This window comes from Streptomyces sp. NPDC023723 (genome assembly GCF_040639815.1).
Lineage (GTDB): Bacteria > Actinomycetota > Actinomycetes > Streptomycetales > Streptomycetaceae > Streptomyces.
In genome coordinates this window covers 119,189-176,859 of the sequence record NZ_JBFAAP010000012.1, presented here as the reverse complement: position 1 = coordinate 176,859, position 57,671 = coordinate 119,189, and the positions used below count along the sequence as shown (strand labels likewise).

At 67.8% G+C, this 57,671-nt stretch carries 34 protein-coding genes, 3 pseudogenes and 1 other annotated feature (2 of these 38 running past the window's edge); of the genes and pseudogenes, 20 read left to right on the top strand and 17 right to left on the bottom strand.

Annotated features, from left to right (window positions below; genetic code table 11):
• The 5 genes in view from AB0G32_RS16625 to AB0G32_RS16605 are tightly spaced (at most 56 nt apart) and all read right to left on the bottom strand, a layout consistent with a single transcriptional unit that may run on beyond the window.
• On the bottom strand, nt 1-1,064 hold the 5' portion of the coding sequence (locus AB0G32_RS16625; RefSeq protein ID WP_361163153.1) for an NAD(P)/FAD-dependent oxidoreductase. The gene continues 175 nt to the left of window position 1, outside the view; the window shows 1,064 of its 1,239 coding nt (coding positions 1-1,064); it begins with the start codon at nt 1,062-1,064; its stop codon lies beyond the left edge, outside the window.
• A complete protein-coding gene (locus AB0G32_RS16620; protein WP_361163151.1) occupies nt 1,061-2,341 on the bottom strand; it encodes an acyltransferase in 1,281 nt (426 codons plus the stop codon). The genes AB0G32_RS16625 and AB0G32_RS16620 overlap by 4 nt, the downstream gene beginning before the upstream one ends.
• A 56-nt stretch (nt 2,342-2,397) precedes the next feature.
• Nucleotides 2,398-3,603: a beta-ketoacyl-[acyl-carrier-protein] synthase family protein gene (locus AB0G32_RS16615; RefSeq protein ID WP_361163150.1), complete on the bottom strand. Its 1,206-nt coding sequence runs from the start codon at nt 3,601-3,603 to the stop codon at nt 2,398-2,400.
• On the bottom strand, nt 3,600-3,938 hold the full coding sequence (locus AB0G32_RS16610) for an acyl carrier protein (RefSeq protein ID WP_361163148.1): 339 nt from the start codon (nt 3,936-3,938) through the stop codon (nt 3,600-3,602). The genes AB0G32_RS16615 and AB0G32_RS16610 overlap by 4 nt, the downstream gene beginning before the upstream one ends.
• Nucleotides 3,939-3,982: 44 nt before the next feature.
• On the bottom strand, nt 3,983-4,708 hold the full coding sequence (locus AB0G32_RS16605) for a lysophospholipid acyltransferase family protein (RefSeq protein ID WP_361163146.1): 726 nt from the start codon (nt 4,706-4,708) through the stop codon (nt 3,983-3,985).
• Nucleotides 4,709-4,926: 218 nt separating this feature from the next.
• On the opposite strand from AB0G32_RS16605, the gene AB0G32_RS16600 reads away from it, so the two are divergent.
• The 3 genes from AB0G32_RS16600 to AB0G32_RS16590 all read left to right on the top strand — a co-directional run bounded on the left by AB0G32_RS16600 (nt 4,927) and on the right by AB0G32_RS16590 (nt 8,104).
• Nucleotides 4,927-6,549, top strand: coding sequence for an MFS transporter (locus AB0G32_RS16600; RefSeq protein WP_361163144.1), 1,623 nt, complete (start codon nt 4,927-4,929; stop codon nt 6,547-6,549).
• A gap of 169 nt (nt 6,550-6,718) precedes the next feature.
• A complete protein-coding gene (locus tag AB0G32_RS16595; RefSeq protein ID WP_361163142.1) occupies nt 6,719-7,387 on the top strand; it encodes a lysophospholipid acyltransferase family protein in 669 nt (222 codons plus the stop codon).
• A 51-nt stretch (nt 7,388-7,438) separates the two neighbouring features.
• On the top strand, nt 7,439-8,104 hold the full coding sequence (locus tag AB0G32_RS16590; RefSeq protein WP_361163140.1) for a VTT domain-containing protein: 666 nt from the start codon (nt 7,439-7,441) through the stop codon (nt 8,102-8,104).
• Nucleotides 8,105-8,284: 180 nt separating this feature from the next.
• Here AB0G32_RS16590 and AB0G32_RS16585 read toward each other — a convergent pair whose 3' ends face one another.
• Both AB0G32_RS16585 and AB0G32_RS16580 read right to left on the bottom strand, forming a co-directional pair.
• A complete protein-coding gene (locus tag AB0G32_RS16585) occupies nt 8,285-8,476 on the bottom strand; it encodes a hypothetical protein (RefSeq protein WP_361163138.1) in 192 nt (63 codons plus the stop codon).
• A 20-nt stretch (nt 8,477-8,496) separates the two neighbouring features.
• Nucleotides 8,497-9,730, bottom strand: a pseudogene (locus tag AB0G32_RS16580) (IS3 family transposase).
• Nucleotides 9,324-9,452: a sequence feature (AL1L pseudoknot), on the bottom strand. Its footprint overlaps the pseudogene before it by 129 nt.
• Before the next feature lie 1,768 nt (nt 9,731-11,498).
• Between AB0G32_RS16580 and AB0G32_RS16575 the strand changes: the two are divergent.
• On the top strand, nt 11,499-12,950 hold the full coding sequence (locus tag AB0G32_RS16575) for a hypothetical protein (protein ID WP_361163136.1): 1,452 nt from the start codon (nt 11,499-11,501) through the stop codon (nt 12,948-12,950).
• A gap of 63 nt (nt 12,951-13,013) precedes the next feature.
• Here the strand turns inward: AB0G32_RS16575 and AB0G32_RS16570 are convergent, their stop codons facing one another.
• The 3 genes from AB0G32_RS16570 to AB0G32_RS16560 form a co-directional block, all read right to left on the bottom strand.
• A complete protein-coding gene (locus tag AB0G32_RS16570) occupies nt 13,014-13,973 on the bottom strand; it encodes a site-specific integrase (RefSeq protein ID WP_361163134.1) in 960 nt (319 codons plus the stop codon).
• Between the two features lie 195 nt (nt 13,974-14,168).
• Nucleotides 14,169-14,375 (bottom strand): helix-turn-helix domain-containing protein, encoded by a 207-nt coding sequence (locus AB0G32_RS16565; protein ID WP_361163132.1) that lies wholly within the window; start codon nt 14,373-14,375, stop codon nt 14,169-14,171.
• 228 nt (nt 14,376-14,603) lie between these two features.
• A complete protein-coding gene (locus AB0G32_RS16560; RefSeq protein ID WP_361163172.1) occupies nt 14,604-15,182 on the bottom strand; it encodes a tyrosine-type recombinase/integrase in 579 nt (192 codons plus the stop codon).
• An 877-nt stretch (nt 15,183-16,059) separates the two neighbouring features.
• Between AB0G32_RS16560 and AB0G32_RS16555 the strand changes: the two genes are divergently transcribed.
• The 11 genes and pseudogenes from AB0G32_RS16555 to AB0G32_RS16505 all read left to right on the top strand — a co-directional run.
• Complete coding sequence (locus AB0G32_RS16555) at nt 16,060-17,571, top strand: TIGR02677 family protein (RefSeq protein ID WP_361163130.1); 1,512 nt, start codon at nt 16,060-16,062, stop codon at nt 17,569-17,571.
• Entirely contained in the window at nt 17,571-18,992 is a 1,422-nt protein-coding gene (locus tag AB0G32_RS16550) for a DUF2398 family protein (protein ID WP_361163128.1), read from the top strand. Before AB0G32_RS16555 ends, AB0G32_RS16550 begins: the two co-directional genes overlap by 1 nt.
• On the top strand, nt 18,989-23,308 hold the full coding sequence (locus AB0G32_RS16545) for an SbcC/MukB-like Walker B domain-containing protein (protein ID WP_361163126.1): 4,320 nt from the start codon (nt 18,989-18,991) through the stop codon (nt 23,306-23,308). The genes AB0G32_RS16550 and AB0G32_RS16545 overlap by 4 nt, the downstream gene beginning before the upstream one ends.
• The gene (locus AB0G32_RS16540) at nt 23,305-24,627 is read left to right on the top strand and encodes a TIGR02679 family protein (RefSeq protein WP_361163124.1); all 1,323 of its coding nucleotides are present in this window, start codon (nt 23,305-23,307) and stop codon (nt 24,625-24,627) included. The genes AB0G32_RS16545 and AB0G32_RS16540 overlap by 4 nt, the downstream gene beginning before the upstream one ends.
• 54 nt (nt 24,628-24,681) lie before the next feature.
• Nucleotides 24,682-25,752: a serine/threonine-protein kinase gene (locus AB0G32_RS16535; protein ID WP_361163122.1), complete on the top strand. Its 1,071-nt coding sequence runs from the start codon at nt 24,682-24,684 to the stop codon at nt 25,750-25,752.
• Nucleotides 25,753-25,826: 74 nt separating this feature from the next.
• A complete protein-coding gene (locus tag AB0G32_RS16530) occupies nt 25,827-28,763 on the top strand; it encodes a DEAD/DEAH box helicase (protein ID WP_361163120.1) in 2,937 nt (978 codons plus the stop codon).
• Nucleotides 28,760-33,676, top strand: a complete 4,917-nt coding sequence (locus AB0G32_RS16525; protein WP_361163118.1) for a type II restriction endonuclease subunit M — start codon at nt 28,760-28,762, stop codon at nt 33,674-33,676. The genes AB0G32_RS16530 and AB0G32_RS16525 overlap by 4 nt, the downstream gene beginning before the upstream one ends.
• 9 nt (nt 33,677-33,685) lie before the next feature.
• The gene (locus AB0G32_RS16520; protein ID WP_361163116.1) at nt 33,686-40,291 is read left to right on the top strand and encodes a DEAD/DEAH box helicase; all 6,606 of its coding nucleotides are present in this window, start codon (nt 33,686-33,688) and stop codon (nt 40,289-40,291) included.
• On the top strand, nt 40,291-42,435 hold the full coding sequence (locus AB0G32_RS16515; protein WP_361163114.1) for a UvrD-helicase domain-containing protein: 2,145 nt from the start codon (nt 40,291-40,293) through the stop codon (nt 42,433-42,435). The genes AB0G32_RS16520 and AB0G32_RS16515 overlap by 1 nt, the downstream gene beginning before the upstream one ends.
• 54 nt (nt 42,436-42,489) lie before the next feature.
• A pseudogene (locus tag AB0G32_RS16510) lies at nt 42,490-43,159 on the top strand (hypothetical protein); the annotation flags it as partial.
• Between the two features lie 167 nt (nt 43,160-43,326).
• A pseudogene (locus tag AB0G32_RS16505) lies at nt 43,327-43,918 on the top strand (ISAzo13 family transposase); the annotation flags it as partial.
• Between the two features lie 14 nt (nt 43,919-43,932).
• Here AB0G32_RS16505 and AB0G32_RS16500 read toward each other — a convergent pair.
• Entirely contained in the window at nt 43,933-45,975 is a 2,043-nt protein-coding gene (locus tag AB0G32_RS16500; protein WP_361163112.1) for an ATP-binding protein, read from the bottom strand.
• 484 nt (nt 45,976-46,459) lie between these two features.
• Between AB0G32_RS16500 and AB0G32_RS16495 the strand changes: the two genes are divergently transcribed.
• From AB0G32_RS16495 to AB0G32_RS16485, 3 genes are read left to right on the top strand one after another with little or no spacing between them, the layout of a single operon-like run.
• Complete coding sequence (locus tag AB0G32_RS16495) at nt 46,460-46,981, top strand: hypothetical protein (protein WP_361163110.1); 522 nt, start codon at nt 46,460-46,462, stop codon at nt 46,979-46,981.
• A gap of 1 nt (nt 46,982) precedes the next feature.
• Nucleotides 46,983-47,411, top strand: coding sequence for a hypothetical protein (locus AB0G32_RS16490; protein ID WP_361163108.1), 429 nt, complete (start codon nt 46,983-46,985; stop codon nt 47,409-47,411).
• Between the two features lie 7 nt (nt 47,412-47,418).
• The gene (locus tag AB0G32_RS16485) at nt 47,419-48,597 is read left to right on the top strand and encodes a tyrosine-type recombinase/integrase (protein WP_361163106.1); all 1,179 of its coding nucleotides are present in this window, start codon (nt 47,419-47,421) and stop codon (nt 48,595-48,597) included.
• A gap of 761 nt (nt 48,598-49,358) precedes the next feature.
• Here AB0G32_RS16485 and AB0G32_RS16480 read toward each other — a convergent pair.
• Nucleotides 49,359-50,687, bottom strand: a complete 1,329-nt coding sequence (locus AB0G32_RS16480; RefSeq protein ID WP_361163104.1) for a class I SAM-dependent RNA methyltransferase — start codon at nt 50,685-50,687, stop codon at nt 49,359-49,361.
• Nucleotides 50,688-50,753: 66 nt separating this feature from the next.
• A complete protein-coding gene (locus AB0G32_RS16475) occupies nt 50,754-52,814 on the bottom strand; it encodes an APC family permease (protein ID WP_361163102.1) in 2,061 nt (686 codons plus the stop codon).
• 567 nt (nt 52,815-53,381) lie between these two features.
• Between AB0G32_RS16475 and AB0G32_RS16470 the strand changes: the two genes are divergently transcribed.
• Both AB0G32_RS16470 and AB0G32_RS16465 read left to right on the top strand, forming a co-directional pair.
• The gene (locus AB0G32_RS16470) at nt 53,382-54,053 is read left to right on the top strand and encodes a TrkA family potassium uptake protein (protein ID WP_361163100.1); all 672 of its coding nucleotides are present in this window, start codon (nt 53,382-53,384) and stop codon (nt 54,051-54,053) included.
• The gene (locus AB0G32_RS16465) at nt 54,053-54,730 is read left to right on the top strand and encodes a TrkA family potassium uptake protein (protein WP_361163098.1); all 678 of its coding nucleotides are present in this window, start codon (nt 54,053-54,055) and stop codon (nt 54,728-54,730) included. Before AB0G32_RS16470 ends, AB0G32_RS16465 begins: the two co-directional genes overlap by 1 nt.
• 147 nt (nt 54,731-54,877) lie before the next feature.
• Here the strand turns inward: AB0G32_RS16465 and AB0G32_RS16460 are convergent, their stop codons facing one another.
• From AB0G32_RS16460 to AB0G32_RS16445, 4 genes are all read right to left on the bottom strand, one after another.
• Entirely contained in the window at nt 54,878-55,762 is an 885-nt protein-coding gene (locus tag AB0G32_RS16460; protein WP_361163096.1) for a DUF3159 domain-containing protein, read from the bottom strand.
• A 3-nt stretch (nt 55,763-55,765) separates the two neighbouring features.
• Nucleotides 55,766-56,164, bottom strand: a complete 399-nt coding sequence (locus AB0G32_RS16455; protein ID WP_361163094.1) for an OB-fold nucleic acid binding domain-containing protein — start codon at nt 56,162-56,164, stop codon at nt 55,766-55,768.
• Between the two features lie 61 nt (nt 56,165-56,225).
• Nucleotides 56,226-56,909: a response regulator gene (locus AB0G32_RS16450; protein ID WP_361163092.1), complete on the bottom strand. Its 684-nt coding sequence runs from the start codon at nt 56,907-56,909 to the stop codon at nt 56,226-56,228.
• Nucleotides 56,906-57,671, bottom strand: partial view of an ATP-binding protein gene (locus AB0G32_RS16445; protein WP_361163090.1) — the end only. It continues 1,973 nt past the right edge of the window; 766 of the gene's 2,739 nt are visible here — the last part of the coding sequence; the start codon falls outside the window, past its right edge; its stop codon occupies nt 56,906-56,908. Before AB0G32_RS16445 ends, AB0G32_RS16450 begins: the two co-directional genes overlap by 4 nt.

The window sequence follows — 57,671 nt, the reverse complement described above, 5'->3', positions numbered from 1 at the left end:
TTCAGCAGGTACAGGGCGGGGAAGCCGGGGGCTTCCAGGCGGAGGCCGAGCCGGCCGTGCCGCAGCATGTCCCGCACCGGCGGCGGCAGGTGCTCGGAGGTGTCCCGGTAGCCGGTGGCGGTGATGACCGTGTCGAACTTGTCGCTGCTGCCGTCGGTAAACCGGACGGCGGTCTCCCCCAGTTCGGCCACGCCCGGGTAGGGGGTGAGCCGGCCGTGCGCCAGGTGGGCGAGGAAGTGGTCGCTGAGCACGGGCGTGGCGGCGGCCAGCGGTGTCCGCGGCTCCTCCAGCCCGTAGTCGCGGTAGGAACCCACAATCCGGCGGACCACCGCCTGGGTCCCGGCGGCCACCAGCGGGCCGAGCACCGGCGTGTGGCGCAGACCGCCGTCGGAGGACCGGTCGACGGGCCGGCCCAGGAGCATTTTGGGGAGGTACCACTTCGGCGTGCGGATGCTGATTCCCACGGCGGCCGCCGTACCGGTCAATTCGCAGGCGATGTCGACGGCGGACGCGCCGTTGCCCACGACCAGGACGCGCTGCCCGCGGTGGGCGTCGGCGTTGCGGTAGCGCGCGGAGTGCAGCCGGGCGTAGTCGGTGCGGGCCGCCGTGGGCACGTCCGGCGCGTGCGGCTCGCCGCTGTGCCCGGTGGCGTCGACAACCACGTCGAACGTCTCCTCCCGCGCACCGTCGGGGGTGTCGTACCGCACCAGCCAGCCGCCCCCCGGCTGCGCGGACACCGAGGTGACCGGGCAGCCCCAGCGGCGTTCGGTGGCCGGGCACCGCCCCGCGGTCTCGGCGAGGTAGGCCGCGTAGCGGGTGTGGTGCACGAAGTGCACGCCCGGGGCGGCGTCGATGCGGGTGCCGGTGAAAGCGCTCGACTCCCGGGAGGTGTTGAGGTACAGGGCATCGTAGACCCGGCTGCGGCGCGAGTGGGCGTTCCACAGGCCGCCGGCCTCCGTGTCCTCGGAGAACCAGTGCCGGGTGGAGTGTTCCGGCAGGACCCTGCCCAGCTCACGCATCACCGCGATGCCGAAGACCCCGGAACCGATGACGCAGATCCTCATGAGGGCTGCCCCTCCGCCGGGGCCGCGAACAGCTCCGAGCCCTTGCGGTTGCGGTACAGGCGCTTGGCGTAGTCGTAGGCGGGGACCTCGATGTAGCGATAGAGAGGGACGGCCAGCAGGATGATCAGGCCGAAGTACGCGGCCATGACACCGGCCTTCCACAGGGGTCCGCCGAGTGTCGTTTCCGGCACCTCCAGTACGGACGACAGCCAGCGCAGCAGGAAGGGCGCAGTCGGCAGGAACACCAGCAACTGGATGGCGTACATGCCGTACGACAGCTTCCCCAGTTCGACGAAGAGCTTGCGGCGCAGCAGCGAGGGGCGGCCGTCGAGGTCCGCCTGGGCCAGGGCGACCACCAGCACCGCAAGGGGAACCAGGCCGATCGCGGTGCGCTGGAGCGGGCCGGGCGTGTAGGTGCCGATGGCGTAGGCGACGGCGCACAGCGTCCACGCCCAGCCGGGCCGCACCCGGGGCAGCACCCCTCGAGTGAGCAGCACGCAGGCGATCATGCCGACCAGGAACTCCAGGAAGCGGTAGGGCGGGAAGGGCAGGGTGAACCAGTAGGCGAGGTCGCCCCCCTTGGAACCGGTGCTCATGAACGTCTCGTGGCCCGGCAGGTCGCCGACCGTGAAGTAGTGCATGACGTACAGGGGCAGCGAGAACTCCAACAGGACGGCCGTGCCCAGCAGCCACCACAGGGTGCGGGTGCCGAGACGGCGGACCAGGAACAGGGCCAGCGGGAAGAGGAGGTAGAAGAACGCCTCCGTGCTGAGCGACCAGGTCACGGGGTTCACGCCGTGGTAGATGTCCTGGAAGGGCACCCAGGACTGGAGCAAGGTGAGGTGCAGGACGATGTTGCCGGTGCTGATCGGCATGCCGATGAGCAGGATGGCGGCGATCGCCAGCACGGAGGTGACGAAGTAGACCGGGAACAGCTTGCCGACCCGTTTGGCGCAGAAGTTGGCCATGCTGGTGCCCGGCAGGGTGGTCAGGGCCAGCACGAAGCCACTGAGGATGAAGAAGCTGCCGACGGCGAAGTTGCCGCTCATGGTGAGCCATTGGGGCCGGTGCAGAGACGCGAATTCCAGCCCTCCGCCGTCGGCGAAGACCATCTGGAACGTCGAGTAGTGGAAGCAGAAGACCAGGATGGCGGCCAGCCCCCGCAGCCCCGTCAGGGAATCCAGCAGCGCGGGTGGCCCGGGCCGCTGTGGGCCCGGTTCGGCGGCGGTCCGCTCGGGAGGTGGCTGCGGGGGCCGGGCCTGTTGGGGGATCACCATCGTGGAACGTCCGTTTCTGCCGGTGTCAGGGCTGAGTGGAGGCGGGGCGGGCTGGGTCACCGGGTGAGGACCAGCGCGGTGTTGTGTCCGCCGAAGCCGATCGAGGTCGACAGGGCGGTGGGCCGGCCCACCTGACGTGGCCGGTGCCGGACGAGGTCGAGGTCGATGCCGTCGCCCGTCCGGGTCAGGTTGCGTACGGGGGGCACCAGCCCGTCGCGCAGCGCCAGCACCGTGGCCACCGCCTCGACCGCACCGGAGGCCCCGAGGAGGTGACCGGTGCACGACTTCGTCGCGGTGACGGCCGGCTGGTGGCCACCGAAGACCTGCCGCAGGGCGCGGCTCTCGGCGAGGTCCCCGACGGGAGTGGCGGTTCCGTGGCTGTTGACGTGTCCGATGTCCCCCGGGGTCAGCCCCGCGTCGCGCAGGGCGTCCGCGACGCAGCGGGCGGCGCCGGTGCCCTCGGGGTCGGGGGCCATGATGTGGTGGGCGTCGGAGGTGACGGCCGCGCCCAGCAGCGTGCCCAGCGCCCTCGCACCACGCGCCTCGGCGTGTTCGGGGCGCTCCAGGACCAGCATCCCGGCTCCTTCCCCCAGCACGAAACCGTCCCGGTCCGCGTCGAACGGCCGGCTCGCGGCTTCGGGATCGTCCATACGGCAGGACAGGGCGCGCAGTTGGGCGAAGCCGGCCAGCGTCATCGGGTGCAGGCAGGACTCGGCGCCGCCGGCCACCACCACATCGGCCCGGCCGAGCCGGATCAGGTCCAGGGCCACGGCGATGGCCTCCGTGCCCGAGGCGCACGCGCTGACGGGGGTGTGCGCCCCGCCCCGGGCGCCGAGGCGCAGGGCTACGGTGCCCGCGCAGGCGTTGGGCATCAGCAGGGTCATCAGGTACGGGTTGATGCGTCGGGGGCCCTCCTCACGCAACACGGTGGCCTGCCCGGGGATGGCGCGCGCCCCGCCGATGGCGGTGCCGATAACGACGGCCAGCCGCTCCGGTTCCACCGTGTCGGCCTTGGCCTGCTCCCAGGCCTCCTCGGCCGCCACCAGGGCCAGTTGCTGCACCCGCTCCAGGGTCCGGGCGGTGACCCGGTCCAGGCGGCCCGCGATGTCGGCCCGCCCGGCCAGCCGAGTCGGCAGCGGCGCGAAGTCCGGCTCGGCCAGGAGCCCGACACCCGACCGCCCGGCGAGCAGCGCCTGGTGCACGTCCTCGGCGCGGCTGCCGACGGGGGCGACCGCTCCGACGCCCGTGACGACGGCGCTCACGACGCGGCCTGTGGTGCCTGCGGCGCCTCCAGGTGGTCGAGTACCGCACTGACGGTACGCAGTCCGGCGGAGATCTCATCGGGAATGTGGACGCCGAAGCGGGTCTCGCAGGCGACCATCAGCTCGATCTTGGCCACCGAATCGATGTAGAGGTCCTCGACCAGGTCGGCTTCGGGGACGACCTCGCTCTCCGGCAGTCCGGTGATCTCCGCGATGAGCGCGCCCATCCGGCGCAGGTTGTCCTGGCGCGAACCGGGCGAAGCGGCTCGCTCCGCCGGGGACGCCTCGGTGGCCGCTGGGCCGGTCTGGTGGTGGGTGGTGTCGGACGCGGTCATGGGTGACTCCCGTCGAGAGGTGGGGTGTGCGCTGGGTGGGCCGGTCAGCGGGGGCCGCCCGCTGGGGCCGAGGTGCGTGCCGTCCCGGCCCGGCCGGCCTCGATCGCCTGTCCCTTGACCGCGAAGCGGGGCACGAGTTCCTGCCCGCTGAGTACCTGGATCTGCCGCATGATCTCGTCGGTGAACTGCCGCCGGGTCAGGCTCAGTTCCTCCCGGCCCGCGTAACGGTCGGGTCGCAGGGGCTGACCGAAGTGCACTCCGAATCGGACCCGCTTGAACAGCAGCCGCCCGGGGCTCTGCACCTGGTCCGTGCCAACCAGACCGCAGGGCACCACGGGCGCACCGGTGGCCAATGACAGCCACGCCGCGCCCGTATGGCCGCGGTACAGGCGGCCGTCGGGCGAGCGCGTGCCCTCGGGGTGGATGCCGACGCTGAGCCCGCGTTCGATCCGTTCGCGGCTCAGCTCGAGGGCCGCCACGCCCCCGCGTCCGCCGTCCCGCCGTACCGGGATCATGCCGATGCCGCGGAAGAACAGCCCGCTCAGCCTGCCGCGAACGCCCCGTCTGCCCAGCCGTTCCGCCTTCCCCACGAAATACAGGGGGCGCGGGACGAACAGGGTGAGGAATACATGGTCCGAGAAGGACAGGTGATTGGCTGCCAGAATGAATGGCCCGTACTTCGGCAGCTGGGACAGTCCGGTGATGCGGGGACGGAAAACAGTCACGGCCAGACCCGACAGTATTTTGCGCAGAAGCTCACGGCCCGACATAGGTCCTCCATTGTTTTCACCCGCTGCTGAACGTCCGTCCGGCGAGGACCACTATGACCAGCCACCCTGGGCCGCTCAAGTCGAATGCGACCGATTTAATTCGAGTGGTTGCGCACGCTTTAGCGAAAGGAAAGGACGTCGCACCGGCCGGGACCGGCGGAGACCGTCGGGTACAGTGACCTACTTCCCCAAGTCACCTGCATGTTCAGGCGGTTCACATGTCCCGTGCGCACGATCCGCGGTCCGACGACCCGGCGCGTCCGGCGCCCGCGGGCGGCCGGGCTGCCGACACCGGCCGTCCCTTCGAACCGCGCGCGGCCTGGCTGATGCTCGCCGTCATCACCATGGGCACGACGATGGTTTCCCTGGACGGCACGATCGTCCTGCTCGCCCAGCCGGCCCTCCAGGCGGACCTGAACGCCAGCCTGGTGCAGGTGCAGTGGGTGACCGCGGCGTACGTGCTGGCGGTCGGCGCCCTGCTCATCGTCTCCGGCGGGATCGGCGACCGGATCGGCAACCGCCTGACCTTCCTCATCGGCGTGACCGGGTTCGCGGTCTCCTCGGGCCTGATCGCCGCCGCGCACGACGCCGGCTGGCTGATCGGCCTGCGGGTGCTCCAGGGGGTCAGCGGCGCGGTCCTCCAGCCGTCCACCATGGGCCTGTTGCGCGAGTCGTTCCCCGAGGACCGACTGGACATGCCGATCGCCGTGCGCAGCGCCTCCATCGGCATCTCGACGGCCGCCGGACCGGTGATCGGCGGTCTTCTGGTGGAACATGTGTCCTGGCGGGCGGCCTTCCTGATCAACATCCCGCTGGGGCTGCTCACCGTCGCGCTGGGCGCCTGGGTCTGGCGCGGCCGGCCGGCCCGCCGCCCGGCGCCCGCCGCGCGCCGGAGCTTCGACGTGCCCGGCGCGCTGATCCTCGGCCTGCTGCTGTGTGCGCTCTTCCTCGACGTCTCCGCGATCGCCGCACGAGGCGTGACCGACGGGCGCAGCGTGGCTCTGACCGTGGCCACTACGGTCCTGGCCTGGCTGTTCGTCCGGCGGGAACGGCGTGCCGTGGATCCGCTCGTCCCTCCGACGCTGCTGGCCTCGCCGCCGCTGTGGGCCGGGTTCGTGCTGGTGATCAGTCTCGCGTTCACGATGATCGGCACCCTGTTCGTGGTCTCGTACTACGTGCAGAACCACTTGGGTCTGCACCCCGTCGAGGGCGGCGTCCACGTGCTGCCCCTGACCGGCACGCTGATCGTCGCCGCGCCGCTGTCCGGCATCGCCATGCGCAAGGTCGGGGCCCGCGCGGTGGTGTGCGCGGGTCTCGCGGTGACCGCCGGGGCGGTGTACGGGCTGTCCCGGATCGGCACCCAACCCGGCTCGACGCATCTGGGACTGCTGCTGTTCGCCCTCGGGCTCGGGCTCGCGCCCGCACTGGCGGGGTCCACGAAGATGATTGTCAGTCAGGTGCCGGTGCCGCTGGGCGGGTTGGCGGGCGGGCTGCATCAGACGGGCATGCAGATCGGCAGCGGGATCGGCATCGCGACCATGGGCACCATGCTCGGCAGCCGCGCCGAGGACCTGCTGCGGACGGCTCTGCGGCAGGCCGGTGCGGACGACGCGGACCCGCGTTTCGTGCGGCAGGCCCTGGACGAGGTCTCCGTGGGCCTGCACCAGCCCCTCGCGCACATGCCGGCCGGCCTGCGCGGGACGTGGGAGGGGTTGAGCCGTTCGATCTTCATGGACGCCATGTCGTACGCCCTGCTCGCGGGAGTGATCGCAACCTGCGTGGGCCTGGCTGTCACAGCGCCGAGCCTGCTGACGGAACTCCGCGACCGGAAAGCACGCTGACTCCGCATTGCATGCCCGGTTTTTAGGCCGGCTTTAGCCGTACGGCCGACGGCGCACAAGCCATTGTTCAGCCGGAGCCGCGAAAAACGGAAGAGCGAAAAAATCCGTGCGCTAGAGTCATTCACCTCGATGTGTCGACGTGGAACGGCCTGGAGTAGGGACGGGGAAATTGGCGAATTACCAGAAGATGCAGCGGATACTCGGCCCTTTTCTCCGCGCTTTGGTCCGCCTCGACACCTCCGGCGCGGATCTCGTCCCGGATTCCGGTCCGGTCGTCCTCGCCTCCAACCATCTCTCGATCGTCGACTCGACTTTCCTTCCGCTGGCCCTCGACCGGCAGGTCACCTTCATGGCCAAGGCGGAGTATTTCGAGGGCCGCGGCTGGCACCGCCGGCTGACGTCGTCCTTCATGCGCGGCACGGGCCAGGTCCCGGTCGACCGCACCGACCGGCGCGCGGCCGTGGCGGCGCTGGATCCGTGCCTCGACGTCCTGCGGCGCGGTGAGGTGTTCTGCATCTACCCGGAGGGCACCCGTTCGCCCGACGGGCGGCTCTACCGGGCCCGGACCGGAGTGGCCTGGCTGGCTCTGCGGTCAGGCGCCCCGGTGGTGCCGGTCGCCATGCACGGAACGGACCACGTGCTGCCGGTCGGCTCGGTGGCGCCACGGCCGGCCAAGGTCCGCGTCGCCTTCGGCAAACCTGTGGACCTTGCCCTGTTCGAAGGCCGCGCCGACGACGCGCGGGCCCGCCGGGGGGCCGCCGACGCCGTCATGGACGCCATCGCCGCCCTGTCGGGCCAGGAGCGCGCCACCGCCTTCGCCACGTCGGTGAGGAACTGAGCGGCCTCACCGCGTCCCCGTCACTGCCCCAGTCCGCCGGAGGAGAAGTTCATGAACACTGCCATGACTGCCGCCATGAACGTGCTGGACGCCCAATCGCTGATCGCGGCCTTCGGTTTGGCGGGCATCCTCATCATCCTGTTCGTCGAGACCGGGCTGCTGTTCGGCTTCTTCCTGCCAGGTGACTCGCTGCTGTTCCTGGCCGGGGTGGGGGCGTCGGGCGCGGCGGCGGAGGTCTTCGACCAGCCCGGTTTCCACCTGTCCCTGACCGCTCTGCTGATCGGCGCCCCGCTGTGCGCCACCGCCGGGGCACAACTGGGGCACCTGCTCGGGGCACGCATCGGACCGAAGCTGTTCGCCCGGCCGGAATCGAGGCTCTTCAAGCAGGAGTACGTGCACAAGGCCGAGGCGTATTTCGCCCGCTACGGGGCGGGCAAGGCCGTGGTCCTGGCCCGTTTCCTGCCCGTCGTACGGACCTTCCTCAACCCGGTCGCCGGGGTGCTCGGCATGCGCGCGGGCCAGTTCCTCCTCTGGAACCTGCTGGGCGGCTGCCTGTGGACGGTGGGGCTCATCCTCCTCGGCTACCAGCTCGGCGACTCCCTCAAGGGCAGCATCGACTCCTACCTGCTGCCCGCGGTCGTGCTGATCATCGTCCTGTCGCTGGTGCCCGTCCTGATCGAGGCGATACGTTCACGCAGAGCCGCCGAGTCGCAGTGAGCGTCGCAAGGGCGGCCACCGATCGGGTGAGGCGTGCGGGGTGGGGCGGGATGGGCGCCGCAACGGCGTGCGCTCGTCGCGCTCGTGCCGGCGCCACCACGACTTCCTTCGACCACCAGGACCGGGAACAACTGCATCGCTTCCCGCACGGAGAGGTCGTCTAGAGGCAATGCCGTTGCTTTATGGGTCTGCGGGCTTGGGTCGTTGGACGCGGATGGCTCTGATGTCGGTGTGGGTGGGCTGGGGCCAGGTGTGGTGTCCGGCCCGTTTGAGCCGGTAGTTGGGCATCTCGCGTTTGGCGACGCGGGGCTGGCTGCGCGGACGTCTGGCGGGCAGGAGTCGTTCCAGCAGGTCGTGCTGGATGTCAAGCACCGGGTTCTGTGGAGAGTGAGTTAGCTGGTTTTCTGGAGCGACGCAGGGGGTTCGGTCGCGCAGTGGACGGCCTCGTGCTCGGCGGGGGTGACGTGTCCGAGTTCGCCGTGCAGGCGTCGCTGGTTGAACCAGTCGATGTACTCGGCGACCGCGATCTCGACAACGCGGATGGACGTCCACGGCCCCTTGTTGCGTATCAGCTCGGCCTTGAACAGGCTGTTGAACGCCTCAGCGAGGGCGTTGTCATACGAATCGCCCTTGGACCCGACCGAGGCCACGGCCGCCTCGTCGGCGAGGCGTTCGGTGTAGCGAATGGCACGATACTGGACTCCGCGGTCGGAGTGATGGGTGAGGCCTGCCAGGTCGGCGCCGGTGTGCCGGCGACGCCAGATCGACATCTCCAGCGCGTCCAGGGCGAGATCGGTGTAGAGGCTGGTGGCGACCTGCCAGCCGACAACCATGCGGGAGAACACGTCGATGACGAAGGCCGCGTAGACCCAGCCGGAGAACGTTCTCACGTAGGTGATGTCTGCGACCCACAGCTGGTTGGGGCAGTGGCGGTGAACTGCCGCTCGACCAGGTCGGCCGGACGGCCGGTCTCGGGCGCGGGCCGGGTGGTGCGTGGGCTCTTGGCCCGGATCACCCCACGAAGTCCGGCCTGGCGCATGAGGCGTTCGACCGTGCAGCGGGCCACCCGGATGCCGCCGCGGACCAGGGCGGCATGAACCTTGCGAGCCCCATAGACACCGTAATTCTCGCTATGGACCTGGCGTATGAGTTCGGTGAGTTGCTCATCGCGCAGACTGCGGGCCGAGGGCGGGCGGGAGTGGGCGGCGTAGTAGGTGCTCGGCGCGATCGGCGCGTCCGTCTCGGCGAGGACGTCGCAGATCGGCTGGACGCCGAACTTCTCCTTGTACTGGTCGATGTAGGCGACCTTCAGCGCAGTGGACGGTCCAGCTCCGCGGCGAAGAAAGCCGAGGCGGACTTCAGTATCGCGTTCGCCCGCCGCAGTTCCTTCACCTCCCGCTCCAGCTCCGCGATCCGGGCGGCCTCCGCACTGGTGGTCCCGGCGACGGTGCCCTCGTCGATCTCGGCCCGCTTGACCCAGCCCCGCAAAGCCTCGGGATGTACATCGAGCTGGTCGGCGATGCGCTTGATCGCACCGGCCCGGCCAGCCGGGTCCTTGCGGGCCTCGACGGCCAGACGCGTCGCGCGTTCACGCAGTTCGTCGGGGTACTTACGGGGAGCAGCCATGATCGGCATCCTTCCGGGTCTTGATGATCTCCATCAAACCCGGGTCGATTCAGGGCTTCATCGAGCCAATGTCGGTGTACCGGCGACTGGGCAAAGTCGTCGCTGCCCGCATGCAAAGCGACGCCGAGGACCGGCACTACAGCGGTGGAGAGTCTGACGAACACAAGGCGTACAAAGACCGGGCGGTCCGGGCAGCAGAGGAAGGCGGTCAGAGTGCCGTCCAGGAACGATCCAGCAAGGACCGCGCAGTCCGCAGTGACGTCCTGATCCGTGGTACGGACGGTGTACTACTCGGATTCGAGTCGCAACTGTCCCCGCGCAACCCGCGTGAGATTCAAGCACGGGACGTGGCGGCCCGACGGGCTGGCGTGCTCGACGCATGGCAGACGGACAGCCAGAACATGGCGCGGGACACGACGGTACCGTGGCTGCGTACCGACCGCGTTCCCCTGGAACTGATCATGAAGCGCGACTCCCCCATCCCGTTCCGCGGTGGTATCCGGCGCATCGAACTCGCCAAGTGGGACGAGCGGTTCCCAGGGCCGTGTCCAAAGAAACGGACAGGGAAATGCGGAGGCTGGCATCCGACCACGCGACCTGCGGAACGCCCCTTCGACGATTTCATCCGAGATGCCGCCTCCGGACTTTACGTACGAGCAATCGTCAAAGTGAAGCGGACTGCGTTTGAGTTCTGGACCCTCACTACCGATCACACTGCGTACCTCGACGCGACATCGGGCGAACCACCCGCCGTCATGGCGAGGCCACGTCAGGTCCGGCATCCTATGGAGGACGGCGACCCAACGTGCCGCGTCCGGCCGCCGGCTGCGCCGAACCACGAGACTGCGCCGCTCCCCTACATCCCGGCACCCCGCCCACCAGAGTCCGCTCCGAGCACAAGGCCTGCGGTGCCGGGGACACCACCGATCGCCTACCGGGGCAAGTGCGGGGCTGGGGTACGGCCATGCGGGGCACCCGCTCGCTTTTATCCCGCCGGATGGCTCTGCAACGACCACCGGCCGTAGTCGATTGCACGGGCTGCCCACGGGAGCGTCCCCCTGCTCCCGATCGCTCCCACGACTTCCCACTATTGACCGCCCCCTGCCGCCCGTGCCGGTGGCTACCAAGATCCGGACCATTACCGGACCAGCCTCCGGGCGAAAGGCTTACAAAGCATCGTTTTCCCAGGTCAGCACGGGTTCAGCTGCTGTACCACCAGCAGACGAAGAACCTGCTGGGCGCTCTGCCGATGCGGCTGAGCATGACTGTTTGACACCAGAAATCTCCGGCACCCCTGCCTCGCGGACTTCCCCATCAGGCCAGCTGACCAGCGACGCGACACACCTGACAGTCCATCAGAAGGAGCGTCAAATGAGCGTCACGAGCGTCATTTCAGCGTCAAGATATCGCCCGTAACGCCCACACCGCACATAATGCGCACGCAAGAAACCGCAGGTCAGGAGCCCTTCGCAGCCGGTTCAAGGATCGCGACACACTCCACGTGGTGCGTCATCAAAAGGTGTCGGCCTGGACGACTGTGCATGAAAGAGCAGGTCAGACGTCTTTTCCCGACTCGGCCTGGGAGACATACGGGGCTCGGAGCGTCAAATGAGCGTCACAGAGGAACATCGCGGCGAGCTCCTACACAGCCGTCATCACAGCCGTGGTCGTTAACAGCCTGATGCACCCGTACGGAGTACCACTGCACGCCGGTCGCCGGCAGCGCCCCTAGGTTGGCCTTCTGTCAACGGACCGTCGAGGAGCCGACGTGGTGAAATACGCCTTGACGGAGCCCCAGGTCGACTTGCTCCGCGAAATCGCGGCAGCTTCCAATGCGATGTCCATCCCGCCTGCCCGGACCCAGACGTCCTGGGCCTTGGAACAACGGGGCCTGATCAAGCGGACCTGGCGCGGGAGCGGACACGTCGCCGTAGTCACTGCAGACGGCCGCTACTACCTCAAGCACGGCAAGCATCCCCGACAGGTCCAGGCCGAGAAGGAACGGCTGAAGGGCGATGCCGCTCAGGCCGCGCGGGCCCCGGCTGACGGAGCCGAGCTAATCTCCCGTCTGCAGTCGACCTCGGGGAAGATCACGGTTCCCGATCCTGCCGCGAAAACCCGGGGGCGATGGCGGACGGCGTACTACGACGCGCTTCACCATGAGCACGTACCCATAGGGCACAAGCTGCGGTGGAACGGCCGACAGCGCGGCGACTGTGTCTTTTCGCTGATTGACGAGGAGGCCGAGAAGGCAGCACAGCTTCCTCCTGTTCCGGCCGTCGACGTGCCGGAGACCCTCGATCACCCTCATCATCTCGTTCGTGCGACGCGCAAGGCTCTCGGCCGATCCCAGAGCGTGGTCGACACCCGGGGCAAGCCGGAAGTCATCCCGCTGTACCTGTCGCGTCCACTTGCCGACCGGGCCCTGCGGATCATGCACGCCCTGTTGACGGAAGCGGAGGGCCGCGGCTACGCGGTCGAGGCTCAGAGCGACCTGAAACGCGGTGAGGCCGTACACATGGTGGCGATCGTGATCCGGTGCCGGGCCTTTCCCCTCGCTCTCACGGAGCGGACGACGAAGGTCCCGCACGAGCCGATGTCGCAGGAGCGCCGTCAGCAGGAGCGGAACCCCTGGACGCGCCTGCCCAAGTACGACGAAGAGTTCAACGGCCGCCTCGCTCTCGGCGCGCCCGCCGGGAGCTGGTTCCAGCACTCGTACTCCTACAGCGACAGCGCCAGGTGGACCTTGGAGTCACGGCTGGGGCATCTGCTGCAGGATCTCGAACGCCTTGCGGCGGAAGCCGACCGCCGGGAGCAGGAGAAGGTACTGCGTGAGGCCGAACAGCGGCGCCGCTGGTACGCCGCCGTCGCACGGGCTCGCGAGCAGCAGATCGAGCAGCACCGGGCGACGGTGCTTACCGGGCAGATTCGGGGCTGGCGGCAGGCTGCTGAGATCCGCGCCTTCTGCCAGGCAGCCCGCGTTCGAGCCGGCGACGCGCCGGTTGCGGCGGACGAGGCTGACTGGCTGGAGTGGGCTGAGGCATACGCAGGGCAACTCGACCCCCTGCAGGAACCCTTGCGCACTCCTGTGGATCCACCGGCCGGGCGGGAGGTGCTGCGTGAGCTGGGGAAGATCGATGCCTACGCCTACCTGTGGCCGTTCGGCGCCGACGGCCGCTGGGCGCTTCCCGACGACCGGCCAACTGGCCCGCGAACGTGACCCGGCCCTGTGCAACCGGGAAACGGCTTCGCCCTGTCCATGGAGGACAGGGCGAAGGAACGTTCATGCGACGATAGTGAGCGGGGTTTCCATGCGTTCCCAGGCTCCCAGCACGGCCTTATGGGCGTCTGGCTGGAGGTGGGCGTAGCGCTGGGTGGTCTGGAAGCTCTCGTGGCCGAGAAGGTGCTGGACCTCGTAGAGCGAGACTCCCCTTTGGACCAGCCACGAGGCGCAGGTGTGGCGCATGGAGTGGGGCGGATAGTGCGGGACGAGCTGCTGCTCGCCGTCGTCATCGAAGTAGTGAGCGTTTTCGATGGCTGGCCACCAGGTCTGTCGGCGCCAGTTGCCGTCATCGAGGAGCCGTCCGGCCCTGCCTTTGGTGACGGTGGTGAACACCACGGCGTCCCGGTCGAGCCGGTATATGTGACGTTCAAGTGCTTCCAGGACATGGGCCGGGAGCGGGACCTCCCGGCGGCTCCTGGAGCTCTTGGGATACTCCTTGATGCCCCGCTTGGTGTTGACCTCGACCACGAAGAGGCGCGAGCGGCGCTGGTCGATGCGGTGACGGTGAAGGCCGGAGAGTTCGCCCCAGCGCAGTCCGGTGTAGACGCCCAGTAGGCACATCGTCTTCCAGGGGGCGGGAAGCTCGTCGAGGATGCTCTGCGCCTGGTCGGTTGTGAACCACTGCGGCGGCTTGACGGCGATCTGAGGCAGGTCGATGCGGCGGCACGGGCTCAACGCGATCACATCGTCATCCACGGCCGCGCGCATGATGGACGAAGTCAGGTTGTACGCCCGCTTGATCGCGGCGGCGCCCACGCCCTTCTCCACCAGGGAGCGGATCCAACTCTGGACGTCCATGCGAGTAACGGCCCGCATCTCCCAGTCCGCCCAGTGGGGCATGACGTGGTTTTTGATGGTGGAGGCGTCGCCGCGCAGGGTGCGGGGCTCAACGATACGGGCATCCCACCACCGATCGTGCCACTCACGGAAGGTGAGCTCGCCGGCGCGTGGGTCGCGCATGCCTCCGCGGGCGGACTGTGTCTCCATCTCGGTGCCCCAGGCGCGGGCCTGCGCCTTGAGGGGGAACGACTCGCTGTACCGGTCACCTGCCCGGTTGCGTACGGTCGCCTGCCACTTGCCCGACTTCAGTTTGCGCAGGTACGTGGTACTGCTCCTTCGTTCGGAAACGGTGAGGGCCGGACTGGGGCAGAGAGATCACCGACTGGGGCGTGGGGAAACAACCAGCCTCCTGGCGATGAACTCCTCCAGCCCGGCAGCAGGGACACGGACGCGGGAGCGTTCCGTCCCTGTGCGCAGATCGACGACGGGGAGGTCTCCAGCGGCGATGAAGCGGTAGACGGTGCGGCGGTCGACGTCCAGGACGGCGGCGACAGCGGGGATGGACAGCAAACGGGCAGGCATGGGCGAGTCCTCGGACACAGGAGTGGAAAGGCCAAGCCGGCGAATGGATTCAGCCGGGCTGTCGGCGGTCCACGGCGCAGATCAACCGGCCCTGTCAGGGCAGTGGGAGATCGCTAAGGGTCCGAGCCATGTGACAGGGCCACGTGAGGCATGGACCGCCGACGTTCGGGATGTGCTTGGGTATGGTCCTGCGCTCGGATCGTGAGTCGAAGCCCGGGACGGGAAGAGCTACCGCTCGGGGATATCCGGAAGCCGCAGGATCTCTTCCAGGTGGTCCCAGTCGGTCTTGACGTCTTCCAGCCGGAAGCGGTGCGGGTACCGCAGCGCAATCCAACTCGCGCTCACACCAGCCCACTCGGCAACGCCCCACACAGGAACGCCCGCCTTCAGCCAGGCGTCCAGAGAGGAATCGCGCAGGCTGGATACCTGTTTCCCCACGCCCGCTTGGAACTCGTCGTGACTCAACACCGCCTGGCGAGCCTGCCTCCACACCCTCTTGTATCCGCAGGACGACAACGGCCCGCCCTGCTCACCAGGGAACAACAGATCTCCAGCCTTCAGGTCCGCGCGGTCGATCCAGCTCCTCAGCACGCCCACGATCTCTGGCGTGAGAGGGACCCTTCGGCCCTCGCCGGAACGGACCAGCACCTCCCCGAACTCCCCGTCCGGGAGCGTCACGTCGTGCACCCGAACCGAGGCAGCTTCACCCGGCGACAGCGCAGTGCTCGCCATGGAGAAGAAGAAAGGGTAAATCGCTCCCGGAGATTCCTCCCGAACCCATTCCAGGAGGGCACGGACGCGATCCACAGAGAGCAAGGACGATTCATCTATTGCGAGCTGCGACAAATTACTTGATTCCTCACACGAGACATCGGGACGCGTCAGCGCCCCCTGGTCATTCAATGGTCCAGAGAAGCGCCGGTTTGGCCAACCGGCGATCGTCGGCTATGTTGCGCCCGCGACGCACCTCTCGCGGACCCGGTTGATGCGCAGAGAACAGGTTCTACTTTCCGAAGACAGCTCTAGGTTCGCTTCCTTCGCCGACTTAATCCAGTCCGTACAGCACTCAATGTGTCTGCTGTCGGCGAATCGACACGAAACCACACATACCTGCACCTCGACGGCCAGGAAACACGACAACAGAGCAGGCGCCTTCTAAGCGCCTGCTCTATCGAGAGGAGCCATGAGCCGAGGCGCCAGCGACTGGCCCGCACCCGAAAATTTCGCGCAGCTACCAGCACGAGACAATTCACCGACACCTTCCGGTATCGATAGCCTAAAAGGCCGCCGCCTGTGGCGATACCAGCTGAAATCTGCACGCCTGGAAATTCAAAGCGAGCCGCAATTGAGCTGAATTTTCCGTTCACTGCAAACGCGGCGGCTATCCATAAACCCCAAGCATTACTCATTTCATGCTTGGAATTTCGGGCGACGTCACGCGTCCTGTCCCCGCTTGTTGCGCCGACATCCGTCGGGACCACGCGAAGCACCGCTCGGCCCTCAGCCGCGGGCCCGGCGTCACCCCTGCCGCAACGCTGCAGGGCAGCGTCATCTCCCGTTCGCAAGCCGATTGTCAGTGGCACCTGCCAGGGTATGCCGCAGTGTGTAGCCAGCCGAGGGGGCACAGGTGTTGCAGCGTGATGACTCTGGAGTCTCCGAGTCATTCGATCTTGATTCATTGACGGTGGGCGACCGCCTGCGACTGTTCAACTTCACGCAGCGCGATGATCCTGTCGCATATTTGTGGGTGCTGCGTGCGATGAACGTACTGCGAGCGGTACACCAGTTACAGGTTCACCCTGACGACGTGGCGAACACGTTGAAGGAGCTCGCCACAGAGCACGACGAGGTACCGTCTGCTGCGGATCTGAATCTGCGGGGCATGCTCGACAACCTCTCCTCGGACGACGAGCAGGTCCTCTATCGAGTGGAAGATCCGTTGCGGTGCGGCAATCTTGCCGCATACCGGAACCGGCAATCGGTCTACCAGTTCACGGAGATCGGCTACCGCGTCTACCGCGCGGTGGAGGAGGTCATCGGCTCCCGCGTACAGGACGCGAACCTGTCGCGGCTGGTCTTCGCCGACATCCTGACGGACTTCAAGGCGCTGGCGACAGCGAACCGGGAAGGCGACCGGGACGAGGTGTACCGCAAGCTCGCACGCCTCGACAGCGTGCTGGAAGACATGACCCAGCGGGCGGCGCGCTTCTATCTGACCCTGAACGACGTGGCGCGCACGACAGATGTCTCTCCTGAGACGTTCCTGCGCTACAAGCACGCGCTGCTGGCACACATGAGTGAGTTCACAGCGGAACTGGAGCGCTACGCGCCCCGGCTGGCCGAGGCCGTGTACGAGGTGGAAGACACCGGGGTCGAGACCTTGCTGGAGCGGGCCGCCGCAGTGGATGAGCGGCCCATGATGCGGCCGTCCGCACGCCTGGAGGACTGGCGGCGGCGCTGGATCGGGCTGCGCCAATGGTTCTTGGCGGACGGCCCCGTGGAGACCAAAGCCGCTCATTTGCAAGGCGCTACGCGCACGGCCATTTCGGGGGTCATCGCCCTGCTGCGGCAGGTGACGGAGTCACGTCGAGGAGGGGTGAGCCGGACCACCCAACTCCGGCATCTTGCCGCCTGGGCAGCGGCTGCGCCGGATGAGCAGGCTGCGAACGCCCTCGTGTCCGCCGCCTTCGACCTCCGCTCGGTACGTCATCTGTCGGGTGCCCACGACGACGATGACCAGATCTCGCCGCGGACGACGTGGTGGGATGCGCCTGGTGTAGAGGTCAGCATCAGCCTGTTCCGGCACGGCAAGCGGCCGGCACCGGGTGGCCCGCAACCGGTCCGTACCCGCCGTGGTGCCCATGCCCGGCTACGTGACCAGCAGTTGGCGGATCGGGCCGCGGACCGGGAGGCCGCGAAGGATCTCCTGGACCATGGGCCGCACGACCGGGTGCTGAACGAGGCGGAGACCCGCGCCGTGCTCAAGCTGCTAACCCGTGCCCTGCAGGTGCGAACGGTCGTCGCGGGCCGACTGCGTTCCGGCACCGGCAGCAGCGACGTCCTGACGCTGCGCCTGATCCCGAACGAGCGCGGCAGCCAGCTGCGGACCGAGACCGGCACGCTGCACCTGCCCGGCTTCGCCCTGGAGATCAAGCCCCATGGTGCGATGCGCCGAAGCCGAACGGAGAAATCCTGATGCCCGTCCATCGCGTAGCCGCCTCCGTGGAGACCGCAGACCTTGGCTCGTACCAGCAAGCGGCCCGGCTCATGCTGCTGCACGGCGTCGTTACCGAAAGCTATCCCCGGGCCAAGGCGCTTGCGCTGGTGCTGCAATGGGCCGACGACCTGGCCAAGGACTTCCGTGACCTGTTCGGCTACTCCTTGCAGACCAGTGCCCGCCACGCACGGCTGCTGCGTCGGCTGGACGCCTTCGACGCCGGCCAGGCGTTCCTCACGGTGAAGAGCAAGAGACCGTTCGACCGGCGACGGCTGGCCTACCTCTGCCTGATCCTGGCCTGCCTGCACAGGTCGCGCATCGAGATCAACCTCGCCGATCTCGTCAAACTGCTCACGCCGTCCGCGAACGCGATCGAGCACTTGGGCTTCGATGCGACTGCACCGGGCCACAAGGACGCGGTCGTTGACGTGATGGACTGGCTCGTCGACCGGGGTGCGCTGCGGATCTCCGATGGCTCCATGGAGGACTGGGCCCGTGACCACGATCGCGGGGACGCATTGTTCGACATCGACCACGACACCTGCGCAGCGCTTTTCCGGCCGAACAAGCCGCTGCAGCACCTGGTCAGCGCTGCTGGGCTGTTGGACACTCCGACCGCCGGCACCGGGCGCGACCCCCGTCGACGCTTTGCAGCCCAGCGAGCCCGTCGGCTGCTGATCGAGTACCCGGTGGTCTACTTCAGCGACACCGACGCGGAGACCGCGATAGCACTGCGCCAGCCCACCCTGGCCGAGGACATCGCACGGCTGACCGGGTTGCCTGTCGAGCGCCGGGCCGAGGGAATCATGCTTATCGACACCACAGGGCACTTTACGGACAAGCGGTTCCCCGGCCGCGGCGGAGCCGTCAACCGGACTGCCGGGCTGATGCTCGCGAAGATCGCGGACCTGCGGGAAGACCCGGACCGGGCCAGCAGCCTTCACTACCTCCTGCCCACCGCTCCAGGAGAGGAACAAGCGGACCTGCTCAGCCGCATCGACTTGGCTCTGCCGCAGGCGGGCACGCTCGAAGCCTTGGCCCACGACCCGCACGCGGACGCTGACGAGCACGCGGCCGAGGCCGATCCGGACGCCCCGGAGCATGAGGGGCAGACGGGCTTGCCCTTCGTGGAACACGGCACGCTGGAGCAGATGATCATCGAGCTCTACGAAGAGTTCGGCCCCTCGTCCTTCACCAACAAGTGGCAGGCCGATCCCGGCGGGCTACTGGCGGAGGCAGTCGCGCTCCTGGCGGACCTGCGCTTGGTCCACATCGTCCCCGGCGGGATTCTGGTCCGGCCCGCGGCCGGTCGCTACCGCAATATCACCGCCGTCCTACCGCGCCCCGCGCACGACGGCCAGTTCGCTCTTGACTTCCCCACTGAGGAAACCTCTCGATGAAGCTCATCCCTCACTCCCGCACCGCTGACCAGTCGGAGGTCCGCTTCAAGCCCACCCGCGCCGGAGTGATCGGCCTATGGGACTACACCGATGAGGAGTTCGTCTTCGCCGACGGTCGCCTGGTCCTTCGCGGGCACAACGGTTCCGGCAAGACCAAGGCCCTGGAGGTTCTCTTCCCCCTGGTCTTGGACGGTGTCCTCGACGCGCGGCGTCTCGATCCGTTCAGCGGCGAGGAACGCACCATGAAGTCGAACCTGCTCTACAAAGGGCAGGAGTCCGCATACGGCTATGTATGGATGGAGTTCGCCCGCACCGCACCCGACGGAGAGGTCCTCGAAGCCGTCACCGTGGGGATCGGCATGCGGGTGACCAAGCCGATGTCCACGCCGGCCCGCTTCTTCTTCGTCACCAACGGCCGAGTCGGCATCGACTTCGGCCTGCTGGACGCCGCCTCGCGCCCGCTGCGGGAGAACGCTCTGAAGAAGCTCCTGGGTGAAGGAGCCACCTACGCTACGGCGGAGGCGTACCGGGAGGCGATCGATGACCGGCTGTTCGGGCTGGGCCGCGAGCGCTACAACCAGCTGGTCAACCTTCTGCTCCAGCTACGGCGTCCTCTGCTGGCCAAGGACCTCGACCCGGTCAAGGTGTCCGACACCCTCACCGCCGGCCTGCGCCCCGTCGACGAGGACCTCATCCTGCAGGCCGCCCGCGATTTCGAGAACCTCGCCGAGATCCAAGCGCTCCTCAACGCACTGACGGGGGCGGACACCGCGGTCCGGACCTTCCTGCGTGAATACTCCAGTTATCTGCGCGCCCATGCCCGTGACCGCGTGGACCAGGTCACCGGGCGCATTCAGGACACAGCCGCGCAGTGCGAGACGATCATGGAGGCGGCGGAGGACCACCGCACCGCCGAGCGGCAGCTGGCCTCCTCACAGCATGAGCGCGATACCGCCGAACGCCGGTGCAAAGAGCTCAGCGCGAGCCTGGCCGAGTACAAGAACCACGACGCTATCAAGCAGCAGAACGGTCTCGAGGAGCTGCGCGATCGCGTACGCAACGAGCGCCAGGGCATCGCGGAGAGTGGCCGCCACCTCAACCGGGCCCAGGAGGGCTTGGCTGCCCTCAAAGGGGAGGCTGAGCGGGCTCTCCTGAGACACGATGAGCTGCGCAAGGCCGCTTCTCGGCATACCCACAGTCTCATGGACGCGGCGCGCCGCTGCGGCGTCCTGCACGACGACGACACACTGGATCTCGGTGCCGATCTGGACACGGACGTGGCAGGCCGGGTTGCCGCGCGTCGCAGCGAAGTGGAGGACGTACGCGTCCACCTCAGCGCGTCCGAGAACGCCGCGAAGGACCAGGAGCGCGAGCAGGAGCACGCTGACGCGGCGAGCGGTGAGCTGACCGAGACCGAGCGGCAATCCGCCGCAGCAGCTGAGAAGCTCGAGATCGTCCGCGCCACGGCCGACCAGGAGCTGGAGGAGTTCATCAGCCGCTGGAGCGGCAGTGATGACACCGCGGTCTTGGTCGCCGCCGACGGTGACGTACTGCGTACTGCCATCGCCGCGGTGGGGGAACCCGAAGCGGCCTCGCTGCCGGAGGAGTTTCGTTCCCTCACCGACCAGCGCCGCACCAGTGCTCTGACCCGCGTCGAGACCTTGAAGCGGGAGTACAGCGACGTCGCGGAGGCCCTGCGATCCAGGCGAGCAGAGCGCGACACCGTGGCAGCGGAAGGCGACGACGCTCCCCCGCCCAGTGACCTGCGCCCCGCCAGCCGCGATGCGCGGCCCGGTGCGCCGTTGTGGCAACTTGTGCGGTTCGCCGAGGACGTTCCCAACGATCATGCGGCTGCGGTGGAGGGCGCCCTGTACGCGGCCGGCCTGCTCACCGCCTGGCTGCACCCCGACCGTGCGCTGACCGACCAGGCACTGCACGACAAGGTCGGCGACGCCTATCTGCGCCCCCTTCCTCCCGCGCAGCGGCCGACCGGACGCACCCTGGCCGACGTACTGGTTGTCGAAGATCAGCAGCTTGTCTCCGCCGCGGCCGTACAGGCTGTCCTGACGTCCATCGCCGTAACGGACGACGTCCCTGCGACGGACGGCGCGCTGCGCGCTCCTGCGGTCACGACCGGCTCGCACTTCTGCCTCGGCATCCAGGTCGGTGCGCATGCCAAGGATCAGCCGGAGTACATCGGGGCCACGGCACGAGCCGCCCGCCGGCGCGAGCGGCTGCGCCTGCTCGAAGAATCCATCGCGGTCCTGGAAGCTCAGCTCGCCGGCATCGAAGAGCAGCAGAGGTACGCGCAGGAAGCATGCGACGACTTCGACCGCGCCCGGCATGAGCTCCCGCGCACCCAACCGATCGTCCAGGCGGTGGGTCAGGTGGCGGTGGTGGCGGAGAAGGCCGCCGGCGCCCGCCGCCGCCTCACCGAAGCCCGCAAGCGGCTCGACGGGGCGATTGCGCGCGCCCATGAGAAGAATCGGCAGCTTCGGCATGCTGCCACGACCGCACGGCTGCCTACGCTTCGTGAGGAACTGGACAACGTCGCGCAGGCCATCGACGACTTCGCCGACGCCGGCAAGGCGCTCTCCACCTGCCGTGAGCAGGCCGACGCGGCCGAGCGCGACATCGCCGGCCGCAAGGAGATCATCGAAGCGCAGACCGAGTCCTGCTCAGAGCAGGCTGAGGCGCTACAGGCGCGTAGGGATGCGTTCGCCGTTCAGGAGGAACGTCTGCGTACCCAGGAAGCGACGCTCGAAGCTCCTCTGCAGGAGATTCTGCAGCAGATCACGGACGCGGAGGAGCAGCTCACCACGGCGCAGAAGACGTACGACCGTGCGAAGAAGGATGCGGAAGAGCATCGAGACCGGCTTCTGAAGGCTGACCATGCCCTGGAGTTCGGCCGTACAGCACTCGCCACGGCCGTGGCGGAGCAGGTGCGCACCACGCTCACGCTGGAGCCATATGCCCGGCCCGACCTTCTCGGCCTCCTCGAAGCGAACGCCGAGACCATCTGGTTGCCCCACGACATGTGGCCGAGCCCCGAGCAGGCAGTCCAGGCCCTCATGGACAGCCTGACCTCGCCCGGCATTCCCCTCACGGCCATCGAAGCCGCCCAGAGCGTCGTCCCCGCATCCGTCGCTTCCTTGGTCAACACGCTCGATGAGGCGACCCGGGGCCGGCCGATCACCTCGAGCCTCCTGAAGACCGTGACATCCAAGATCTCTAGCGCTATCACCGCGCTGGAGGCAGCCCTGCTGGAATCTGATCAGGGCTACCTCTTCGAGTGGGAGCCGGCCGGTGACATCATCCTGGCCCGGGTCACCGACAGCGAAGGCCCCGCCCCGGTAACGGACTTCGCCCGCCGCCTGGCCGAACAGCTCGCCGATCAGAGCGTACTGCTGGAAGACAGGGAACGGACCGTCCTGGAGGACGGACTCCTGACCGGGCTGGCCGAGCAGATCCACGATCGCACCGTCGCCGCCCGCGACCTGGTCAAAAGCATGGACGCCGATACCCGCTCCAAGCCGATGTCCTCCGGTACCACCGTGGGCATCAACTGGATCACCTCCGACGCGCTCACCGACTCCCAGCAGGCCGTCAACAAACTGCTCGACAAGGACGCCTCCGGTCTCGGACCGGCAGGACTGGCCGAGCTCCGCTCCCACCTGCGCAGCCAGATCCGCGCGAGGGCTGCTGCCGACAAGAAGAGGAGCTACCAGCAGGTGATCGCTGAGGTTCTGGACTATCGCGCCTGGCGCAAGTTCGAACTCCGGCTGTTCCGGCCGGGCATGAGCGAAGAGGAGCGGAAGAAAGGAGAACTGCTCACCAAGGCCAAGCACAGCGTGATGTCCGGCGGCGAGAAGTCCGCCTCCATCCACCTTCCGCTCTTCGCTGCCGCCCATGCGCAGTACAGCTCCGCCTACCCCACCTGCCCGCGGCTGATCGCCCTCGACGAAGCTTTCGCCGGCATCGACGAGAAGTACCGCCCCGACCTGCTCGCCCTCACGGCCAAGTTCGACCTCGACCTCTTCATGACGGGCTACGACCTGTGGATCACCTACCCTGACGTGCCGCAGATCTCCCACTACGACATGAAGCACGACGAGGCGTCCCACACCGTCTCCGCCATGCTGCTGGTCTGGGACGGCGAACAGATCCTCGATGACCTCGAGTACCCCGGATCCGACGATCTTGCCGCCGAACTCCTTGGCTTCGCGCCCCGCCGGCACGTTCCCGCAGGGGCAGGACTGCTCGCGGACATCCCCGAGGACGAGCCGACGAACGACAAGGTCGAGGAGACAGAATGACCGGGTCGACAGAGGCATACGAGCGCTACCGGGCCCCCGAGTTCCGCCGGCTCCTGGCTGCTGCCCGGCGCTCGCTCGAGCGCAACGGCGGCGAGGTCAAGGGCTCCATCGGCCTGGCCAACCCGACCTCGGCCGAACGCACCGCTGTCATCGGCATCACCGGTACGTACCGGTCGGCCGATGTCCGCCGCATCACCATCCCCCTCGAAACATTGGAGGAGAGCGTCCGCAACGTCACGGGCATGTCGCTCCGCGACGTCCTTGAACGGATCGGCCCCGAGCTGCGCTTTCGCGCCGATGAGCGGACCGTGCTCGATCAGGCCCGGCAGAGGATCCTTGCTGAGGGCGAGGCCAGCCCGCTTCATGCCGAGCATGCCTGGTACCGGCAGTGGCTGGCCAGCCTCGCATCCGACGGCACGATCACCGCACTGATCAATAAGAAGGACACCCACCTCTTCAGGCAGGCCGTCCGCGTCCTGGAACACCTCTACAACCGGCCAAGCGACGCTCCACCGATCATGCTGCCCGTCTTGGCCGACACCACCACAGGAGACACCAAGGCCCTCAACCCCGGCCGCGGCTCTCTGCCGACACTGGTCCTGCGGGCCTTGGCCATGGCACGCGGAGTCCCACTCGGATCAGGGGCCGAAAGTCGGCGCGATTTGTGGGACGCCTTCGACGTCATCGTCGACGACCTGGCCAGCCGTGTCCTCGTCCTGAACCTCCCTGCGACCGGCCAGGGGCTGGGCCAGTGGCTCACCGACGCCGCCCACTACGGCACTCCATTCCACATCACCCTCCACCAGCTCATCACCCTTCCGATCGCCGTGAACCTGCCAACGGTGTACGTCTGCGAGAATCCGGCCGTGCTCCGCCGCGCCGCTGGTGAGCTCGGTGCCAGCAGCCCGCCGCTAATCTGCACCGAGGGACGCCCCTCGACCGCCTTTCACCGGCTGGCGCGGTTGGTCGTCGAAGCCGGTGGCACCTTGCTCTACCACGGGGACTTCGACTGGCCCGGCATCGACATGACGAATCAGCTCCGTATCCGCTATCACGCCAAACCCTGGCGAATGAGTGCTGCGGACTACCTCAGCGGTGTTCGCGCCGACAGCGACCATGTCCGGCTGAGCGGAAGGCGGCAGGACACCTGCTGGGAGCCAGAGCTCGCAGAGGTCATGGAAAGGGAGAACCGTGCTGTCTACGAGGAGGCGGTCGCCGACACACTCCTGGCCGATTGGTCATATGAGTCGCGGATAAGATCCAGCGAGGCACAAGAGGTAGCCCGTGACGCTGATAACCTCAGCGTTGTTGACGTGTGACGCATCGCGTCCGGCGCATTCGCCTTCATCTGCCCGGTCGCGGAACGGGGGGCGATGGTGTTCGAGCCGCTGCGGGAGAACGACCCCCGAGAAATCGCGGGCTTCCGACTGTCCCAGCGTCTCGGCCAGGGCGCCATGGGCGTCGTTTACCTCGGATACCGCAGCCCCCGCCCCGTGGCGATCAAGGTCATCAAGCCGGCGCTGGCAGACCAGCCGTACTTCCGTCAGCGGTTCGCCCAGGAGCTGGAGGCGATCCGGCGTGTCGGTGGATTCCACACCGCGGCGCTCGTGGACGCCGACCCGGACGCGGAGCAGCCCTGGATCGCCACCGAGTACGTCCACGCACCCTCGCTCGATGTACTGCTGAACCAGCATGGCGCCGTGAGTGAGCTCGGGGCGTGGTGGCTGGCCGCAAGTCTGTCCGATGCTCTGATTCACATCCACTCTGTCCGGCTTCTCCACCGCGACCTGAAGCCCAGCAACGTGCTCGTCACCACACAGGGCACTCGTGTGATCGACTTCGGCGTCTGCCATGTCGGAGGTGCGACCGGCCTCACATCCGGCGACGTGCCGGTCGGCACCCTCGTGTACATGGCACCGGAGCAGGCCATGGACTCCCGCAAGGCGAGCGAAGCCGCGGACGTGTACAGCCTGGGCGCGACGCTCGTGCATGCGGCGACTGGGCACCCCCCATTTTACGCCGATATTCCGGTACAGCGGATACTGGACGTTCCTCCCGATCTCTCGGGCCTGCCCGAGAGCTTGCGAGGACTGGTTGTCAGTGCCTTGTCCTACTCTCCGGAGGACCGGCCGACCGCCCACAGTGTGCTGGAGGCAGCCATGGACCGGCTGCTCGAGCACGCCGTGCCGGTCAGTGGTCCGCTTTACCCGCCGCTGCCTGGCGCGTTCCTCACGGACGTCCTGCAGGCGGAAGGTGCGCCTCCGGTGCCGCCGGATCCTCCTAAGTCAATGTCGGCTCTGGAGGGTCTTGCGGGTCCGGAGCTCGGGGACGAGGTATCGCCCGCGGAACCTGCCGTCGCCGGCGCGTCCAGTGGCGGGGGCGCCCCCTGGGCTGACCGTTGGCGCGGAAAGATCCGCGACCGGCGATCTGACTTCGGCGGCTGATACCGCCGGGTGCACAGCGGGATAGGTAGTAGAGCACGACAAGGCAATAGACAGTGATCGAAAGAGGGAACCCGGTGACCAGCTCCGCAGGCACAGCCAAATTCGCCGCGGGCATGCAGGTCCGTGCACGGGACGAGGACTGGCTGGTCGTTGAGGTGTCCGAGACCTCTCACGACGGCACGCGCCTGGACGTCCGCGGCATCTCCCCACTCGTGCGCGACCAGCGAGCTGTCTTCTTCGCCCACGAATCCCTGGATCGGGTCACCCCTCTGCGGCCCGAGGACACAGACCTCGTCGTCGACGACTCCCCGGAGTGCCGCCGCTCCCGGCTCTTCATCGACGCATTGATCCGCAAGACCCCGCTTCCACTGTCCGAACAACGGCTCGCCACCGTCGGCACACACCTCCTCGACGACCTCGCCTACCAGCGCGAGCCCGCCAGAGCGGCCCTGCGCGGTCTGCGCCCGAGGTTGCTCATCGCCGACGCAGTCGGACTGGGCAAGACCCTGGAGATCGGGCTGCTACTGTCGGAGCTCATCCGCCGGGGCAGGGGCGAGCGCATCCTCGTCGTCACGCCCAAGCACATCCTGGAGCAGTTCCAGCACGAGCTGTGGACGCGTTTCGCGATTCCCCTCGTACGCCTGGACTCGACCGGCATCGAGCGCATCCGCCAGAACATCCCAGCCGGCCGCAACCCCTTCTCGTACTACAAGCGCGCGATCATCTCCATCGACACCCTGCGCTCTGACCGCTGGCGCAGCCACCTCATGCAGGTCGCCTGGGACGCCGTCGTCATCGACGAGTCACACAAGCTGATCAACACCGGGACCAAGAACAACCGGCTCGCGGGGCTGCTCGCCCCGAGGACCGACGCCCTGATCCTGGCCAGCGCCACACCCCACAACGGTCAGCGCGAGTCGTTCGGTGAGCTGCTGAGCCTGCTCGACCCGACCGCCATCCCCGACACCAGCGACTACGACGAGACGCAGCTCGACCACCTGTACGTCCGCAGGCACAAGATGTCCCCCGACGTCTCGGCGGAGATCGGCCACAAGTGGGCCACCCGCAAGCCGCCCGTGGCCTTCGACTGCGTTGCGAACCCCGCCGAACAAAAGATCTTCGAAGAGCTATACGACGTCTGGATCAGGCCGGAAGCGGGCCAGTCGGCTCCGGTGAGCGGCAAGGGCGCCAGGCTGTTCCCATATACGCTCCTGAAAGCCTTCCTCTCCTCGCACAAGGCGTTGGCCGAGACGGTGAAGAACCGGATTGAGCGCATCGACGAGGACGCACAGAAACACCCGGAAAAGGGTGCGCAGCGCGCCGCAGAGCGATCGGCGCTGACGCGGCTGGGCCAGCTCGCCGGCGAGGCCACAGTGGAGGACGCGGCGAAGTTCCGCCGCCTGGTCGACGAGCTGAAGGGCATGGGGATCGGGCCGGGGTCCGACAAGCGCGTCGTCGTCTTCTCCGAGCGCCGCGCCACCTTGCAGATGCTCCATGAGGCCCTGCCCGGTGAGCTCGGCTTCGAGGTGAGCGACGAAAAGGGGCGCGGGGCTATCCGCCAGCTGCACGGCGGCCGGCCCGATGACGAGCAGCAGCGGACCGTGAAGGACTTCGGCCTGGCGGACAGCGAGCTGCGAGTCCTGCTCACGGGTGACATCGCCTCTGAGGGCGTCAACCTGCACCGCCAGTGCCACCAGATGATCCACTACGACTTGCCCTGGTCGCTGATCACCATCGAGCAGCGGAACGGCCGTATCGACCGGTACGGCCAGCAGACGTCCCCAGAGGTCCGAGCCTTGCTCCTGGTCCGCCAGGACGAGGACCCCGACGTGCCCTCCGCCGACCGACTGGTCTCGCGGCGGCTGCTGGAGCGCGAGGACGAGGTCCACCGCACGCTCGGTGAGGCCGCCTCCATCCTCGGGCTGCGCGACGAGGAGGCGGAAGAGACCGCGATCAAGTCGGGACTCGCGGACGGGAGGATGTTCGACGAGATCGTCCCCGCACAACCGATCGACCCCTTCAACCTCTTCATGGCGCACCACACCGTCGACGGGTCGGGGGCCCATTACCGCGTACCGCAGCTGTTCGCCTCGACACGAGCCTTCGTCGAGGAGGCGCTCGACGAGGTCTATGGCAACCCCGAGGAGAAGATCGGGAAGGCGTGGGACAAGGACCATCCCGAGATGCTCTCCTTCGCCCCAGACCGCGAACTACAGCGACGCCTCCTCGTCCTTCCGCAGACCTACCTGGACGAGCGCGGAGTGCTCGACAAGCTCAGGGTCACCTTCGACCCTGGTTTCGCTCAGCAGCGCCTGGACCGCGCCCGCGAGCGCAGCGGCGAGAGGAGCAAGGGCGCGATCACGAAGCAGGAGCGGCGCGAGACGTCCGGCTGGCCCGACGTCAGCTACCTCACCGACCAGCACCCGGTGGTGGAGTGGCTCACCGACAAGGTCCTGGTCCGGCTCACCCGCAACGCCGCGCCAGTCATCACGGCCAACGTCCCCGGGCCGGTGTTCCTGATGCAGGGCATGTACTCCAACGCCAAGGGTCACCCGACAGTCCTCGCCTGGTCCTGCGTGACCGGACTGGAGTACGGCAGCCCCGTGTTCGATGACGATCTGGTTGGTGTCCTGGAGCGCGCCGGCGTGAAGCCGAAGATGCTGAACCGGCCCTTCGCCGGGGACATCGATGCCCTGCGCGCCCTGGTGCCACAGGCGGTCGAGGCCACACGGCAGCACCTGCTCACGCTACGTAGCAGCCAGGAAGAACCGCTGATCGAGCAACTGGCCGAGTACGAGAAGCGCCTGGCAGCCTGGCGCAAGGCGAGCCAGTCGACTTTTGAGCAGCTCACCCTCGGCATCCGACGCGAGCATGAGGAACAGCGGGTGGAGACCACCGCAATAGAGGTCGAGCAGCTGATCGAGCAGCTCGCCACCCAGGGCGATTCGATGATCCGCGTGATCGGGGTCCTCGTCCCTGCCGCCGCAGCCAGTGACCAGAAGGGTGCGTGACCACCGTGGCATTCGAAGCGATCATCAACCGCGGTGAGTACATCTCCGCCCATTACCTCGCCGAGCTCTTCGCCAAGGACCTCGCTGACCTGCGCAAACGCTGGACTGCAGCGGACCGGGCCGGAGCACCCACATCCCGGTCGGGCATGAGGAACCTAGGCCGCAACTACTTCAAGGCCAAGGTCCGCATCACCGAGAAGGACGACTTCGGCGGATCCGAGCTGCGCAAGCTCAACGACGGTCTGCTCGCCGCGCTCGCATACATTCCCCGTGGAGACGAGCCTCCAGAGCGCCAGGACGACACCCACACCAGGGTCCAGCGGGGTGTCTTCGAGGTCATGCACAGTGACAAGCCCCGGGAAGTCCCTGTCGCCTTCGCGGTGAAGGGCCCAGGGGGTGTCGAGCTCATCGCGCTGGACGTCACCTGGAGCACAGACGCCGAACTCGTCGCCTCGGACATCGAAGACGGCGGCGCGCAGCTGCTCGCCCCCATCGCCCTCGACGGCAGAAACGAGATCACCGGCGCGGCGGACGCCGTCACCTTCCTGTTCGGCAGCGAGGACGCCTACGCGCCCAGGTTCGTACTCCTGCTCGCCGGCGGTGCCGTGCTGCTCGCCGACCGCACCGCGTGGCACGAGGGCCGATTCCTGGGCGTCAGCATCGACGCCGCGCTTGACCGCAACCTGGCCGCCGACGGCGGCGAACTGGAAGCAGTCTCGGCTCTGTTCGGCGCGGAGTCCCTGCTGACAGAGGGCGGAGCTGCTGGATTCCTGGACAGCCTCGTCGACAAGGGTCGCAAACACGCCGTCGGCGTCTCCAAAGAGCTGCGGGAGGGACTGCGACAGTCCGTCGAACTGATCGCCCAGGAGATCCTGGACCGCATCCACGATCAGGATGGCGACCCCTCCGAACTCGGCGACAGCACCGAACTCGCCAACCGGCTCACCCGGGAATCACTGCGCTACCTGTACCGCATTCTGTTCCTGTTGTACGCGGAAGCCCGACCAGAACTGGGCATCCTGCCCAGCAGGGACGACGCCTACCAGGACGGCTACGGGCTCGGCCGGCTTGGTGAACTCGTCTTGTACGACCTTCCGGACGAGGCTCAAGACGGCTTTCACTTCCACGAGTCGCTGGATCTGCTGTTTCGTCTCGTCGACCAGGGGCACCGCGCCTTGGAAGAGCAGGTGCCGAGCGACACCGGATTGGACGCGGATGGCATCCGCTTCGAGTCCCTGCGCAGTGACCTGTTCCACGCGAATGCCACGCCGCTGATCGGATCGGTACGCATCGACGGCCAGCGCCTCGACACCCGGCTGCGCAACAAGGTGCTGTGGCGGGTGCTGAACCGCCTCATGCTCAGCCACGGCACCGGCAAAGGCTTCATCTCCTACGCCCAGCTCGGCATCAATCAGCTCGGCGCGGTGTACGAGGGCCTGATGTCGTACACCGGCTTCTTCGCTTCTGAGGACCTGTACGAGGTAGCCAAGCCGGACTCGGACGGGCTGGCCGGCACATGGGTCGTCCCCCAGCGCGAAGCCGACAACTACGACGACGAAGTCTTCGTCAAGCGCCCCGACGAGATCACAGGCGTACCCAGGCGGGTCGAGCACAAGAAGGGCTCCTTCGTCTACCGCCTCTCCGGCCGCGAGCGGCAGCGCTCCGCCTCGTACTACACCCCCGAGGTGCTCACCCGTAGCACGGTCAAGCACGCGCTGGCCGAGCTGCTCGACCAGGATGGCGAGAACACGAAGGCTCGCGACATCCTGGATCTGGTGGTGTGCGAGCCAGCCCTCGGTTCGGGAGCGTTCCTCAACGAGGCCATCAACCAGCTCGCCGCCGAGTATCTGCGCCGCCGTATGAATGAGCTCTCGGTAGAGCGCGGCCAGGACATGCAGCTGCCGCCGGACCAGTACGAGGCAGAGCTGCAGAAGGTCAAGGCGTACCTGGCCCTCCACAACTGCTATGGCGTGGACCTCAATCACACCGCAGTCGAGCTGGCCGAGGTGTCGCTGTGGCTCAATGCGATGCACGAGGGCCTCAAGGCCCCATGGTTCGGCCTCCACCTACGGCGCGGCAACTCCCTTATCGGTGCGCGCCGGGCGGTGTACGTGGCCGAGGCGCTGAAGAAGAAGGCGTGGCTGACCGCAGTACCAGTCGACCGCCCGTTGAGGGAAGGCTCAGAAGAAGGCGCGTTCAAGGACGGCGAGGAGATCCATCACTTCCTGCTCCCTGCCAAGGGCTGGGGTGCGGTCGCCAACTCAGACGAGGCGAAGGAGCTGGCCAAGGAAGACCGGGACCAGCTGGCCGAGTGGCGTAGTCGAGCCACCTCCACCCCGAGCGCTGCCCAGCGCAAGCGACTGCTGGCCCTGGCCACCAGAGTCGAGCGTCTCTGGGAGCTGGCCAGGCGGCGGCTCGTCATCTCTGAGAGGGAGATTCGCCGTGACATCGCCGTTTGGGAGGTGGAGCCGGACCGGCCACTGCCCCGATCCTCGGGAGCCGTCTCACGGGAGCGGATTGAGGCAGCCCTTAAGGAACCTGGTGCGCCCCTGGGGCGACTGAAGCTGGTCATGGACGCCTGGTGTGCCCTTTGGCTCTGGCCTGTGGGCCAGAACGACACTCCCGAGCCGCCAGACCTGGGCGAGTGGTTGGACTTCTGCGAAGCTCTCCTTGGCGTGCCGCCAGCCAAAGCCAAGGCAGCCAAAGCAAAAGGAGTCAAGAAGGCCAGCGCTGCAGGACATGATGACCTCTTCGGTCTCTTCGGCGACACCGGTGACTTCGACCAACTCGCCGTGGACGACTCCAACGATCGGCTGATGAGTCAGTGCGCCGAGATGCCAGTGATTGCCCTGCACTTCCCCTGGCTGAGCGAGGTCGATGCGATCAGCAGGCGGGAGGGTTTCTTCCACTGGGAACTGGAGTTCGCCCATGTCTTTTTCCAGGGCGGCTTCGACCTGCAGGTGGGTAACCCGCCTTGGCTGAAGTCCGAGTGGAAGGATCACCTAGCGGTAGCAGAGCACGACGCCTGGTTCGGCCTAGAGAAGCAGGCGTCCGAGGAGGTCAAGACCGAGCGGCGGGCGGCGGCGCTAGCCGAACCCGCAGCACTGCGGGCATATCTCGCCGACGTCTCCGCCTGGGTCGGTAGCGACACGCATCTGGGCTCGGCAGTCGACCATCCAGTGCTTGCGGGACTGCAGACCAACCTCTACTTGAACTTCATGGAACGGTCCTGGCGCAACCTGAGCCCGACCGGGGCGGCGGCCTTGATTCACGAGGAGAACCACTTCTCTGTACCCAGAGGTGGGCTCTTCCGTTCCGCTACCTATGCCAGGCTCAGGCGGCACTTCCAGTACGGCAACAACATCCTGCTCTTCGAGGACGTCGACAACAACAAGCCCTTTGGGGTGAGCATCTACGGCGCGCCGCGTGAGATCAGTTTCCTGCAGATCGCCCGCGCTGTGCACCCCTCCACAGTGGACGGATCCTTCACCCACAACGGTGAGGGGCAGCTCCCTGGGATTCAGTTCCCCGAGGGTGGCTGGGACCTGCGCCCCCACCGAGACCGGATCGTCCCAGTGGACCAGCAGGTCCTGGCCAGCTGGGCTGCTGTCATTGACGAGCCGGGCACTCCGCCCGAAAAGGCACGGGTGCTTCGCCCCGTAACCGATGAGGACAATCAGGCGCTGCGAATCCTCGCAGGGTTTACCGAACGGCTCCACGATCACCAGCATTGGTGGTCTCCAGAGCTTCACGAGAAGGGAGCCAAGGAGAAGGGGATTATCGAGTGGCGCAGCGCTGTCCCGACGTCCTGGGACGAGGCCGTGCTGCAGGGCCCGCATTTCTCAGTCGCCACCCCCTTCGCCAAGCAACCCAACCCCGGCTGCAAGTCCAACAAGGACTACACCGACTGGGACCTGGAGCAACTTCCCGAGACACTGGTGCCGCGTACCAATTACGCAAGAGCATGCTCGAAGAGCGACTTCGTTGCGGCACGGCGGTCGTGGGACGACGTGCCCTCGGGAGATTTCTACCGGGTTGCCTGGCGCAGAATGACCACGTCAAATAACGAGCGCGGTCTCAAGCCTGCTCTGCTGCCCCCCGGGCCAACTCACGTGGATAACGTTCACACGCTCGCAATGGACTCAAACCGAGGCACGGGCATCGTGGCTGGCCTCTGGGCCTCACTCGCCTTCGATTATCTGGTCAAGGTTTCGGGTGCCACCAAGGTCAACATCGAGCTGGCCCGCAGCTTCCCCACTCCTCTCTCCCACCCCCTCGCAGCCCCCCTTCTGCTGCGCACCCTCCGCCTCAACTGTCTGACTCGCGACTACGCTCCTCTGTGGGAGGAGCTGTACGACTCCGTCTGGCTCGAGGACCGCTGGACTGCTCCGGCCTCCCCGCGCCCCGCGCTCCAGCAGGTCGGCGAGACATGGTCCATGACGACTCCGCTGCGCACCGAGTACGACCGCCGGATGGCGCTGGTGGAGATCGACGCCCTAGTGGCCGTGATGCTTGGGCTGAGTGCTGAGCAGCTGTGCGCGATGTATCGCTCGCAGTTCGCTGTGCTGCGCAAGTACGAATGGGAAGCGTTTTACACCTCCGACGGTCACAAGATCGGGGCGGCCACCCACAACGTGGGTGTCCGGCAGACCCCCGAAGAGACGGCCTACGTCAAGGCGTGGGTCAAAGCCGCCCGCGCCGGCGACCCTACGCCTGCGATTCCCGAGGGCTGGGTGAAGCCCGACCGCGAGACCGAAATGACCCGGGCCCATGCGGACTTCACCGCGCGACTGCTCGCGGGCGAGTACGGAGACTACGCCGCGTACGCAGCCGAGCACGGGGATCACGGCAACCTCCTCGGCTCAGCCGAAGCCGAGCAGGTCCTCGCCGACGTTCCGGTAGAAAGCAGGTAAGACGCCGTCATGCTGCCCTCTCTGGTCGCTGAGGACCTTCGTCGTGCCCTCGCCACCTACCTGACGACGAGTTTCGCGCTCGCCGATGACGACGTACGCGATGAGCTCGACGCGTTCCTGGAGCGGCCGGAAAGCCGCCTGTTCCGGGGGCCCTACCTGCGTGTGCGTACTCCCTTCCGGGAGGCAGGCCCAGGCTGGGAGGCCGCGCTCGACTGGTGCCCAAAGGACTTCACGCCGTACACGCACCAGGCTGCGGCCTGGCAGCGGCTGTCCTCGAAGGCGGGGCGTCAGCCGGAACCGACCATCGTCACTACCGGTACCGGGTCCGGCAAGACCGAGTCGTTCCTTGTACCGATCCTGGACCACTGCGCTCGTGCTCGCGCCGCGGGACAGCGGGGTGTAAAGGCTCTGCTGCTGTACCCGATGAACGCCCTGGCTGACGACCAGGCCCGCCGTATTGATGACTTCCTCGGTACCGAGGCGGCCTTGAAGGACGTCACCGCCGGCATCTACATCGGCGGCTCCTCCGGACCGCGCTCGGCATCGGACGAAGACGAGAACGAGCCCGGCTCGTACGGCCGCGACACTGGTGCGACGTCCCTCGCCGGCGATCCCACCATCAAGCATCTGATCACCGATCGGGACGCGATCCGTGCCGACCCGCCGGACATCCTGCTCACCAACTACAAGATGCTGGACCTCCTGCTCCAGCGCGTTCCGGATGCCCCGCTCTGGAAGTCAAATTCCCTCGCCTTCGTCGTCCTCGACGAGTTCCACACCTACGACGGCGCCCAGGGCACCGACGTGGCGATGCTGTTGCGCCGCCTGGGCGCAGCCACCGGGGCAGCCCGCGAGGCACGCCCCCTCGGCGACATCACACCTGTGGCGACATCGGCGACGCTCGGCGGGGGAATGCCCAGCGGCTCCTCGTCCCTGGCCCTGGACGGGCCTGAGAGGTCCGATCGGGAGCTGTTGCGTGAGTTCGCGGAGAAGGTCTTCGGGACACCGTTTCCCGACGCCGCGCTCATCGGCGAGAACCGGCTGCTGCCCGGAGAGGTCGTCACCGACCCCGACTTCCTGCTCCCCTCACCAGCCCCTGCGGCTCTGGCAGGGCTGCCCGACCCCCTGGACGACGAGTCAGCGCTCGCAGACCTGGCCCGGCTCATGCTTGGCCAACCCCTCAGTGATCCGGTTCAGATCGGCGCCAAGCTCAAGCAGCACATCCTGGTCAAGGCGATCCTCGACGTCGCCGGGACCAGCCCAGTCACGATCCCAGATATCGCCCGCGAGTTCGCCCAGCGCGGTGGCGGACCGGCCTGGGATGAGGCAGCGCGCAGCAACCCTCGGCTTGTCGAGCTCGCCTTCGCGCGGATCCTCGCACTGATCTCGCACGCCCGCACCCCGCACCCCGTGACGGGAAAACCTGGTCCATTCCTGCGGGTTGAGGCCCAGCTTTGGGTGCGTGAGGTCCGCCGCGTCATCCGTGCGGCGACCGCTGAGCCCCACTTCCGCTGGTACGACGATGACGGGCCGACCGGGGACTCCCGGCCGAACCCCGCCAACCTCGCCATCTATCAGCCGGCGGAAGTCGACAGCGCCGGGGAGGGCGGAGAGCGGACCGATGCGTCGCGTCGCCCTGTGGGGCCGCCCTATCGGCGGCATCTTCCTGCCGTGTACTGCCGTCATTGCGGGCGGTCCGGCTGGGCTGCGTTGTCCACGGAACTGGAGTGGCAACAGCTCAAGACGAACACGCTGGAGATCTACAAGGCTTCGGCGCAGAAGAAGCGGGCCGTGCGCTGGATGCTGCGGGCTCGCCCGGACGAGTACCCCATACTGCACCTGCACGCCGAGAATGAGCGGCTGACGACCAACCCGACCGAGGACACCGTCGCGGTCATCACGCCCCACGGGCCGTTGCCCGCGGCCCCTAACGAGGAGTGCCCCTCGTGTGGTCTCGACGACGGCATGCGCTTCCTCGGTGCCGGCACCGCCACTCTCGCCTCGGTCACCACCACGCAGCTCTTCTCCGACCGGGGACTCGCCGGCGACGAGCGGAAGCTGCTTGTGTTCACCGACTCGGTACAGGACGCCACCCACCGCGCCGCGTTCATCGCCAACCGCAGTTTCGGCTTTACCTTCCGCGGTCTGCTGACCCAGCACCTCACCGCGGGCCGACCTGTCGCTGTACATGATCTTGCTGCTGACGCCGCCGAGGCTGTCGTTACGGCCGCGGGCGCGGGCAAGCGCAGCGAACTCGCCTCCATCGTCCCGCCCGATCTGCGAGAAAACCCGGACATCCTCACCCTCCTCGACGAAACAGAGGACTTCAGCGATGCCGGCGCGGACATGCTGCAGAGTCGTATGGTCTTCCAGACCCTCATGGAGTTCGGTCTGCGCTCCCGCCTGGGCCGCACGCTGGAGCTGACCCGAACCGCTGCCGCGGAGGTCGACCTCAAGGATCTGCCCGCGCTCTGCGCCGAACTGCGGGAGCGGCACCAACGCCTGCCCGGGCAAATTTCACTGCCTCCAGACGACGGGGCGTACGCGGTATTCCTGCGCGGGTTGGCCGAGCGACTCCGCCTGCGCGGGGCGCTGTATCACCCTTGGCTGCAGGAGTACATCCGGCAGGCCGGCGCGAGGCGCTGGCCGGTCTGGGGCGGCCGTCCCACCGGCATGCCTGCCTTCCCCAGGGGCCTCGCTGCCCCCGCTTTTCCCGTGTCGGGCGGCACCCACACCACCGGCTTCGACTCACTGAGCCGCGACAACACCTGGTTCGCGGACTGGGGTCACCGTTCGCTGGGCTGCGACCGGCGCGAGGCACGCGCGGTGGCCGAGCTCGCCATGAAGCTGCTCGCCCAGCGCGAAATCCTGGCCACCTACCACGCCGAGGGCGGCGCGCTCGTCTACGCGCTCAAGCCCCGCAATGTCCTCATACACCGCATCGACGACACTGCCACACCAAGCGGGGAAGACGGCGTGAACGCGTGCGGGGTGCGCTGTGACACCTGCACCTGGCGGCAGACCGTGCCACCGAGCCGCCGCGAGGACTGGTTGGGCACCGCGTGCCTGCGATTCCACTGCTCGGGCCACTTCGTGGAGGACGACCGCGACTACACCGCCGACTACTACCGGCACCTGTACACCATCGACCGTCCGGGCGACGTACTGACCGCCGAACACACTGGTGCGCTCAGCCGGGAGCGGCGTGAGCGTGTCGAAGCTGCCTTCAAGAACCGGGCCTCGGCCTTCGACCCGAACGTTCTCACCTGCACGCCCACCCTTGAACTCGGCATCGACATTGGCGACTTGTCTGCCGTACTTCTCGCCTCCATGCCGCCCGCACCTGCCAACTATGCGCAGCGGATCGGCCGGGCGGGCCGCAGCACCGGCAACTCGCTCACCGTCACCTTCGTACCGCGAGGCACCCGAAGCCACTACTACCTGCACGTTCCGGAGCAGATGCTGGCAGGCCGGATCATCCCGCCGGACTGTTACCTGGACGCCTCAGAGATCCTGCGCCGTCAGTACCTGGCCTTCCTCTTCGACCGCGCCGCGGACCGCAGCCTGTGGGAAGGCACTGCGATCCCCGAACGCCCCATGCCTCCACGCATCGGCGAGCTCTTCGGACATGGCCTGGCTGAGGACGGCTGGTTCAGGCGTTTCCTCGACGTGGCGGGCGCTCGCCATACCCAGCTATCCGCCATGTTCATCGCTCTGTTCCCCGCGATGACCCCGGCCGCGGCCCAGGGTGTCCAGCACTTCGCCGCCCAGGGCCTGGAGGAGGCCGTCGGGGCTGCGGCCAGCGCGTGGAACAAGCGAGTGGCTGCCCTGCGCTCGAGGATGCGGCAGATCGGCCGGGCCTTCGACGCGCTGTCGACCGCTTCGGGTGATCCGGAACGCGACAAGCAGCGGCGCCAGCTCTTCGCGGAGCAGCGGACCGTACGCAAGCGCCGGGACGCCCTCGTCTCGGAGAACTCGATCAATGCCCTGGTGCGGCTGGGCCTGCTGCCCAACTACACCCTCCACGACGACGCGACCGTCCTGGACGCCACCTTGTGGTGGAAGGACAGCGACGGGGAGTTCGACGAGAGTTCGACCGACTACGGCCGGGGCTCCCGGCTCGCGCTGACCGAACTTGCCCCTGGCAACATCTTCCACAGTGACGGCTACAAGTTCATCGTCAGCACCGTGGACCTCGGCACTGGTGTCGGCGGCGGCGAGAACGCGTACGCCCTATGGCGGTTCTGCCCCGAATGCGGATTCGTGGCGACCGAGGAGACCGGGCTCGACATCACCGCCTGCCCGCGCTGCAAGGCACCGCAGATCGCCGACCCAGGGGCCGTACACAGGGTGCTGGTGCCCGAGCGGGTCCTCGCCCGAGAGCGACGCGAAGACGCCCGGCTGACCGACGAGCGGGACGAACGCGAGCGGAAACAGTTCGACGTGGTCACGCTCGTCGACATCGACAAGGACCAGCCGCAAGGACTGAGGGCGTGGCGCCGCTCTGGCAGCGGCCTGCCCTTCGGCGTCGAGTTTGCCCGCGTGGCGACGATCCGCACGATCAACCTCGGCCCCTCGGCTGCACCCGGGTCGACCCACTCGATCCGCGGAGAAGACTTCCAGGTCTCCGGCTTCGAGACGTGCCTGGAATGCGGAGGTGTGCGCGGCACCCACCCGCAGGCATGGGACCCCTCGGCCCAGCGGATCGGCACCCGCCACGCGTACTGGTGCTCACACCGCGACGACGGCGTTGCCCACGAGCCGACTGAGAAACTGCTGCTCGCCCACGAGCTCACCACCCAGGCGCTGCGCATCCTGCTGCCCGTCTCCACGATCGACCTCGCCGACCGCCTCATCTCCTTCAAGGCGGCCCTGCTCCTGGGCATCACCAAGCACTTCGGCGGCGCTCCCGACCACATCCGTGTGGTCACCGACAGCATGCCCGGCGACAGCCAGGAACTGCGACGACGGTTCCTCGTCCTGCACGACTCGATGCCCGGCGGCACCGGCTACCTGGAGCACCTGGCGGACGCCACGGTGCTGCACCGTGTCCTGACCCTCGCGCAGACAGCACTGCGGGACTGCCCCTGCCAGAAGGAGGAGCAGCGTACCCCCTGCCACCGCTGCCTGCTTCCCTTTGTATCCAGCAGCGAACACCCGCACGTCTCGCTGCGCATCGCGAAGGAACTCCTGGACGAGATCCTCAAGGACTGGGCGGTCGAAGCCGTCGACACCCTCTCCGGCGTACGCATCGACCAGCTCGTCGACAGCGAACTGGAGGACCGGTTTGTCCGCACCCTGATCACCTGGGGACGCAGGGACGAAGAAGACGGGTCGGTCGCCGCCAAGGCCGGCCAGGGCGGAGTGGAGCACGAGCTTCGTTTCACACGCGGTGATGCGGCCACGCGCTGGCGCATGCGGGACCACGTACGGACGAAGACCTCCGTGCCCAGCGAACCCGACTTCCTCCTGGAGCGGACCGACGGCCCAGCGGAACGGGTCGCGGTCTTCCTCGACGGCTTTGCCTTCCACGCGAGCGAGAAGGTCAATCGCATCGCCGACGACGCCGCCAAGCGCGCGGCCCTCCGGGCGGACGGCGCGCTGGTATGGCAGCTGACCTGGGACGACGTCATGACGTGGGCAGCAGGTGTCGGCAGTGCGGCGGAAGGGCAGCAGGTTCGTACCCATGCCCGGCCGCTTCACACAGATGCCGCACTCCAGCTCGCCCGCCAGATCCATCAAAGCCTGGTTGGCCAGGCCCGCCCCGACGACACCCTCGACCCGGTGCTGCGCAACCCGGTCGAAACACTGCTGGAGTTCCTCGCCGACCCTGATCGGGCCAAGTGGGCTCGACGGGCAGCCGGCCTGCTGGGCGGCTTCGGAGCAGCGGCGCGCCCCCAGCCGGTGGACCGCGAAGAGACCGGACGGGTGCTTCACGACGTACTGCGCGGCGCGAACCTGTCGGCCTCGGCCTCGGCCACAGAGGCCGTCGCGTTCGACGCTCGCACCTCAGGCCAGACGCGGATCATCGGCCTGCTGGACCGTCGGCCTGAGCCGCGCAGCAAGCAACCGGACATGCGGGCATGGTCGGCGCTGGCCGTGCTCGACGACCGGCCGGAAGCCATCACAGGCAACGAGCACAAGGACCGCTGGACGGACTGGCTGCGCTGGTCGAACCTGCTGCAGTTCCTGCAGCCCGCCGGCCCCGACGAACTCCCCCGCTCGTTCCACCAGGTCGCGGTGTCCACCAGCGGCCAGGTCGATCCGCACACCGTGGCTCTGCTGACCAGTGCGCTGCCCACGGAGGCAGGGGCCCCGCAGCCACTGCCTCAGGCATGGACCGAAGCGATCGAATGGGCCTCGTCCCAGGTCGAGGACGTCCTGCTCGCTCTCGTCGAGGAAGCCCGCCACGGACGCATCGACGTGCCCGAAGTCGGCTTCGAGTACGGGGACCAGGCGATGCAGGCCGAGCTCGCCTGGCCAGACAGGAAGGTCGCCGTCTTCATCGACCTGGACGAGCGGCGAGACGCCCTCTTCGCGCACGACGGATGGTACGTCGCGAGCGCTGGCGCCGTGAATGTAACTGAGCTCATTATGAAGTTGGAGGGGAACTGATGTCCGGCGCCAAGGTGATCATGGCGGACGTCTTCGGGAAGTCCTATGACGCGCTGGACGGGTCCGTCCAACCGCAGGTGCTGCAGTTCATCATGAAGATGCAGCGCGACCCGGACTCCAACGGCCTCAACCTGAAGCCGCCGAAGGGCGCCAAGGACAAGAGGGTCCGCACCGCACGCGTCACTGACAACTACCGGGCCGTGCTCATGCACTACGCCGACCGCATCTACTACCTGGTCGCTGTGCTGCCTCACGACGACGCCTACGACTTCGCCGCGAACATCCTCTTTGACATCAACAAGGTCACCGGCGGCATCGAGCTGATCAATCTCGGCAGCCTCTACGGCACGCTCAGCGGACAGGCGAAGGCCGCCAGTGCCACGCCCGACACGCCGTCGCTGTTCGCCAGCGTCTCCGACGCTGACTTCGAACGACTGGGCGTCCACACCTCTATCGTTCCGGCGCTCCGCGAGATCCGCAGCGAGGACGCGGTCCTCGGCATCGTCGAGACCCTGCCCAAGCTGGCTCGCGACGTGATCCTGTGCCTCGCCGACGGCATGTCCGTCGAAGAGGTCTGGGAGCAGGTCAGTTCGCTCGCGGCCACCGGCGACGAAGTCGACACCCAGGACTACGAGGCCGCGATCGAACGCCCCGCCTCCAAGGAAGCCTTCGTGGTCACCGGCGACTTCGCCGAGTTCGGGCGGATCCTCACCGAGCCCCTGTCCGCCTGGCGGATCTTCCTGCACCCGGCGCAGCGGGCGCTGGCTGAGCGCAAGACCCCTTACAAGGGCTCTGTCCGTGTCACCGGAGGCCCTGGAACAGGCAAGACGGTCGTGGCCCTGCACCGCGTCAAGGCCCTAGCCGAACGTCTGCCCGCCGGCCAGGCCATCCTGCTCACGACCTTCACCACCAACCTCGCCAACTTGCTCAAGTCCATGCTCAAGGACCTCGGCGGCGCTCAGCTGCTCGCCAAGGTCGACGTACGGAACATCGACAAGGTCGCCTACGGCACCGTGAAGGAGACCTTCGGCGCGGAAGCGCCCAGCAGGCTCAAGGACGGTGAGATCCTCAACCGGTGGGTCGAACTCTCCCAGGAGCAGCAGATGCCCCGCTTCGACGGCCGCTTCCTCGACGCCGAGTGGAAGCAGGTGGTGCTGGCCCAGGATATCCGCAGCCGCGACGAGTACTTCGCCGCCAGCCGCGCCGGGCGCGGACGACGCCTCAACCGCCCCGAACGCGCCCAGGTCTGGTCCCTCGTCGAGGAATTCGAGCGCAGACTCGACCGTGAAAAGGCCGCCGGCGTCACCCAGCTCGCCGTTCAGGCAGCCCGGATCGCCTCCGGCTGGTCCGACGAAGAGCGGCCGTACCGGCACATCGTCGTGGACGAGGCGCAGGATCTGCACGCCGCCCACTGGAAGCTGCTCCGCGCGCTGGTCCCCGACGGCGACGACGACCTGTTCATCGTCGGCGACGCGCACCAGCGGATCTACGACAACCGGACGTCCCTGAGTGCCCACGGCATCAAGATCCGTGGCCGGTCCAAGCGGCTGACCCTCAACTACCGAACCACCCGGCAAATCCTCGCCGCCTCCCTGGACCTTCTCTGCGACTCCAAGTTCGACGACCTCGACGGAAACCCGGAGCATCTGCGCGGATACCGCTCTGTCCTGGCGGGGGCCAGACCTGAAACCACCGGCTATCGCACCTCCTCCGAAGAGATGACAGCGCTGGCCAAGCGCGTAGATAGCTGGCAGCAGGAGGGGATCAAGCCCCACGAGATCGCGGTCGTAGCCCGAACCCACGCGGTCGCCGACCGCGCTGTTCAGGCATTGCGTGACGCCAAGCTGGCCGCGGTAAAGGTCGAGGACTACCGCGTCCCCGACCCCGACGAAGGCGTCCACGTCATGACGATGCACCGCATCAAGGGACTCGAGTACCGCGCTGTCGCCATCGTCGGGGCCGGCGCCCAGCACATGCCGCTACCCAGCGCTGTCACCCCAGAGACCGAGGACCGCCTCCAGTACGCCGCAGATCTCCGCCGCGAGCAGTCTCTGCTCTTCGTCTCCGCTACACGCGCCCGCGAGCAGCTGTCGATCACCTGGTCGGGCCGCCCCAGCCAATTCCTCCACGCCCCGGACGCCTAAGGACTTGCAGATTATCAAGGTGTTACTTCCCGTCCCATGGCTCGTTGATGCGGTATGCGTATCTCGGACGAGATCCGCAGCCAACTCACCATGAAGTCAGCGGTGTTGTTCCCGCATCTGGATGAGCGGCAGCAACGGCTGCTGATGGCCGCGGAGGCCCGTGTTCTGGGACACCGTGGTGGTTCGGGCGTCGCGCGGGCGGCCTCGGCGAGTGAGACCACGGCCCGAAAGGGCGTGTCCGAGTTGGAGGCATGGGGCGGGTGCGGCGGCCAGGCGAAGGCCGCAAGCGGGTCGTAGATCTCGATCCGGGGCTCTGGTCGGCCCTCCTCCTGGCGCTGGTCGAACCGGGTGAGCGAGGCGATCCGATGTCGCCGCTGCGGTGGACGGTGAAGTCGACCCGCACGCTGGCGCGGGAGCTGGCCCGGACCGGACACAAAGTCAGTGCGGACACCGTCGCGGACCTGCTGCGGGAGGAAGGCTTCAGTCTGCAGGCCAACGCCAAGACCACCGAGGGAAGCCAACCTCCCGACCGAGACGCCCAGTTCCGCTATCTCAACGAGCAGGCCCGTGATCACCGGGACGCCGGCCAGCCAGTGATCACATCCGCCGCTGGTGGTCAGGCCAAGGCCGGGCCGCCTACTCGCAGGCGACACGACTGCTCATCACCGCCGCTGCGGGCGGCTCGAACGGCTACCGCACCCGGGCCTGGAAGCTCGAACTCGCCCGGCCCGGGGCCTAAACAGGACTGACCATCACTGAGCCTCTTCAACTTGACCCCACAAGGGTGAGGGTCCGACTGTCATTGACAGCCGATCAACCTGCGCGATCGTGCTCAACGCAGCCCACCCTTCGCGCCGGCCCGTCACCCGTCCGGTGCCCACTCTGAAAAGGCTCATCGGCCAGTCCATCGCCGCGACCACAACCCGCACCGGACTGCGTGTCATGGCCGAGCTGGACACCAACGCTTCCCCCACCGGAGTCCAGATCGGCGACGCGGAGACGGCATCCCTGCTACTGACCCGACACGCCTTCCGCGGCGACTGGAACTATGCCCTGCACCCCCCAGCCCTGCCCAGCCACCCCAGCACCGGGGACTCCGCAGAAGCCGGCCCCAGAGTGGGACCACGCTCCCCTGTCCGACCCCGTCCTGACCGGCATGTCCCAGCAGCAACTGGGCGACCTAACCGACACTTTGGCCCTCGACGGAGACGTCAAGCGCGGCCACCCTGCCCCGGCTCGCTTTCCCCAACCAGGTCCTCGCAGCCGTCCTTCACCTGCGGGTCGCCCTGGCCAGGAAACCCCTCACCGTGCTGTTCGACAGCAGTCGGACCGCCATGCATCGCACCCTGCTGGAGATCAGGACGCTGCTCAAGGCGCACAGCATCGTCATGCCGTCGGCGGCCACTGCGCCCTCGTAGCCCTCCAGGCTCGGGTTCGAGCCCGGAGCAGCGACTCCAGCAGCATGATCAAGGCAACGTGTTAACGATCTGCAAGTCCTTAACTGGAGGGAAGTCCGAGTTTGTCGAAGAACGCCCGATTGCGTTCGGTGGCGGCGTTGACGAGACGGTCGAAGCTCACTACCTCGATATATGCCTTGCACGGCTCGTTGAAACCGAAATAACCCATGCCATCGTGAGTGGGCCGCAGGCTTGCATATTCGCATCGGTCCACCATTGTCTTCGTGAGGTCTGCGAGGACGTAGCAGAAGGCAGGCGCCTCACGCGTCGGGGGGATCGGCCGGCCCAGCGCAGTTTTCACTCCGCCGGCGCGTACACGCTTCACGTACTCCAGGCACTGTTGAATTGGGTCCTTATCTTCCGAGTTGTCATTGCGCATCGGCCGTTTGACCTCGATCACGACGATGGACGGCAGCGGAAGCGTTCCTCCTTCCGCGGCCAGCACCGGCGAGCCGACAAGCCGAGTCGCGAGCAGGTCGGGCTCCCTCGTCGAATCGGAACCCGTGATCGGCATGCTCTTGAGCGTCTTGTCAGAGGCGAGGTAGTCGTGGAACGCGAGCCTCTCGTCGATGATCCAGAGGTTGGAGGCATCGGTGCCGATCTCGTTCGAGTCGGTCCGCATCGGCATGAGCAGGGAGTGGATCGCGTCCTCCTTGCTGTACTTACCCTGGTCGTCGGACCTGATCTGCCTGGCGAGTACGTCGAGGATCGTTCGTCGGCGCGAGACGTACGCGGCCAGGTCGGACTGATTGATGTCGGTCACTGTGTTCAAGTACCGGGCGAGCCGTTCGTCGTAGCCCTCCGGTTGGGCGGAGCCTGCTTCGCCCAGGACGGCGTGGCCCTCGGCAAGCGCGGACGCTTCGAGCTTCTGGAGGTTGCTGTGGAGCAGTAGTTCGAGGTCGTGGTCCTTCATGGACGGATCCACGGATATACCGAGCTGCTCGAGTCGCGACAGGACGGGCCGGTACCTCGGAGCGCGGTTGCTGACGAACTCGTGGACCCGGGCCTTGCCCTCCTCGCGTGCTGCGCTGAGCGGTCCGGCGAGGATGCTTTCGACTTCCTTGAGCACGCTCTCCCGGATGTCGTCCATCGACACGTCTTCAATCAGTGGGGTGCCCGGCACACGTTCGCTGATGTCGAAGGCCGTACGGTCGGCGCGGACGTGGCTGTCCAGGAAGTCGGAGGACAGGTAGCAGACGTACGTAAACGGGGAGGACTCCGCGTCCTTGAGCCTCCCGTAAAGTCCTGGCACCTTGCTGGTGAGGTTTTCCTCCACCACCACACGGTTCGCAGCGCACCAGTACAGCCGTGGCGCGAGATTCCTCGGCGAGGACTTTAGGCGGAGGCTCACCATCTCGAACCTCTCCCCCTTGACCTCGATCGATGTCCTTTGCATGTCGGAGTACACGAAGTCGTGCATGAGGCTATTGAGCGAGACTGCCCCGTCATCGTCTGCCACTGTGATGTCGGGCGCGCCGCCGGGGCGCAGGAAGTACCAGATGCAGTGCTCAAATACCTCACGGGCAATGGCCTCGACGGTCTTCAGCGCGCTCTGCTGGAAGGGCCTTTTGAACCCGTCGAGGCTCACGGTCGTGCCGACCTCAGCTGGAGTGTCCGCTTCCCCGTCCGGCTCTACCTCTCCCTGGACGGAGAAGCGGAACTGCCGCCCCTTGAGGCATCCGGCTTCGTCCTCGTAGGCGCTGCGGACCGTGACCCTGTCGAACGCCTTGAGCCAGAGCAGGCGCCCCACACCGCGGCAGCCCATGTCGGCCTTGTGGTCGCTGTCCAGCGTCTCGAACGATGTCATGTTCTCCGGAGTGAAGCCCACTCCGTTGTCCTCGACACTGAAGCCGACGATAGGCTTCAACGCCGCGCGCCCTGGGGCGACGTGGCTGAAGTCGAGTGCTTCCTGCTGACTGCGCCGGATCCTGATGCTCAAACGACCGGGCTCCATGTCGTCGCCGAACCGGGCGTCGATCGCCTGGATGGCGTTGACCACGGCCTCCAGGAGCGGCAGAAGGGCATGGCTTTTGGGCAGACTCGTGTTCCGGACCCGACCGGCCAGCGACGTAGTCAGCGCCATCGTCTTCCTCCTCGCTCCCAGGCCGCCCACCTTATCGGCGGGCCCGGAGCAAGGGGTGCTGGGCGGCCGAAGTACCGACGAAGTGACCTGCTCGCCACGGCCCGCCGCAGAACCCGCAGTCCGCCGCCCACAGCCCCGGCTGAAGCTGCTATGCCTGGCTTGATGTCCCGCCGGCTCACAGGGCCTGCCCTGGCCGGCAAGCCACCAGAGATCCCCCATCGGAACGAGCGTCACGATATCGCCCGTAACACCCACACCGCACGGCAAGTCAGGATCCCTTTGCGGTTCCGTGAGTGACCTCGCCGCCCCGGAGCAGCCCGCTACCGCCGATCGCGCGTGACAAGCCGGACAAGCCGCAAGGCTCAGTCGGCGTCGCCGGCGGGGGAGATCATTACCACTAATCAATAACCGACAACAATCACAATTGTTGTCGGTAACCTTCCCGCAACCGCACGCGACGCTGCGAGAGACACCAGGGGTGGGGATGCACAGACCGAACGTCATCGGTGACTGGCGTGAGTACAACGAAGACCACAAGGGCATCCGGGTCCGCGTCCACACGCTCAAAAAGGGCGACGTCCCGCCGGAAGGTCGGGACAGTGACGCAAAGGGGCTCACCTACTTCAGCTTCCGCGTCACCGTGGAGAACCGGGCCGAGGAGTGGTTCATGATCAAGCTGGGGCGGAACCAACTCGATGTCCGGGCCGGCAAGGACGGGGACGCGGTCTACCTCGACTACAACTCCCAGGAAATCGACGGCTTCAAGCTCTACCCGCTGCGCCGCGCCTCAGCGACCTTCTACGCAGCCGCTCCTCCCCGCCGCCTGGACATCCTCGATATCCAGATCCACATGCGCATCGACGATGAGCCGGCTGACCCGCACGTGTGGGTCGGCGGCGTCGACGTGCCGGAGGCGGCTACTCGCACCTCCAAGCGGGCCGCTCGCACCAAAGACTCCCTCGCCGCCGAAGTAAGCCAGTTCCTGCAAGAACAGGGAGACGCGTGACATGACGAGTCCCGAGCTTTCAGAACCGGTGGCCGACGGAGCACCCGCTGCCGAGCGAGCGTGGGCGAAGCTGCCAGAGATCATTGGCCTTCCGGACGAAGGCTTCGCACTGTGGGACGTCGAGAGACTGGTGCGCTTCGACGGCACCCGGAAGGCCGGCTTTCGCATCATCGAGCGCATCGAACAGCAGCTTGCCATGAACAACATCGGGCACCTCCCCGCGAAACTTCCAACGGACAGCACCTGTCCAGTACTCCTTTACCGCAAGGACGTCCCTGGCACCGGCTACATCCTTCACCTGGTCCACGAGCTTGCCACCCAGGAGGTGAGCGACGAGACCAAGCCGTTGGTCCACCAGCTGAACATGCTGCTAGAGGCGAGGGCGAAACTCATGCGGGCTCAGCCCGACCACCCCGAGGGCAAGCGATGACCGCGCCGTGAATATCTACGCCGCAGACGAGGAGATCGTCGACACCGAAGTCGTCGAGGACGGGGAGCTGGTGCGCGCTGCGCCGGCTGCCCGTCCTCTCGTCGACGCGCACACGGTGTTGATGCCGGGCGAGGGGGTCCCGACCAGCGACGATCCTCGCACGACGTACACAGAGCGGGACCTGCACGTCAGCGAGGAGACCTCCCAGGCCCTCAAGGAGGCGGAGCGGGATGGGTCACCGCAGCGGCGTACAGCGATGCGGTTGTTCGAGACGTGGTGTGCGGAGCAAGGACGCGTGGCGAAGCCCTGCACGACGGCGACGTACACGGAGTACGGTCGGCATCTGATGGCGAAGGGCCTCAAAGTCACGACGATCCGGCACTACATTTCCCTGATCCGGACATCCATGCCGCCCGGGAAGAAGCCGGACAACAGCCTGTTCCTACTGCTCCCGGGGCAGTACCGGAAGAAGAACAAGCGGGCACTGCGCAGGAAGGAAGCGTTCCCGATCACGCTGCCGTACCTGCTCCCGATGGTAGAGAAAGCGGAGGCGGATGACCGGCCGATCGGCTGGCGCGACTCGGCGATGTTCGTCTTCGGGTACCGGTTCCTCGGGCGCAGCATCGAAGACGTCGACCTGGACCTCGAGGACCTGACGATCACCGACGACCGCGTGTTCGTCTGGCTCGCCGAGGACAAGACCCACCAGGGCGAGGAGCAAACGATCATCCTCCATGACCGTCAAGATCTGCGCCTCGTCTTCCGTCTGCGCCGGTACGTCAACTGGCTGGCCGAGCAGGGCATCACCACCGGGCCGGTGCGGCGGGAGATCCTGCGCAGCGGAAAGGTCGCGTCGCCAGAGACCCGGGCCACGAAAGGGGGCGGGGCCACCAAGCGCGGCCTCTATCTGCGCCCGCAGACCGTGAACGACCGGATGAAGCACTGGTTCGCCACGGCCGGGCTCAAGAGTGATGGGCGCCCCGTCTCCTCGCACGGCCTTCGCGCCGGCGGCGCCACCGACCTCGGCACGAGCGGCGCGACGGACGAGGAGCTGGAAGCGGCCGGCCGCTGGAAGAAGGGCTCGAGCATTCCTCGGGAGCGGTACGTCCGGCCGACCAAGAACGCGGCCCGAGACCTCTTCAAGAAGGTGCCGGTGCACGACCCGAACGCCCAGGCACAGGAGTGACCTGAGCATGTGGCGGGGGCCCGCACAGCCGTGTACGGGCCCCTTCGGACGTGCTTAGGTGGGGAGGGGAATACGGCGGGCATAGCGGCCGCGGTGAGGACGAAGACGCAGAGGATGCCCGCAAGACGTCGCTCAGCTCCCCCAGGGCGTTAAAGGGCGGGCTGCCGTTCGGGGCCACGTCGAGCACGGACTGGACGGCGGAGCGGGCCCCGGGCAGCGGCGTTGTCGAGGGCGATGAGCGGGTCGACGTTGAGGGGGACGATCTTACCGAGGTCGACGGTGCTCGCCGCTGTGCGCGTGTGCAGCTGGGCGCCGAGGCAACCGCACGCGGCCTATTCGAGCTGGTTGTAACCGCGATCCGCACTCGCTCGTCCCTGATTCCCTGGGGTGGAGGACGCATCTTCGGGTTGCGCCCACCAAATCGATCAGGACGAAGATCCGGACCACACACGGGCCAGCATCCGGCTCACACTGAGCCCAATCTACGTTTCCCTGGTCACGGCATCGCTCATGATGCACCACCAGCAGACCAGGAACCTGCTGGACCCTCTGCTGATGCGGCCGAGCATGACTGTTTGACACCAAAATTTCCGGCGCCCCTGCCTCGTGAGCTTCCCTATCTGGCCAGCTGACCAGCGACGCAAGGTACCTGACACCCCATCAGAACGAGCGTCAAATGAGCGTCACGAGCGTCATTTCAGCGTCAAGATATCGCCCGTAACGCCCACACCGCACATAATGCGCACGGGCAAAACCGCAGGTCAGGAGCCCTTTGCCGCCGGTTCAAGGATGGCGACACACTCCACATGATGCGTCATCGGAAACAAATCAAAAACCCGCAGCATCCGCACCCGATACCCCCCACCCCGGAAATACCCGAGATCCCGAGCCAACGCCGCCGGATCGCAAGCCACGTAAGCGATCCGGCGCGCCCCCAGAGAAGCCAGGTGCTGCACCGTCTTTTTCCCGGCACCGGCTCGCGGCGGGTCCAGTACCACCAGGTCCGCTTCGGAGATCCCGGTACGCGGAAGCACCGCCTCCACCTTGCCCTGCTCGATGCGCACCCGGTCAAAGCCGGCGAGGTTGTGCCGCGCGTCCTCCACCGCCCGCTTGCCGGACTCGATGCCGAGGACCGCGCCGGTGTCGCCGACCCGGTCGGCCAGGGCGCCGGCGAAGAGGCCGACGCCGCAGTAGAGGTCCAGGGCCATGTCGCCCTTGCGCGGGAGCAGGCCCTGCATGACCGCGGTCACCAGGGTGTCGGCCGCCTTCGGGTGGACCTGCCAGAAGCCGCCGCTGCCGACCCGGTGGGTGCGGCCGTCCGCGCGCTCGCGGACGAAGGCGCGGCCGTGGACGCGGTGCACGCCGCCGTCCTTCTCCTCGACCCGCATGACCGAGACCGGCTTGTCCAGTTCGACCAGCGGCAGCCGGGCGCCGGGCCGGGGCTCCAGGATCACCATGCGGTCCTGCGACCCGGTCGCGGCGATCGCCTCGACCGACTCCATGCCGGCCCAGTCGCGCTTCTCGATGCCCAGCTCGCTGACGCCCTCCGCCGCGATCATGCAGTGGTCGATCGGCTCGACCTCGTGGGAGCGGTGCCGGCGCAGGCCCGCGTTGCCGTCCGGGTCGACGGCGTACTGCACGCGGGTGCGCCAGGACGGGACCTGGCCGGCGGGGAGCTTGTCGCCCTCGGCCGGCATCACCGTGCCGTCCCAGCCGGCCTCCTCGGGAGTGAGGCCCGCGAGCCGCTGGAGCTGCTCGGCGACGACCTCGCCCTTGAGCCGGCGCTGGGCGCCCGGCTTGGCGTGCTGCCAGTCGCAGCCGCCGCAGCGGCCGGGGCCGGCGTAGGGGCAGGGCGCCTCGATCCGGTCCTTGGAGGCGTCCAGGATCTCGATCGCGTCGGCGCGCAGGAAGCGGGCGTCCTCCTCGCCCTCGGTGACCCGGGCCACGACCCGCTCACCGGGCAGCGCGTGCCGGACGAACAGCACCTGCCCCTCGGACGTACGGGCGACACAGTGACCGCCGTGGGCGACGGGGCCGACCTCGACCTCGTACTCCACCCCGACCAGCGACGTGTTCTCTTCTGCCTGCATGGCGGGGTGACTCCAGTGAAAGGGGGTGAGTGGGGTGCGTGCCGACAACAGCCCACCAGTCTACGGCTAGGAGGAGGACGAGGATTCCTTCGACCGGTCGTGATGATGGTGATGGGCCGGGCCGCGGCGGACCGCGCCGGGCGCGTTCCAGTCCTGCCGCTTGCGGGCCCGGCGCTTGGCCGCCTCGGAGGACTCGAGCTGGTAGGGGACGGAGGTGACCATGACGCCCGGCGTGAACAGCAGCCGGCCCTTGAGCCGGAGGGCGCTCTGGTTGTGCAGCAGGTGCTCGTACCAGTGGCCGACCACGTACTCCGGGATGATCACCGACACGGCGTCCCGCGGCGACTCCTTGCGCAGGCTCTTGACGTACTCGATCACCGGGCGGGTGACCTCGCGGTACGGCGAGTCCAGCACCTTCAGCGGTACGTCGATGCCGCGCCGTTCCCACTCGTCGCGCAGCGTCTTGGTCTCGGCCGGGTCGACGTTGACGCTGAGCGCCTCCAGGCTGCCCGAGCGCAGCAGCTTGGCGTAGGACAGGGCGCGCAGCGCCGGGCGGTGGATCTTGGAGACCAGGACGACGGAGTGGACCCGGGAGGGCCGCACCATGTCGTCGTCGGGGGTGTCGGGGGCCGCGATCTCCTCGGCGACGCGGTCGTAGTGCTTACGGATCGCGGTCATCGTGGCGTAGAAGATGCACATGCCGAGCAGCGCGACCCAGGCGCCGTGGGTGAACTTGGTGAACAGCACGACGACCAGCACCAGGCCGGTGAAGAAGGCGCCGAAGGCGTTGATCGCGCGGGAGCGGACCATGTGGCGGCGGGTGGCCTGGTCCCGTTCGGTGGCCAGGTGGCGGTTCCAGTGCCGGACCATGCCGATCTGGCTGAGCGTGAAGGAGACGAACACGCCGACGATGTAGAGCTGGATCAGGCGGGTGGAGTCGGCGCCGTAGATCCAGACCAGCAGGATCGCGGCGCCGGCCAGCAGCACGATGCCGTTGGAGAAGGCGAGGCGGTCGCCGCGGGTGTGCAGCTGGCGGGGCAGGTAGCGGTCCTGGGCGAGGATCGAGCCGAGCAGCGGGAAGCCGTTGTACGCGGTGTTCGCGGCGAGGAAGAGGACCAGCGCGGTGGCGGCGGCCAGGATGATGAACAGGAAGCTGCCCTTGCCGAAGACGGCCTCGGCGACCTGGGAGATCACCGGGTTCTGGACGTAGTCCGCGCCGACCGCGACGCCGTTGTGGACCAGGTCGACGGCCGGGTTCTCGGCCATCCGGACCTTGGTCGCCATGGCCAGGCCGATGATGCCGCAGAACATGGTGACGGCGAGCAGGCCCATCATGGCCAGCGTGGTCGCCGCGTTCTTGGACTTGGGCTTGCGGAAGGCCGGGACGCCGTTGGAGATGGCCTCGACGCCGGTGAGCGCCGCGCAGCCCGAGGAGAAGGCCCGCAGCAGCAGGAAGACCAGGGCGAAGCCGGCCAGGCCCTGGTGCTCGGCCTTGATCTCGTAGTCGGCGGTCGGCGCGTGCATCGTGTCGCCGAGCACGAGCCCGCGGAACACGCCCCAGACGATCATGATGAAGACGCCCGCGACGAACACGTACGTCGGGATCGCGAAGAGCTTGCCGGACTCCTTGACGCCGCGCAGGTTCATCAGCGTCAGCAGCACGATGACGGCGATGGCGCAGAAGACCTTGTGCTCGACGACGAACGGGATCGCGGAGCCCAGGTTCTCGATGCCGGAGGCGATGGAGACGGCGACCGTGAGCACGTAGTCGACCAGCAGCGCGCTGGCCACGGTCAGTCCGGCCTTGGGCCCCAGGTTGGTGGTCGCCACCTCGTAGTCGCCGCCGCCGCTCGGGTAGGCGTGCACGTTCTGTCGGTAGGACGCGACCACGGTGAACATCAGTACGACGACCGCGACGGCGATCCAGGGACTGAAGTGGTACGCCGACACGCCCGCGATGGACAGGACCAGCAGCACCTCGCCGGGGGCGTACGCCACGGAGGAGAGCGGGTCGGAGGCGAAGACCGGAAGGGCGACGCGCTTCGGCAGCAGCGTTTCCCCCAGCCGGTCACTGCGCAGTGCGCGGCCGATCAGGATCCGCTTGGGCACGTCGGTCAGTTTGGACACAACAGAGGATCGTAAGCGTTCGAACGGGGGGTCGCCCACCCGCCACCCCCGCCGGCGCCGCCATCTGCCCTCCGAGTGAAATCACGGGGCCGTGCGGCTGCGGATTCCGCAGGTGGCGGGCTTGGCGTGCCTATATGACAAAACTCGTTCCGACCGTGCGAAATTCGCCACTTCGCCACCCTTCGGCACCGCCCAGCCGCCGTCCGGTCGCCATCCAGGAGGTCAAATGCCCGCGCACGCAGAGCTGATCGGTGCCATCGCTGCACTCGTCGGCCTCGGAATCCTCACACTTGCCAGCGTCCGCAGCATCGGCCGCCGCCGGTCCTCCGCCGGAGGGTGAGCCGGGGCGGGGCCGGGCGGGGCCCTCGCACCCCGCCGATACGTGCTCCCGGTCCGGGGAACCCGGCATCGCGGCCCCCGGGAGGGGCCAGGGCCGACGGCCACCGGCATGATGGTCCCCCGCGGCCCGCGCACTGGCCGCGTCATGCAGCCAGGTGAGCCGAAAGAGAGACATGAGCACGACAGCCACACAGGCCCGAAGGCCTTCAGGAAGCACGGTGTGACGCGATGCATATTGTCATCATGGGCTGCGGACGCGTGGGCTCCGCTCTCGCCCACGCCCTGGAACAGCAAGGGCACACGGTCGCCGTGGTCGACCAGGACCCCACCGCCTTCCGCCGGCTGGGCTCCTCGTTCGGCGGCCGCCGGGTGACCGGCGTCGGCTTCGACCAGGACACCCTGCGCGAGGCGGGCATCGAGGAGGCCGGCGCCTTCGCCGCCGTCTCCAGCGGCGACAACTCCAACATCATCGCCGCCCGGGTGGCCCGCGAGATGTTCGACGTCGAGCACGTCGCCGCGCGGATCTACGACCCCCGCCGCGCCGAGGTCTACCAGCGTCTCGGCATCCCCACCGTCGCGACCGTCCGCTGGACGGCCGACCAGATGCTGCGCCGTCTGCTGCCTTCGGGCGCGGAGCCGCTGTGGCGCGACCCCACCGGCGGCGTGCAGCTCGCCGAGGTGCACACGGCCGCGTCCTGGGTCGGGCACAAGGTCAGCCGGCTCCAGGACGAGACGGGCGTGCGGGTGGCGTTCCTGACCCGGCTCGGGGAGGCGATCCTGCCCAGCTCGCAGACGGTGCTGCAGGAGGGCGACCTGGTGCACGTGATGATGCGCACCGACGAGGTCGACAAGGTCGAGGCGGCGTTCGCCAAGGGTCCCGAAGAGGAGGGCGGTCACTGATGAGGGTCGCCATTGCCGGAGCCGGCGCGGTCGGCCGTTCGATCGCCGGTGAGCTGCTGGAGAACGGGCACGAGATCCTGCTCATCGACAAGGCGCCGACCGCCATCTCGGTGGAACGCGTCCCGATGGCGGAGTGGCTGCTCGCGGACGCCTGCGAGATCACCTCCCTGGACGAGGCGGCGCTCCAGCGCTGCAACGTGGTCATCGCCGCGACCGGCGACGACAAGGTCAACCTGGTGGTCTCGCTGCTGGCCAAGACCGAGTACGGCGTCCCGCGCGTCGTCGCCCGGGTGAACAACCCCAAGAACGAGTGGCTGTTCAACGAGTCGTGGGGAGTCGACGTCGCCGTCTCCACCCCGCGGCTGATGTCGGCCCTGGTCGAGGAGGCGGTGAGCGTCGGCGACCTGGTGCGGCTGCTGCGCTTCAGCCACGGCGACGCCAACCTCGTCGAGCTGACGCTGCCGGAGGAGTCCGCGCTGGCCGGCACGCAGGTCGGTGATGTGCAGTGGCCCGAGGACACCTCCCTGGTCACGATCATCCGCGGTGCGCGCGTCCTGGCGCCGTCGCAGGAGGACTCGCTGGAGGCGGGCGACGAACTGCTGTTCGTCGCGGCGCAGGACCGGGAGGGACAGCTGGAGGATCTGTTGTCGGCCCGCAGGGGCAGCACGGCGGGGTGACCAGCGGTCGGCTACGACGGTGGGGGCGCCCGGGATTCTCCGGGCGCCCCCACCGTGCTGTCCGTGCTGTCCGTACTGTGCGCTCCGCGCGGAGGGGGGCGGCCGGTCGTCTGTCCCAGCCGCACCGGCACCCGCGACGCCGCGGCCTCAGCCCCTGCGGTGCCGGCCGCTCCGGGAGTCCGCCGAGTCGCCCTCGCCGTCCGTGAGGCGCCGCAGCGTGTCGTCGACGACCGGTTCCATGATCGTGCCGAACGCGGCCTCCGTACGCTCCGGCTCGGCCGTCCCGGCGCCGTGCCCGGCCTCCCGAGCTGCCTTCGCCGCCTCCTCGGCCTTCTCCGCCGCCTCCATCTCCGCGAACACGTCGATCGGCGCGGGCGCCTTCGCCAGGAAGACCCAGGTCAGCCAGACGGCGAGCAGGAAGGGCGGGATCTTCAGGGCGACCAGGACCCAGCCGAGCTGCGTGGTGTCCGCCCACCAGTACAGCGGGAAGAGGATCGCGCACTTGGCGAGCAGGATCAGCCCCCAGGCCCAGCTGGCCTTGGCGTACGCCTTCTTGCGGCCCGGGTTGCGGGTGCGCCAGGAGAGGTTCTCCTTGAAGACCGGGCCGAGGATCAGGCCGATCAGCGGGACCCCGGCGAGCGTGGTGATGATGTACGCCAGGGCGAGACCGCAGGTGTAGAGCATGCCGGGGAGGTAGAAGTCCTTGGCGTTGCCGGTCATCATCGCGAAGACGACACCGAAGGCCACCCCGAAGACGCCGCTGAAGGCGTGCTTGACGGTGTCCCGCATCGCCAGCCGGACCACGACCAGCACCACCGACACGGCCAGCGCCGCGATCGCGGACATGCGCAGGTCTTTGTTGACCGTGTAGATCGTGACGAAGAGCAGACCCGGCAGCACCGTCTCGATCATGCCCCGCACGCCGCCGAAGGCTTCGAAGAGGGCCGCCTCCGTCACCGCCCGGGCGTCGCCCGCTGCCGTGTCTTCAGTGTCCTCAGTAGTGTCTTCAGTCGGCTTGTCGAGGGACGTCACCGGCTACTCCCGTCCGAGGGGTCGCAGTTCGTACTTGGGATTGAACAGCACCCGGCGGCCCCGGCTCAGGGAGATCCGGCCCGATGCGATGAGCTTGCGTCCCGGCTCTATGCCCACGATGGAACGTCTGCCCAGCCACACCACGTCCAAAGCCGCGGAGCCGTCGAACAACTCGGCCTCCAGCGCCGGGACGCCCGCCCGCGGGCGCAGCGTGACCGTGCGCAAGGTACCAGTAACCGTGACGATCTGCCGGTCCTGGCAGTCACCGATACGGGTGCAGCCGGTGGTCTCGGTGTCCTCCCGCAGCTCCTCCGACTCCAGGTCCTCCTGCGAGGATGAGAGCCGGTCGAACATGCGCCGGAACCGGCCCACCGGCTTGTCGGAACGAGGAACAGCGCTCATACCCGAAGAGTACCGGGAGCCGCCGACAGCCACGCATCCGCTGGGCGCGCAACCGGAGGGCTCACTTCTCGAACCGGTAGCCCATCCCCGGCTCGGTGACGAAGTGCCGCGGATGCGCCGGGTCCGCCTCCAGCTTGCGGCGCAGCTGCGCCATGTAGACCCGCAGGTAGTTCGTCTCGGTGCCGTACGACGGCCCCCACACCTCCTGGAGCAGCTGCTTCTGGCTGACCAGCCGCCCGGTGTTGCGCACCAGCACCTCCAGCAGATGCCATTCGGTCGGGGTCAGCCGTACGTCCTTCCCGCCCCGGACGACCTTCTTGGCGGCCAGGTCGACGCTGAAGTCGGCGGTGTCCACGATCACCTCGTCGGTGCCGCCCGGCACCGGCTCGGCCCGGCGCACCGCGGCCCGCAGCCGGGCCAGCAGTTCGTCCATGCCGAACGGCTTGGTGACGTAGTCGTCGGCGCCCGCGTCCAGTGCCTCCACCTTCTCGTCGGAGGAGTGCCGGGCGGACAGCACCAGGATCGGCACCCGGGTCCAGCCGCGCAGTCCCTTGATCACCTCGACGCCGTCCATGTCGGGCAGGCCCAGGTCCAGGACGATCACGTCGGGGTGGCGGCTCGCGGCCAGCTCCAGCGCGGTCGCGCCGTCGTGGGCGGCGTCGACCTCGTAGTGCCGCGCCTTGAGGTTGATCACGAGGGCCCGCACGATCTGCGGCTCGTCGTCGATCACGAGCACCCGGGTCATCGGGCAGCCTGCCTTTCTGCGGGTCCTTCTAGGGGTCTTTCTGCGGGTCCTTCTACGGGTCCTGCCGCCGGCCCTTCTACGGGCCCTGCTGCCGGCCCTTCAACGGGGCCTGCCGCCGGCCCTTCTACGGGCCCTGCCGCCGGCCCTTCTACGGGTCCTGCCACGGATCCTTCTGCCGGCCCTTCTACGGGTCCTGCTGCGGAGCTTTCCGCGGAGACGGCGCCGCGAGACCGGGTGGCCGGCCCCGCCGCGCGGACGGTGAGGACCATCGTGAGGCCGCCGCCGGGGGTGTCCTCGGCGTCGAGGGTGCCGCCCATCGCCTCGGCGAAGCCGCGGGCGACGGCCAGGCCGAGCCCGACGCCGGCGCCGCGCGGGGCGTCCCCGTACCGCTGGAAGGGTTCGAATATGCGGTCCTTGGCCTCGTCCGGCACGCCGGGCCCTCGGTCGGCGATCCGGACCTCGACCCGGTCGCCGAGGGCGCTGGCGGCCACCAGGACGCCGCCGCCGGGCGGGCTGTACTTGACGGCGTTCTCCACCAGGTTGGCCACCGACCGCTCCAGCAGCCCGGGATCGACGGCGACCATGGGCAGCGTCTCCGGGATGTCCAGCCCGACCTCCGCCTCGGGTACGCCGACCAGCGCCATCGGCACCACCTCGTCGAGGTCGATCTCGCGGATCAGCGGGGTGACGGTACCGGTCTGCAGGCGGGACATGTCGAGCAGGTTGCCCACCAGGTGGTCGAGCCGGTCGGCGCCCTCCTCG

Excerpts from the sequence above, each read along its gene's own strand:
- AB0G32_RS16515 (WP_361163114.1), top strand. The coding sequence starts at position 40,291 with ATGTCCGGCGCCAAGGTGATCATGGCGGACGTCTTCGGGAAGTCCTAT.
- AB0G32_RS16450 (WP_361163092.1), bottom strand. The coding sequence starts at position 56,909 with ATGACCCGGGTGCTCGTGATCGACGACGAGCCGCAGATCGTGCGGGCC.
- AB0G32_RS16600 (WP_361163144.1), top strand. The coding sequence starts at position 4,927 with ATGTCCCGTGCGCACGATCCGCGGTCCGACGACCCGGCGCGTCCGGCG.
- AB0G32_RS16590 (WP_361163140.1), top strand. The coding sequence starts at position 7,439 with ATGAACACTGCCATGACTGCCGCCATGAACGTGCTGGACGCCCAATCG.
- AB0G32_RS16540 (WP_361163124.1), top strand. The coding sequence starts at position 23,305 with ATGACCGGGTCGACAGAGGCATACGAGCGCTACCGGGCCCCCGAGTTC.
- AB0G32_RS16620 (WP_361163151.1), bottom strand. The coding sequence starts at position 2,341 with ATGGTGATCCCCCAACAGGCCCGGCCCCCGCAGCCACCTCCCGAGCGG.
- AB0G32_RS16500 (WP_361163112.1), bottom strand. The coding sequence starts at position 45,975 with ATGGCGCTGACTACGTCGCTGGCCGGTCGGGTCCGGAACACGAGTCTG.
- AB0G32_RS16545 (WP_361163126.1), top strand. The coding sequence starts at position 18,989 with ATGAAGCTCATCCCTCACTCCCGCACCGCTGACCAGTCGGAGGTCCGC.
- AB0G32_RS16565 (WP_361163132.1), bottom strand. The coding sequence starts at position 14,375 with ATGCCTGCCCGTTTGCTGTCCATCCCCGCTGTCGCCGCCGTCCTGGAC.
- AB0G32_RS16490 (WP_361163108.1), top strand. The coding sequence starts at position 46,983 with ATGACGAGTCCCGAGCTTTCAGAACCGGTGGCCGACGGAGCACCCGCT.
- AB0G32_RS16480 (WP_361163104.1), bottom strand. The coding sequence starts at position 50,687 with ATGCAGGCAGAAGAGAACACGTCGCTGGTCGGGGTGGAGTACGAGGTC.
- AB0G32_RS16470 (WP_361163100.1), top strand. The coding sequence starts at position 53,382 with ATGCATATTGTCATCATGGGCTGCGGACGCGTGGGCTCCGCTCTCGCC.
- AB0G32_RS16520 (WP_361163116.1), top strand. The coding sequence starts at position 33,686 with ATGCTGCCCTCTCTGGTCGCTGAGGACCTTCGTCGTGCCCTCGCCACC.
- AB0G32_RS16550 (WP_361163128.1), top strand. The coding sequence starts at position 17,571 with ATGCCCGTCCATCGCGTAGCCGCCTCCGTGGAGACCGCAGACCTTGGC.
- AB0G32_RS16605 (WP_361163146.1), bottom strand. The coding sequence starts at position 4,708 with ATGTCGGGCCGTGAGCTTCTGCGCAAAATACTGTCGGGTCTGGCCGTG.
- AB0G32_RS16535 (WP_361163122.1), top strand. The coding sequence starts at position 24,682 with ATGGTGTTCGAGCCGCTGCGGGAGAACGACCCCCGAGAAATCGCGGGC.
- AB0G32_RS16495 (WP_361163110.1), top strand. The coding sequence starts at position 46,460 with ATGCACAGACCGAACGTCATCGGTGACTGGCGTGAGTACAACGAAGAC.
- AB0G32_RS16610 (WP_361163148.1), bottom strand. The coding sequence starts at position 3,938 with ATGACCGCGTCCGACACCACCCACCACCAGACCGGCCCAGCGGCCACC.
- AB0G32_RS16455 (WP_361163094.1), bottom strand. The coding sequence starts at position 56,164 with ATGAGCGCTGTTCCTCGTTCCGACAAGCCGGTGGGCCGGTTCCGGCGC.
- AB0G32_RS16570 (WP_361163134.1), bottom strand. The coding sequence starts at position 13,973 with ATGCGCGACCCACGCGCCGGCGAGCTCACCTTCCGTGAGTGGCACGAT.
- AB0G32_RS16465 (WP_361163098.1), top strand. The coding sequence starts at position 54,053 with ATGAGGGTCGCCATTGCCGGAGCCGGCGCGGTCGGCCGTTCGATCGCC.